Here is a 55,391-nt window from a genome sequence, read left to right on the forward strand (position 1 = left end):
GCGCCCGCCGCAGCGCCTGCGCGTCCGCGTGGCCCCGGCGGCGGCTTTCGCGGGGGGCGCGGCGGGCGCGGCGGTCCTGGCGGCATGTTCGGCGGGCCGCAGGGCGGGCGCTGGCAATTGTCGCTCTATCACACGATCAAGCTGACCGACCGTGTGCTGATACGGCCCGGCGTCCCTGAACTCGATCTGCTGAACGGATCGGCGACCGGCAATGGTGGCGGCAGCAACCGCAATCTGGTCGAACTCGACGGCGGCGTCTTTTACAAGGGCATCGGCGCACGGGTCAGCGCCAAATATGACAGCGGCAGCCGCGTCGTCGGCGGCGCCAACGGCGACCTGACCTTCCACGATCTTGCGACCTTCAACCTGCGCTTCTTCGTCGATTTCAACCAGAAGCCCGAACTGACCAAGGCGCTGCCGATCCTGAAGGGATCGCGCCTGCGCCTGTCGATCGACAATCTGTTCGATGCGCAGCGCAAGGTCACCGACGCCAGCGGCGTCGTGCCGCTCACCTATGCGCCGGGCTATATCGACCCGCTCGGCCGCTATATCGAGCTGGAGTGGCGCAAGGCCTTCTAGAGTCTGGACTCTAGACGAGGCGGGCTGAAGCCGTGGCCGGCGCCGATGCGGATTCGGCGGGTACGAAGGTCAGCGCGCGCAGAAACTGCCGCGTGCAGTTCGGCCAGCTGTAGCGTCGGCCCAAGGCCGCGGCTCGGGCCGGATCGCGTGTCAGTGCCAGCGCGATCGCATGATCGAGATCGGTATCGAGAGCGCCAGCGTCGTCGGTGACGATGTCGGCCGGGCCGGCAACGGGATAGGCCGCGACGGGCGTGCCGCACGACAGCGCTTCGATGACGACAAGGCCGAAGGTGTCGGTACGGCTGGGGAAGACGAAGACGTCGGCACCGGCGTAGGCGCTGGCAAGACGCTCGCCGCCGAGCTTGCCGAGGAAGCGGACATCCGGGAAGCGGGCGCGCAGATCATCGAGCGCCGGACCGTCCCCTACGATCACCTTCGTTCCCCGATGTCGGGTTTCGAGAAATGCCTCGATGTTTTTTTCGGCCGCGACGCGGCCGACGTAGAGCTGGATCGGGCGGGCGAGGCTGGCGAAATCGGGATGGGACGTGCGATCGGGATGAAAGAGGGCGTGATCGACGCCGCGTTCCCACATCATCGTCTGCCCAAGACCCTGCTCCGCAAGCTCGCGTTTCAGCGAGCGCGTTGCGACCATGATGTGCTGCGCGGGGCGATGGAACCAGCGGATAAAGCGCCACACGAACTGCGGCGACAACGGGATGCGCGCCGCGACATATTCGGGAAAGCGCGTGTGATAGGCGGTGGTGAAGGGAAAGCCGGTATCGATGCACCAGCGCCGCGCCGCAAGGCCAAGCGGCCCCTCGGTCGAGATATGAATCGCCTCGGGCGCGAAGGCGCGGATGTGCCGTGCGACGGCGCGCTTGCCCGCGAAGGCCAGGCGGATCTCGCCATAGGTCGGGCAGGGGATTGACCGGAACAGATCGGGCGAGATCACTCCGACGACATGCCCCTGCGCGCGCAACTCGGCGATCGTCGCCTGCAGCGTGCGCACGACACCGTTGACCTGTGGCTCCCAGGCGTCGGTGACGATCAATATCCGCATGCGGCGCTCACGCGGCCTTGGCGGCAGCGGGTAGGCCGAGCGGTGCCGGCGCTTCGCGTGCGGCAACTTCTTCGGCCCAGTGCAGGATTTCCATCCGGCCGTCATGATGTTCGACCAGCGCGGTGCAACCTTCGACCCAGTCGCCGTCGTTGTAATAATCGACGCCGTCGATCGCGCGCATTTCGGCGCTGTGGATATGGCCGCACACTACCCCGTCGACCCCGCGCGAGCGCGCCGCATGGGCGACCACCTCTTCATAGTGGCCGATGAACTGGACGGCGTTCTTGACCTTGTGCTTGGCGACCATCGACAGCGACCAATAGGGCAGGCCGAGGCGGCTGCGGACCGCGTTGACGACTACATTGCACTTCATCAGCGCGGTGTAGGCCGCGTCGCCGACAAAGGCGAGCCAGCGGTGCGCGAGCATTACCGCGTCGAACTCGTCGCCATGGACGATCAGCAGCTTGCGGCCATCGGCGGTCTCGTGAACCGCCTCGCGCCGGATTTCGACGCCGCCGAAATCGAAGCCGTCGAACGGCTTGACCATCTCGTCGTGATTGCCGGGGACATAGACGACGCGCGTGCCGCGCTTCGCGCGCTTCAGCACGCGCCAGACGACGTCATTATGCTCGGGCGGCCAGAAGTGCCGCTTCTTCAGCCGCCAGCCGTCGATGATGTCGCCGACGAGATAAAGCGTCTCGCAATCGACATGGTCGAAAAAGTCGATCAGCAGCCCGGCGTTGCAGCCGCGCGTGCCGAGGTGGATGTCGCTGACCCATACGGTGCGGTAATTGCGCCGTTCGCCGATAACCCGCTCGGGCACATGCGGTTCGGTGGTGAAGGGATCGGGAAAGCGGTTCGGGATCGGCAGGGTCGAGATCGAGGCCATGTCTCACTCCGTAGGCAGCCTTGGCTGCCCACGGCCTAGACACGAGTTTTGTTACATGCGGCGAATCAAAGCCGCGACAGTTTGAAGAATGTTTTGCGGCGGTTCGGTGACTATTGGCCGTTTCCAGGCGCAGTTTATCGAGGATCAGACGCGCCGGATCACCAGGTTGCGGATTTCGCTCATATCTTCCATCGCGAAACGGATGCCCTCGCGCCCGAGGCCCGAATCCTTGACCCCGCCATAGGGCATATTGTCGACGCGGTAGGAGGAGACGTCATTGACGACGATGCCGCCGACGTCGAGGTCGTCCCACGCTTCTAATATCTTGTGAATGTCGCGGGTGAAGATCCCGGCCTGCAAGCCGAATTTGCTGTCGTTGACCTCGGCCAGTGCGGCGTTCCAGTCGGTGAAGCGCGACAGGACGACCACCGGGCCGAAGGCTTCCTCGCGCACCACGTCGGCCCCCTCGGGTACATTTTCGAGCAGCGTCGCCTCGAGCATATTGCCCTCGCAGCCGCCACCCGCGAGCAACGTCGCCCCGGCCGCGACCGCGTCGTCGATCCAGCCCTTGAGCCGCTCTGCTTCCTTTGCCGAAATCATCGGGCCGATGAAGGTGTCGCGCTTTTTGGGATCGCCCGATTTGAGCGTCTTCACCTTGGCGGCAAGCATGCCGCGGAAACGGTCGTAGATGTCGGCGTGGATGATGGCGCGCTGCACATGGATGCAGCTTTGCCCCGACTGGTAATAGCCGCCGAAGATGATCCGCGCGAGCGCATGATCGAGGTCGGCGTCCTTGTCGACGATCACGGCGGCATTGCCGCCGAGTTCGAGCACGACCTTTTTTTTGCCGGCCTTTGCCTTGAGGTCCCAGCCGACGCCGGGCGAGCCGGTGAAGCTCAGCAATTTCAGCCGTTCGTCGGTGGTGAACAGATCGGCGCCGTCGCGGCTCGCGGGCAGGATGCTGAACGCGCCTTCGGGCAATATGTCGCACTCGGCGAGGACCTCGCCCATGATAATCGCGCCCAGCGGCGTCATCGAGGCGGGCTTCATCACGAAGGGGCAGCCCATCGCGATCGCGGGCGCGATCTTGTGCGCCGCAAGGTTGAGCGGAAAATTGAACGGCGAGATAAAGCTGCACGGGCCGATCGGCACCCGCTTCCACATCCCCATATAGCCCTTGGCGCGCGCCGATATGTCGAGCGGCTGGATCTCGCCATAGTTGCGCGTCGCCTCTTCGGCGGCGATGCGGAAGGTGTCGATCAGGCGCCCGACCTCGCCCTCGCTGTCGGCGATCGGCTTTCCCGCTTCCACGCACAGCGCATAGGCAAGCTCGTCAAAGCGTTCCTTGAAGCGCGCGACGCAATGATTGAGGACATCCTGCTTCTCGTAACTCGCGAGCCGCGCCATCGGCTCGGCGGCGCGCACCGCGCCGGCGATGGCTTCATCGATGACGTCGGGGGTCGCCAGTGCGGTACGGAAAGCGATTTCGCCGGTGAATTTGTCGATCACCTTGAGGTCGGTGTTCGGCTGCACCGCCTTGTTGTTGAGATAGAGCGGGTAGACGTCCTTGAGTTTCACAATCATTCTCCAACATGCTGGCGCGCGCTCCGCCACCCCCCATTGTCATCCCCGCGAAAGCGGGGACCCAGGGCGGCATGCTCAGCCGTTAATCCGATCATATAGGTCGAGCCATTGCGGATTGCCGCGTTCGATGAGTTCCAGTTTCCATGCCCGGCGCCATTTCTTACAGCTTTTTCGCGGGCGATCGCTGCGCTCACGTCGGCAAATGCTTCGATGTGAACCAGACGAGTAACGCCGTATTTTGTCGTAAACTTTGAACCTTCGCCGTCGCGATGCTGTTCCATCCGCTGCGCCAGATCTCCCGTCACACCGGTATAGAGCGTTCCGTTGCGCCCGCTGGCGAGGATATAAACATGATAGGTTCGGCTCATCCAACTCCTGGGTCCCCGCTTTCGCGGGGATGACAAGAAAAGCGAGTGTTCGCGACCGTCAGAGTTCCTTCGACAGCTTCTTGATGTCGATGTTCAAAATCTGGTCATTCTCCGAATAATCTACTGGGCAATCGATCAGGTGCACACCGGGAGTATCGCGCGTGTGGGCAAGAAGTTCCTTGAGGTGCGCCGCGCTTTCGACGCGGTGGCCGTGCGCGCCATAGCTTTCGGCATATTTGACGAAATCGGGGTTGCCATAGGTCAGACCCCAATCCTTGAAGCCCATGTTCGCCTGTTTCCAGCGGATCATGCCATAGCTTGAATCGTTGAGGATCAGCACGGTCAGGTTGAGCCCCAGGCGAACCGCGGTCTCCATTTCCTGACTGTTCATCATGAAGCCGCCGTCGCCGCAGATCGCCATCACCTTGCGGTCGGGGTAGACTATCGCCGACATCATAGCGCTGGGCAGGCCTGCGCCCATCGTCGCGAGCGCATTGTCGAGCAGCACGGTGTTCGGGCGGTAGGCGGTGTAGCCGCGCGCGAACCAGATCTTGTAGACGCCATTGTCGAGGCAGATGATGCCGTCGTCGGGCATCGCGTCGCGGACCTGCTGCACCAGATGCGGCGGAAAGATCGGGAAGCGCGTGTCGGCGGCGAGCGGGGCGGTATGCTCGACCTCGGCCTTGCGATAGGCGAGCATATGGTCGAACGACCAGCCGCCGTTCGGCACGATATCCTCCTTCATCTGCCAGATCGCATTGGCAATATCGCCAATGACCTCGATGCCAGGGAAATAGACCGGATCGACCTCGGCGGTCTTGGTGGACACATGGATAACGGTGGGCCCGCCGGGCTGCATGAAGAAGGGCGGCTTTTCAATCACATCGTGACCGATGTTGACAATGCAGTCCGACGCCTCGACCGCGCGGTGCACGAAATCGCCGGATGACAGTGCCGCGCACCCGAGGAATTTCGGATGCCGCTCGTCGATCACGCCCTTGCCGAGCTGGGTGGTCAGAAAGGGGATGCCGGTCTTTTCGATGAACTGCAGCAGCATCCGGCTGGTCATCGTGCGGTTCGCGCCCGCGCCGATTACCAGTACCGGTGCCTTCGCATTTTCGAGCGCCTTCACCGCCTCGCGGATCGATTTGACGTCTGCGGTCGGGCGGCGCGAATGGCTGCGCTTCAGCGGCAGGCTTTCGGTATGTTCGTCGGCGATATCCTCGGGCAGTTCGATATGCACCGCGCCGGGTTTTTCTTCCTCCGCGAGGCGGAAAGCCTCGCGCACGCGGCTCGGGATATTGTCCGACGAGGCCATCTGGTGCGTATATTTGGTGATCGGCCCCATCATCGCGACGACGTCGAGGATTTGGAAGCGCCCTTGTTTGGATTTCTTGATCGGCTTTTGCCCGGTGATCATCATCATCGGCATGCCGCCAAGCTGGGCATAGGCCGCCGCGGTGACGAAATTGGTCGCGCCGGGCCCCAGTGTCGCAAGGCACACGCCGGTCTTGCCGGTGTGGCGGCCATAGGTCGCGGCCATGAAGCCCGCCCCCTGCTCATGGCGGGTCAGGATCAGCTTGATCTTTTTCGAACGCGACAGGCTGTCGAGAAAGTCGAGATTTTCCTCGCCCGGAACCCCGAAGATATATTCGACGCCTTCTTCTTCCAGACATTCGATGAACAGGTCAGATGCTTTTTTCACGGTCACTCGCCCCCTTCAGCAGCGCACCCCAAATCGGTGCGGCCCAAGCCCGTGCCGGCGACCATCGGCCCGTCAATCGGCGTAGCGAGTCCCGTCGTGGGGCTGCGAGTCCCTGCGGCGCCGGCGGCAATGTGTAACCGGCAGCGAAGGGGTTGTCACGCCCACGAAAAACGGCCCCGCAACATATGCGGGGCCGCGATATCGGAGGGGGAGGCGGCTATTCGGCTTTCCCTGCTTCGCCTTCCGGATTTGGCAGGACCGTCGGTCCGGCATCATCGACATCGACATATTTCAGCTTGTGACTGTCCTTGTCGAATTCGTCCTGCGTCGACGGCGCGATATTGGGCCGGCCGACCATGATCCCCATTTTGATCTTGCACTTCACATAATATGTTTCGCCGGGTTCGACTTCCAGCGTCAGGAGGTCAGTGGCCTCGCTCTTGACCGTATAGCTGTGCGAGCCGGGATCGACTGGCAGGATGAAATATTTTCCTGCGCCCAATGCGCTCAACCGCACGCCATTTTCATTTACTCCGCACCCAAGCGCAAAGCCCATGCCTCCGGGCCGGAAGAAGACGATCTGTCCCTTGCCCTCGGCCGGAGCCGGGATGACTTTTTTCGCGCCCTCGTCGGCCGCGCTCTTCGCTTCCTTGGCCACCGCGGGTCCCATCGTTGCGGTGCAGGCTATTCCGGTTGCCGCAAGCAGCGCGGCTCCGATCAGCTTTTTCATTGTTTCGGTTCCCCCATTTCCCCTGTCGGGTTCGTGTCGATTGCGTCTCCGGGGGCAGCCGACACCGCCGCCGCCGGATCGACCGTCGCTTGCGCGGCGGTGGATGGTTCGCCGGGCAGGGCAGCCGCAAGCTTGGCGGTTGCATACATGCCGGCCGGAATATTGGCATTTTTGCCGTTCAAGGCGAAAACCAGCGGCATCGCCACCAGTCCGCCAGCGATTGTGGCGCCGAAGGCAAGACCTTCATTATTGCCGCCGACACCGCCCAACTTCATCCCGCGCAAGGGAATCTGCTGCCCCTGATATTCGAGGTACCGCGCGCCGAGGATCAACTCGCCAGCCTTGCCGCCCCAGCCGGACTTCGCGGCATGGACCACCTGGCCGCGCCCCGGCGTCCCCGCGGGAACGACCGTGCGGTCACCCAGCATGATCGGCTCCAGCAATGTGATTGCGTACCAGTCGCCAGTCTTGTGCGTCTTGCTGTTGACGTCCTCGTCGATGCGCAGATGAACAAGTGTCCCGGCGGGCACTTCGACCGGCGTCGCCGTCGGCGAATCCGCCACCTGGTCGGCGGCCGCGATGGCCTCGTAGGCAGGCAATGACTGCCCCACTTCCTGGGCCAGGGCAATGCCTGCGCTCAAAGCAAGCGCCATCGCCCCCGTGCTCGCCGCACGGCGCGCAAACTGCAATGTCGGCATTGATTGCGACCCTCCCCCAAGCGCGAGAGTTATCGCCGGAATTTTGCTTGGCAAGCGGGAATCTGCACCGGACCCGAGGAGAGTCGAAATCGCTCCGAAGTGCCTATTCTATGTCGAACAACCCCGCCAATTGTTCAACCATCGTGCCGCCCAATTGCTCGGCATCCATGATCGTGACCGCGCGGCTGTAATAGCGCGTTACGTCGTGGCCGATGCCGATCGCGCACAGCTCGACCGGCGATTTCTTTTCGATCCAATCGATCACCTGGCGCAGATGCTGGTCGAGATAGGCGCCATGATTGACCGACAGCGTGCTGTCGTCGACCGGCGCGCCGTCGCTGATCACCATCAGGATGCGGCGTTCCTCGGGGCGATTGACGATGCGGGTGTGCGCCCACATCAGCGCTTCGCCGTCGATATTCTCTTTCAGCAGCCCCTCGCGCATCATCAGGCCGAGCGACTTGCGCGCGCGGCGATAGGGTTCGTCGGCGGGCTTGTAGATAATGTGCCGCAGGTCGTTGAGGCGGCCGGGGTGCGGTGGGCGTCCCGCGGCGAGCCAGTCCTCGCGGCTCTGCCCGCCCTTCCACGTCCGCGTCGTGAAGCCCAGAATCTCGGTCTTCACGCCGCAGCGTTCAAGCGTGCGGGCCAGAATGTCGGCGCTGATCGCCGCAATGCTGATCGGCCGCCCGCGCATCGACCCACTATTGTCGAGGAGCAGCGTGACGACGGTATCGCGAAAATCGGTATCGCGCTCGATCTTGTAGGACAGTGAATGGCCCGGCGACACGACGACGCGGGCAAGACGCGAGGCGTCGAGCTGGCCTTCCTCCTGATCGAAATCCCAGGCGCGGTTCTGCTGTGCCATCAGGCGGCGCTGCAAACGGTTGGCGAGCTTCGTCACCGCGCCCTGCAGATGCGTCATCTGTTGGTCGAGATAGGCGCGCAGCCGCGTCAATTCCTCTTCGTCGCATAATTCGGTGGCGGCGACGATCTCGTCATGCTTCTCGGTGAAGCGGACATAGTTGAAATCGGGAACGTCGGTGGGCAGGCGGTTGGGCCGCACGGGCAACATGCCCTCGTCGCCTTCGCCGCCCATCTCCGGCTCGCCGTCGGCTTCCATCTCCTGCGCGTCGGGATCGCTTTCGCCATCGTCGGCCTGATCGCCCGACATTTCGGCGCGCGCGTCGACCTGACTCTCGCCGGTGCCGCCGTCCTCGCTTTCCTGTTCTTCCTGACTCTCTTCGGCTTCGGTCTGATCGTCCTCGCCGCCGTCCTCGGCGCCTTCCTCCAGCGGATCGTCGGCCTGCATCAGGTCGAGGTGGCGCAGCGCCAGCCGCGCGGTTTCGGCAAAGGCGGCTTGATCGTCGATCAACATCGCGAGCGCGGTGAGGTCGGCGCCGGCGTCCTGGCTGATCCACTCGCGCACCAGCGACAGCCCGGTTTCGGTGCCCTGCGGCGCCTGTTCGCCGGTCAGCGCCTCGCGCAGCATCAGTTCGAGCGCGCTCGATATCGGGACTTCGCCGCGATCCTGTGCGCGGCTGATCGGGTCGCTGCGCATCCGCATGGCCAGGCTGGCGCGCAGATTGGCGCGCATACCCGCCATGTTGCGGGCGCCCAGCGCCTCGACCCGCGCGCGTTCCATCGCATCGAAGGCGGCGGCGGCGAGCGGTTCGACCGGTCTCGCTGCGGCATGCACCGTGTCGCTGTGATGCTTCATGCGCAGCGCATAGCTGTCGGCAAAGCCGCGCGCCTCGGCCACCTGATCGGGCGGGAGGGTGCGCGACGGGGTCGGCACCTTGATCTGCTTGCCGATCTGGACCGGCGCGTCAGCGGTGAAACCCACCTCGACCTCGGCATCGCGCGTCACGGCGCGCGCTACACTCGACAGCGCGGTCTTGAAATCGTCGAGGGGAGACTGGCCGGACATCGAATCGGCTCTAACGGGCTTTCACCGACGAAGGAAGAGCATCGGCTCTAATCCTTGTCGCCATCGGGGAGACGGTTGCAAATCGTCTCGTCGAGCCGGCTCGGCATCTGCGGATCGGGGGCGAGGCGAAAGACATGGGCGAGATGCGTGGGCGTGCGTTCGGGCCGGCTGCGCTTGCCGCGGATCATGTCGACAAAATCCATGCAGGCGAGCGCGCTGCGCAGGAAATCGCTGTGCCCCGTCGATCCGCGCGAAATGTCGGTGGTGTCGACGATCGTCAGGCCCGGAATGGCGGCGGCGTAGCAGCGTTCGGGCAGGCCCTTTGCGCGCAGATCGGCAGCCTCGAACGGATCGAAGCAATAGGGAGAGCCGAGCCGCGGATAGCCGTGCAGCGCGCGCGATGCGGCCAGCGCCTTGTCGCTGCGCGATACATAGGCGGTGATGCGTCGGTCGCGCGCGACCCGCGCGGTGGCGAGCACGTCGTTCGCAATGTCGCGCTCGAACGTCTCGCGGTCGAAATCGGGCGAGGCGAGGATGATGTTGGAAATGTTGCTGCTGTCCGCGCTCGGCGCCGTCCGGTCGACATAGGCGATTGCGGGTATCACCAGCCGAGCGCCGAGCGAATGCGAAACGACGACGATTTCCTTTACCCACGGACGCTCGGCCAGCGCCTTCAGGAACAGGCGGAAATTGCGCACGTCATGATACATGTTGGTTTCGTCGACGGCATAGCTCAGCAGCTTGCCCTGCGACGGCCAGCTATATTCGACGATCGGCCCGTCGAATCCCGTCATCCGCGCGATCTGCGCCGCATCCTTCGACGTCGTTTCGAACGTCTCGCGATAACCATGGACATAAAGAAGGACGCGGCCTTGGCGGCGATCGGTTTCGGCCTGCAGACCCGCCCACCAGTCGCCCGCCTCCTGAAAGGCAAGCGGGGTCAGAAAGCGTGTCTTGCCGTCGACCTTCCTGTCGTGCGGCGCGGCGAAGCGGCCATAGCGGATGCGGTCGCCGCGATGGTTGGTCAGCCGAATGTCGGGCGTCCGGCAATCGGGAAGACGGCTCGTCACGAAGAAGAGCGGCAGCGCCGCGGTATCGACCGCCGCCCCGGCCTGCGCGGTGCAGCGTGCGTCGGCGACATAGGCCGAATGCGGAACCTTGCCATAATCGACCGCGGTCGCGCACCCTGCAAGCGGGAGGGCGAGAGCGAAAGCGAGCAAGCGCTTGGGGGGGCGGGGCATGCGCGGGAATCGCCGGATCATGGCGGCGACGCTGGCAGAGCGCGGCGGCCTTTGGAAGCGCGAAGTGCGGCTTCAAGCTGTATTGATGAATTAATACACGTTGCTATAGTGGCTCCGCTGCGCGCGGTTGGCAGTGCAGCGACAGGGAAGGAAAATCATGTTCGCACTTGCCGCGCTGATGCTCGCTGCAACCGCCGCGCCGGCGGCTCCCGCCTATGAGCCGAGCTTCGACCCGAGCCGGCTCAAGCAGACTGTCGCGGGCGAGCCGGGGCAGGCGCTCGTGCTCGGATCGCCGCACCTGTCGGGCTTTCCCAAGGATTTCGATGCCAAAGCCCTCGACCCGCTGCTGGCCAAGCTCGCCGCGTGGCAGCCGCAGATCGTCACCATCGAAGGGCTCTCGGGCCCCGACTGCGAGATGCTGCTGCGCTACAAGCCGATCTATCCCGGCGTGTATGACGATTATTGCTGGAGCCCCGAACCCGCGCGCGCGGCGACGGGGCTTGACGTTCCGGCTGCTACGGTCGAGGCGGAGCGGCTCCTCGCCGACTGGCCCGCCGAGCCCACCGCGGCGCAGCGCCGGCATCTCGCCGCGGTTTTCCTGGCCGGCGGCGAGCAGGCATCGGCGCTGGTCCAATGGCTGCGCTTGCCCGCGACCGAACGGCGCGCGGGCGACGGGCTCGATGCGGTGCTGGCCGAACGGCTGACGATGCTGACGACGCGTCGCAACGAAAATTTCCTGATCGGCGCAGCCCTCGCCGCGCGGCTGGGGCTCGAGCGTGTCTATTCGGTCGACGATCACAGCGCCGATGCGGCGACCAATCGCGTCTCGGGTGAAGCGGGTTATGGCGAAGCGATCCAGCGCGCTTGGGACAATCCGGTGACCGCGAAGCGCAGCGCTATCGACGCCGACCTCAGAAAGCGGCTCGACGGTGACGGCGTGCTCGCCCTCTATCGCGCCTATAACAGCCCGGAGGCGACGCAGATGGCGTTCGACAGCGATTTCGGTGCCGCGCTCGCCGAACCCTCGCCGCAGCATTACGGCCGCTACTACACCGGCTGGTGGGAAACGCGGAACCTGCGCATGGTCGCCAATATCCGCACCGCGATGGCGGCGCAGCCCGGTGCGCGCGCGCTCGTCATCGTCGGCGCGTCGCACAAGGGCTATTTCGAAGCCTATCTGAACATGATGCACGACATCCGGCTCGTCGATGCCGAGGCGGTGCTGCGCTGAACGGGAAGGGAAGGGCGCGGCGCGCGCTCTCGCCTTATTTGCCGACGACGCCTTCGGGCAGGTCTTCGCCGAACACGCGCTGATAATATTCGGCGACAATCATCCGTTCGGCTTCGTCGCACTTGTTGAGGAACGACAGGCGGAAGGCGAAGCCCAGGCTGTGGAAGATCGCCGCATTCTGCGCCCAGCTGATGACGGTACGCGGCGACATGACGGTCGATATATCGCCGTTGACGAAGCCCTGACGCGTCAGATCCGCAACCTTCACCATATTGGCGACGGTGGCATCGTCGGTGCCCGGCACCTTCTTCAGGATGATCTCGCTCTCGGTCGCCGCGGGCAGATAGTTCAGCGTCACGACGATGTTCCAGCGGTCCATCTGACCCTGGTTGATCTGCTGCGTGCCGTGATAGAGCCCGCTCGTGTCGCCCAGTCCGACGGTGTTCGCGGTGGCGAACAGGCGGAAGTGCGGGTTAGGGCGGATGACACGGTTCTGATCGAGCAGCGTCAGCTTGCCTTCGGCCTCCAGCACGCGCTGGATCACGAACATCACGTCGGGCCGCCCCGCGTCATATTCGTCGAAGACGAGCGCGGTCGGCGTCTGCAGCGCCCAGGGAAGCAGACCTTCGCGGAATTCGGTCACCTGCTTGCCGTCGCGCAGCACGATCGCATCGCGCCCGACAAGGTCGAGGCGGCTGATATGCGCGTCGAGGTTGATGCGGATGCACGGCCATTTCAGCCGCGCCGCCACCTGTTCGATATGCGTCGATTTGCCGGTGCCGTGATAGCCCTGCACCATGACGCGGCGGTTATATTTGAAGCCCGCGAGGATCGCGAGCGTGGTGTCGCCGTCGAAAACATAGGAGGGGTCGAGGTCGGGAACCCGCTCGTCGGATTCACTGAACGCCGGCACCTTCATGTCGATGTCGACCCCGAACAGCTCGCGCGCATCGACCTCGGTATCGGGCGCTGCCAGGAGCGTCGAACCATGATGGTCGGGAAGGCTGTTCGGAATATCGGTCATGTCGCAAGGTCCAGCAAAACGCATCGGGAGAGAGTCGCCGGACGTGCCGACGCTTCGGCTAGCGCGGTATCGCGATGGGTTGCCCCTTGCAACGCCTTATTCAGAACAGATCAAGCGCCTTCATCACCGCCGACTGGTCGTAATAGGGACGCTCGCAGACGATCCGGTCGCTGCCTGGTGCGAATTCGAAACTCGCTGCCATACGGATACGAAAGGCCTTGCCCGTCGGCTCGACGGTGCGCAGCCCCAGCTTCAGCGGGCCGAGGTGCGTGCCAGTGAGCCAGAATTCGACGAGCACGGTGTCGGTCGCCGCGTCGGCGGCGATCGCGATGATCTCGTTCGCCTGATCGGGGAAGGGTTCGCGCGACGCGGCGAAATAGGATCGCACCGCCGCCTCGCCGTCAAAGACCGTGCCGGGGCCGAGCAGTTCGTAACGTGGATGATCGAATGTCGCGATCACTCCGTCCCAGTCGTGCGTGATCTCCAGCGCCATATGGCGTTTCACCGTTTCGATCCGCGCCGCGTCGAGTTCGCTCATCCGTGCCTCTCCTATGCAAATGGCCTGGCCTTGCGCAGCAATTGATAGGCCGCGACGACTTCGCCCAGCCGCACCTCATGGCTGCGGTCGCCGCCGTTGCGGTCGGGGTGATATTTGCGCACCAGCTCGCTGTAGCGGCGGCGCAGCGCCGCGCGGTCGGCATCGGTGGCGAGCCCCATCAGCTGCAGCGCGCGATGCTCCTCGCGGGTGAAGCGCGGGTCGGCGGCTTCGCGCCGCGCCTCGTCCATGCGCTGGCGAAAGCGCGCGCCGAGCGCATCCATCGGATCCTTGAAATCGGCCCAGCGCGGCGGCAGGTCGGCGCTGCCGGCAGCGCGAAAGGTGCGGCTTTCGGTCTCCCAACCCGCGGTCGGCGACTGCGCGGCCATGATCTGGTCGGCGTTCATGCCCTCGAAATAATTATAGCCCGCGTTGAATTCGCGAACATGGTCGAGGCACAGCCAGCGATAGGGTGGCGGTCCGTCGGGCGAGCGATGCGGCGACGCGGGGGCGCGAAATTCGCCGGGCTCTTGGCAGCCGGGAACGGCGCAAGGGGCCTCACGCGGAACGCGGCCGTGGAATCGGGGGGAGCGGGGGCTTGTCATGCTGGGTATCTGCTCCCAACATGGGGGCATGACGCAAAAAGGTCCAGCCCAACGCGAAATGGAAACGCTGCTCGCCGCGGCTTTCCCCGACGCCGATTTCACCCTGAATAACGACAGCGCCCAGCATCACGGCCACGCCGGCGATGACGGCAGCGGCGAATCGCATTTCAGCCTGACGATCCGATGGGCGGGCTTCGCGGGCCAGACCCGCGTCGCGCGCCAGCGGGCAGTGAACAAGGCGCTCGGCGACATGCCGGGCAACCGCGTTCACGCGCTCGCGATCCGGGCGCTCGCGCCGGGCGAATGAGGCGCGGATGACCGAGCATCGCATCTATCGGATGAGCTTCGCGAAGGTTTACCCGCTGCTGGTCGCCAAGGCCGAACGCAAGGGGCGAACGAAGGCCGAGGTGGATCAGATTATCGGTTGGCTCACCGGCTACAGCCAGCAGGAGCTCGAGGCGTTGCTCGCCGCCGGCACCGATTACGCCAGCTTTATCGCGGGCGCGCCGGCGATGAATGCGGCTCGCACGCAGATTCGCGGCGTCATCTGCGGCGTGCGTATCGAAGAAATCGACGATCCGCTGATGCGCGAGATACGCTATCTCGACAAGCTGATCGACGAACTGGCGAAGGGCAAGGCGATGGACAAGATATTGCGGGCGCCCGTGCCATGACGATCGACAAGGTCAACCTCGCCGCAGCCTTTGCGACCTTCCACGATCACTGGAACCCGCGTGTCGCCGGCGACATCAATGATTTTCAGGTCAAGCTGGTCAAATTCGAAGGCAAGTTCGACTGGCATCACCATGAAACGGAAGATGAATTGTTTCTGGTGGTGCAGGGCCGGATGAAGATGGGCCTGCGCAGCGGCGACGTGATCGTCGGGCCGGGCGAATTCATCATCGTGCCGCACGGAACCGAACATTGTCCCGAGGCGCTGGACGGCGAGTGCCATGTGCTGCTGCTCGAACCGGGGACGACGCGCAACACCGGGACGGTCGAAACCGACAAGACGCGCCACAGGCTGGAAAGGATCGGCTGATGTTCACCGTCATTACCCCCTCGACCCATGACATCGGGGCCTTCGATGTGCGGCGCACGCTGCCGAACAAGGAGCGGACGATGGTCGGCCCCTTCATCTTCGTCGATCAGTTTGGACCGGCGCATTTCGACATCGGGCAGGGGATGGACGTGCGCCCGCATCCGCACATCAACCTCGCCACCGTCACCTATTTGTTCGAAGGCGCGATCGACCATCGCGACAGTCTTGGTACGTGGGCGACGATCCGGCCGGGCGCGTGCAACCTGATGACCGCCGGGCGCGGCATCGTCCATTCTGAGCGCACGCCCGCGGCCGAACGCGCGACCGGATCGCCGATCTCGGGCATGCAGACGTGGCTGGCGCTGCCCGACGGCAAAGAAGAGATCGACCCGGCGTTCGAACATGTCGCCAAGGAAGATCTGCCGCTGATCGAGGACGGCAAGGTGTCGGCACGCGTGATCATGGGGACGCTATGGGGCGCGACATCGCCGATCACCCAGCACGCCGCGACCATCTATGCTGACATATTGATGGCGGCGGGAGCCAGCCTGCCGATCGAGGCGGAGGCCGATGAGCGGGCGGTGCTGGTCGCGATGGGCGACGCGACCCTCGATGGCGAAGCGCTCGACCGTTACAGCCTCTATATATTGAAGCCGGGGCAGGCGATGACGCTGCGCGCCGCCACCGACGCGCGCGTGATGCTGCTCGGCGGCGAAGCCTTCCGCACCCCGCGGCACCTGTGGTGGAATTTCGTCAGCTCTTCGCGCGACCGGATCAATCAGGCGAAGCACGACTGGAAGGACGGCAATTTCCCGCTGGTCGCGGGCGACAGCGAAGAATTCATCCCGCTGCCCGACGCGCCCAAGACGCCGGGCTATCCGTGATCGATTGCGAGCTTGCAGGGCCTACCTTTCGCGGGTCGCGCCGAACGACTTTCTTCACCGTCATCCCGGACTTGATCCGGGATCCATTCACGCAGCGTCGGAACAATGGATCCCGGATCAAGTCCGGGATGACGAAAGGCGAATAGGCTCGCCTACCACATTCCGTTCACCCTTCGACAGGTTCAGGGTAAGCGGGTGGGGAAGCGGCGATGTCGGCTTTCGATCCCAAAGCCGCCGTCAGGACAGCCGTTCCGATATTCTTGCAAAAAGCCAGTCCGCGTCGCTGCCAGCGAAGCTGTGCGACGCGCTGTCGAGACGCTCGACCGGGATGTTTGCGGGCCGGCAATGCGCGATGAATGCCTGCGCGGTGCGGTCGCCGGTCGCGAGCAGGATCGTCGCGGGGCAAGCCAGCGCGGTCATCGCCGCGTCGAGGCGCGCGGCGAGGCTGTCGGGTGCGGCGGCTTGCGGCATCCGCTTCATCGCCGACAGGCCGCGGACCAGTTTGCCGATATCGATCTCGCCCTTCAGAAGGCGCAGCAGGCTTTTCGGATCCTTGATCCGCGCCAGATAGCGTGCGCGGATCGCCGAGGCTGGCGGCAGCGCCGGCTGTTCGCCTGGATCCGGTTCCGCGTCATCATAAGTCCACGGATTGGCGAGGATCAGACCGTCGAGCGGGAGCGGCTGGTGCAGCAGCAGCGCGCTCGCGGCGTCGCAATTGCCGAAGGCGACGATGCGGGTGACGTGCGGCGCCGCCGTGCGGAACGCGGCGATCGCGGCGGCGATGTCGGCGCCGCTGCGCGTATAGCCACCATTTTCGCCCTCGCTGTCACCGATCCCGCGGCGATCGAAGCGAAAGGCCGGGTGACCCGCCGCCGCGATCCGCTGTGCCAGCATCGCCATGCCGCGATGCGCGCCGCTGCGAATCTCGTTGCCGCCCGACACGATCAGCAGCCCGGTCGTTCCCGGCGCATCGTCGAGGCTTGCGGCGAGCGCCGCGCCTTCGCAGAGGAAGGTCAGCTGATGCCGCATGTCCGGCTCCATGCGGCGATGTCGGCCGCCATCACGTCAGCCATGGCGGCGTCTTCGCCCGGTTCGGCGCGCAGCCACAGCGGCGTGCCGGCAATCGCTTCGTCGCCGCTGCCCAGCGCCACCGTGCGCAGCGGCGTCACCGCCTGCGGCTCGCTTGTCGCGAGGGACGCGACCATCACTGGCGACAGGCGATTGCCGGCGAGCAGCAAGGGCTCGCTTTTCGCCTGTTCCTGAAGGCTGTCGAGCGAAGATGTCACGCCCGCCTCGCGATCGGCGCTGACGCGCGCGCGCAGCAGGGTGCGGAGCAGCGAGCCGCCGCCGACGGGCGCCAGCCGCCACCATGCGGCGGCCGCGGCCTGATGGTCGATCAGCGCGCCGCCGCGCAGCGCGGCGATAATGATCGGCCCCTCTATTTCACCGGCCGTCTCGGCAAAGGCCCTCTGCCACCGGTTCAAATCGACATCGGCGAGCGCGACGGGGCTTTCATTCTGGCCCGGCAGGTCGGGAAGCACGGCGGCGAAACCTTGCGCCGCCAGGGCGCGCATCGCGCGTACGATAGTGCGGCGGCTGCGGTTCGCTTCCTCGAACAAGGGGGCCGCGAACAGGATCGTCGCGCGGGGCGTGCCGTCGGGCGCGATGCGAAGCCTATGCTCGTCCATTCGCCCCTCGCATGCCGGTCAGCCCTGAACCTTGCGTTCGGCGAAGCGCAGCAGATTGCCATAGGTTTCGAAGATTTCGCCGTCGACGTCGTCATCGTCGATCAGGATGCCGAGACGGTCCTCCATCTCGGTCAGCACGGTTGCGACCGCCATCGAATCGAATTCGGGCAGTTCGCCGAACAGGCCGCTGTCGTCGGTCAGCGCTGCCGCGCGTTCGGCGCCAAGGCCGAGGACGTCGGCGAGCAGGGCGCGAAGGGTGGCGTCGACTTTATGGACTTCGGTCATGGGTCTTTCCTGAGCAGCGAACGGGCAAAGGCCTTCAATGCCGGTCCCCATGCCGCGATGCGCCCGCGATTGAAAGCCTCCAATCGCCACAAGGGCTCGTGCCGGTTCATCCAGTCGCGCTTGTAGGCGTCGTTGCCCGTGCCGAAATCGATACGGCGCACGCCATCGACCGCGATGACATGGCGGAACAGAGCCGCCGAAAGCAGGGTGCCGGGCGATGCCTTCAGACTGTCCTCGACATGCGCGAGCTTGTGGATGAAGGCGGTGCCGTCCTCCACCGTCCAATATTGCGCTGCCACCGCTTCGCCGTCGATCCGCGCCAGCCCCATGCGAAAGGTGCCGCGCGCGCTTTCTTCTTCGGCAAAGGCGCGGAGCAGGGCGGGGTTGCCCTCTTCGGGCTTCCAGCTCGCGGCGTAGATATGCTCATAAGCAGCCCAGGCATCGGCGTCGAATGCGGTCAGAATCTCGATCGCGACAATATTCTTTTTCGCCTTGCGCTGGACCGTGCTGCGCAGCGCGCCGGGACGGGTGGCCCACCAGCCGTCATGATCGAGCCCGGTCAGGTCGAGCCAGTGGCGATCGCCCGCGGGGACCGCGCGCACCCACCAGCCGGCGGCGCGCATCGCGGTTACGATCCTGTCCTTTTCGGCATCGGGCACGGGATAGAGCGACAGGCGTGCGGCCTCGGCGCGGGCGCGTGCGAACAGGTCGCGCAGCGCCGCCATATGGTCGCCCTGACCGGTATAAAGCGGGCGGATCGCAAAGCTGTACCAGTTGGCAAGCCCGGAAACCGCGCCCGATTTTTCACGCCGAAGCGGTAGCCACGCCGCGGCTTCGCCTGCGAAGCCCACCGCATAGATTCGGCCTTCTCCGGCGAATCCGTGCGCGGCAAGCAGGTCGAACCATTGGGGACGGTCGAACGGCGAAGCATGGCCCATGCCGCGCGCTGCGGCGGGCAGCTTGGCATCATTAGCGTGATGTTCACCGTTCCCATCCATGGTGCGGCGCTCTATCACCACTGTCCTAACAGCCGATGACCAAAGCCGAAAACCCGCCCTCATACCCCCTCGACCATCTCGCGCTGCGCGGCGCGGCCGATGCGCCTGCGCTGCTCATAGGCGACGCGCCGATGTCGTTTGCCGATCTCGATGCGGGTGTCGGCCGGCTGGCGGCATGGCTGCACGCCGCGGGCGCCCGGCCCGGCGACCGGGTGGCGAGCTGGAGCGCGAAGACGCGCGCCGCCTGCCTGATGCCGCTCGCCGCGGCGCGCGCCGGGCTGATCCATGTGCCGGTCAATCCGCTGCTGAAGGCGCCGCAAGTCGCGCATATTCTGGCTGACAGCGGCGCGGCGCTGTTGCTGACCAATCGCGCGCGGGCCGACATGCTGGGCGACGGTCTTCCCGGCGGCTGTGCGCTGCGCGATCTGACTGCGGTCGAGGCGGCGATCGACGGCCATCCGGAGCGCTTGCCCCCTTCGGCGGGCGATCCCGGCGATCTGGTCGCCATTCTCTATACCAGCGGATCGACCGGACGGCCCAAGGGCGTGATGCTCAGTCACGCCAATCTGTGGCTTGGTGCCGAGAGTGTCGCGACCTATCTGGCGCTTGGCGCCGATGATCGCGTGCTGGCGGTGCTGCCTTTCAGCTTCGATTATGGCCAGAACCAGCTTCTTTCGGCCTGGTATGCAGGTGCGGCGGCGGCGCCGCTCGATTATCTGGCGCCGCGCGATGTGGTGAAGGCGGTGGCGCGGCACGGCGCGACGACGCTTGCCGGGGTGCCGCCCTTATGGGTGCAACTGGTCGAGGTCGATTGGCCGGTGGATGTCGCCGCATCGCTGCGCCGCCTGACCAACAGCGGCGGCGCACTGACGCCGTCGCTGATCGACGCGATGCGCGCGACTTTTGTCGAGGCCGACATTTATCCGATGTACGGCCTGACCGAAGCGTTCCGGTCGACTTGGCTCGACCCGGCGCTCGTCGCCGCGCATCCGACCTCGATGGGCCGTGCGATTCCGCACGCCGAAATCCTCGTCTGCCGTCCCGATGGTAGCATCACCGCCGACGGCGAAGCGGGCGAACTCGTCCATTGCGGGCCGCTCGTCGCGCAGGGCTATTGGCGCGACGCTGAACGCACCGCCGAGCGTTTCCGCGCGGCGCCTGCCGCGTCGGCGTGGGGCGGCATCGCCGTGTGGTCGGGCGACACGGTGCGCCGCGATGGTGACGGCCTGCTCTATTTCGTCGGCCGCGACGATGCGATGATCAAGACCGCGGGCAACCGGGTCAGCCCGACCGAGATCGAGGATGCCGCCGTCGCCACCGGCATGGTCTATGAAGCCGTCGCCTTCGGCGTGCCCGACGCGCGGCTGGGCGCTGCGATCCAGTTGATCGTGCGCGGCAAGGCCGATGCGGACCGCGAGGCGTTCGCCGCCGAACTGCGCCGGACGCTGCCCAACTTCATGCAGCCCAAGGCCGTTGAGTGGTGCGAGGCGTTGCCGCGCAATCCCAATGGCAAGCTCGACCGCGTCGCGATCGCGGCCGAATGGGGTGCAGGGGTGGCGGCATGAAGCCGCACGGCCCGATCCCGCCCGGCTTTGCTGCCGACGCCGACGGCATGCTGCGCATCGGGGGCCAGCGTGCCGATGCCCTCGCCGAGGCGGCGGGCGACACGCCGCTCTTTGTCTATGACCGCGCGATGCTGACTGCGCGCGCCGCCGAATGGCGCGCCGCAATGCCCCGTGAGGTGCAGCTCCATTATGCGATGAAGGCCAATCCCTTCGCGCCGCTGCTCGCGCATATGGCGACCATCGTCGACGGGTTCGACGTGGCGTCCGGCGGGGAATTGGCGCTGGCGCTCGCGAGCGGCAAGGCGGCCGAACACATCAGCTTCGCCGGCCCCGGCAAGCGCGACCGCGAACTGGAAGCGGCGATTGTGGCGGGCGCGACGCTCAATCTTGAATCGGCGGAGGAGGGGGCACGGGCGCTGGCCATTGCCGACCGTATCGGGACGCGGCCCCGGCTCGCAGTGCGCGTCAATCCCGATTTCGACCTCAAGGGATCGGGCATGAAAATGGGCGGCGGCGCCAAGCCGTTCGGGGTCGATGCCGACGCGGTGCCGGCGCTGGTCCGCACGCTGATCGATGCCGGCGCCGATTGGCGCGGCTTTCATATTTTCGCAGGATCGCAGGCACTTGATGCCGATGCGATCGCCGATACGCAGGCCCAGACGGTCGCCCTCGCGGCGCGGCTTGCGGAGGCGGTCGGCGCCACGCCGCCGCTCGTCAACCTGGGCGGCGGCATGGGGGTTCCCTATTTCCCCGGCGACCGCGCGGTCGACGCTGCGACCGTCGGCGCGCGGCTCGCCGAAACGCTCGGCGCGCGAGGCGCCGCGCTGGCAGAGAGCGGCTTTGCGATGGAACTCGGCCGCTGGCTCGTCGCCGAGGCCGGGGTCTATCTCACGCGCGTCGTCGACCGGAAAGTCAGCCACGGCGAAACCTTCCTCGTCACCGACGGAGGACTGCATCACCAGCTCGCCGCGAGCGGCAATTTCGGGACGGTGATCCGGCGTAACTATCCGATCGCGGTTGCCGGCCGGTTCGGCCGCGAGGCCGTCGAAACCGTGTCGGTCGTCGGCTGTCTGTGCACCCCGCTCGATCGGCTGGGCGATCAGGTCGGCCTGCCGCGCGCCGATGTCGGCGATCTGATCGCGCTGTTCCAGGCGGGCGCCTATGGCGCCTCGGCGAGCCCCGCTGCATTCCTCGGACAGGGGCCGGCGCGCGAGATGCTCGTCTGAACCTTACCGAACGCGGTTAAATTTTGTGCCGAAGCGGCACAATGTGCGACAAGCGCGGACACAACTTATCCCAATACTAACGGTATGTTCACCCTTTTCCAGCATGGCTGACCCTGACGCATTGGCTGTTGCTGCGGGGATTGGCGCCGCGGCGGCACCCGTCCGCTCGAAAGGTGAATTGAACATGACGTCCTTCCCCTCGCTTCGCGCCGCCCGCGCCGCGCTGATTTCCGGCATCGCCGCGACCGCGCTGACCGGGTGCATGGGGGCCGGCACCACCGCGCCGCAGCTTCCCAGCGCCAATTTCGTCGCGAACCAGGAAGGGCCCGGCGAGGAATATATCATCGGGCCGCTCGACGAGCTGCAGATCTTCGTGTGGCGCAACCCCGAACTCGGCGGCAAGGTGCAGGTGCGTCCCGATGGCCGGATCACCACGCCGCTGATCACCGACATGCCCGCGGTCGGCAAGACGCCGACGATGCTCCAGCAGGACATCAAGCTCGCGCTCAGCCAATATATCACCGACCCCATCGTCAGCGTGATCGTCACCAGCTTCAACAGCACCTTCTCGCAGCAGGTGCGCGTCGTCGGCGCCACCGAAAAGCCGGCGTCGATTCCCTATCGCGCGAACATGACCGTGCTCGACGCGATGATCGCGGTCGGCGGTCTCGGCGACTATGCCGCTGGCAACAAGGCGCGGCTCGTCCGCTTCGACAAGGGCAGCGGCAAGCAGCATGAATATGGGCTTCGCCTCAACGACCTGATCAAGCGCGGCGACATCAAGGCGAACGTCAAGCTTCAGCCGGGCGACGTCATCATCATCCCCGAAAGCATGTTCTGACGGCGTTTGCGCGCCCCCCGACCGCCACTGCCCAGCAAGGACTGACGACAAGCGATGAACGGCCTTTACGACGAATTTCGGGTTGCAGTGCACAGCGTCTGGACGCGGCGCTGGCTCGTGCTCGCGGTCGCCTGGGGCATTTGCATCCTCGGCTGGCTGGCGATCGCGTCGATCCCGAACCGCTATGACAGCCGCGCGCGCCTGCTTGTCGATGTGAACCAGATCCTGCCGGATGATGCGCAGGGCGGATCGTTCGGCGGGCGCCAGCAGATCGACCAGATTCGCGAAACGCTGACCAGCGCGCGCAATCTGGAGAAAGTCGCGACGACCACCGGCCTGATCCCGGCGGGTGCGGGCGAGCGCGAGAAAGCGGGCGCGGTCGCGATGCTGCAAAAGAATATCAAGATCGTGCCGCAGCAGGACAATATCTTCGAGATCACGTCGAGCGTCGGCATCGGCAGCCTGTCGGACGCCGACAATGCCAAGCTGGCGAGCGGCGTGCTTGACAGCCTGATCACCGTCTTTCGCGACGATCAGCTGCGCGGGGGCCGCGTCGATGCGCGCGAGGGGCTGAAATTCCTCGATTCACAGATCGCCGACCGCGAAAAATCGCTGCGCGAGATCGAGGCGCGGCGCGCCGCGTTCGAGGCGCAGAATATCGGCCTGATTCCGGGCGGCGCCGGATCGCCCGCCCAGCGCGTCGATGCGGCGCGCGCCGAACTCAGCCAGATCGAAACACAATTGGTTGCGGCGCAGGCGGCGCTGGCGGCCGCCAACGGCCAGCTCGCCTCGACCCCCGCGACGGTGCCGGGCGCAGGCGGTGTCGGCGGCGGCGTCGCGCGGCAGCAGCTTGCGGGCGCGCAGAACGAGCTTGCATCGATGCGCGCACGCGGGCTGACCGACGCGCACCCCGATGTGATCGCGCTCAAGAGTCAGATCGCCTCGCTCAAGGCGCAGGCCGACCGCGAAGGCAATGGCGGTGGCGGCGGGATGCAGAACCCCGCCTATTCGTCGCTGGCCGCGATGCGCGCCGAGCGGCAGGCGACCGTCAGCGCGCTGTCGGCGCGCAAGGCGCAGCTTACTGGCGACATCGCGCGCATCACCTCGCAGCAGATCCAGAACCCGGGCATTGCCGCGGAATATGACCGGATCAACGGCGAATATACGGCGCAAAAGGCACAGTATGACAAGCTGCTCGCGCAGCGCGAACAGGTGCGGCTGCGCGGCGACGTGCAGACCGAAACCGACGCGATCCGGATCGAGTTGCTCGATCCGCCGTCGAAGCCGACCAGCCCTGCGGCGCCCAATCGCCCGCTGTTCCTGACGCTCGTCCTGCTCGCCGGGATTGGCGGCGGCATCGGCGCGGCTTTCGGCCTGGCGCAGGTGCGCACAAGCTATGCCACCGCCGCGAAGCTCGAGCGCGCGAGCGGACTTCCCGTCATCGGATCGATCACCGAGGTCGTGACGCCCGACCGGCACGTCGAGCGGCGCAAGCGGCTTGTCTGGCTTGCCAGCGGGGGCGCGGCGCTCGTCGGCCTCTATGCGCTGCTGCTGGTCGCCGAGTTCGTCCAGCGTGGCATGGTCGCGTGAGCGAGGAAAAGGACATGAACGACCAACGCCCCGTCAAGCGCCAGCCCTCGCTGCTCGAACGCGCGGCCGACATGTTCGGCCTCGATCCCGCGAAGCATGCCCCGACGATCGACGTGTCGCAGCTTCCGCCCGAACCCGAGCGCAAGGCGAAAAAGGCGAAGCCTGCTGCCGAAGTGCCGCAGCCCGAAATCCTGCCGCCCGATGCGCCGGCACCGGCGGTCGAAGCCGCGCCCGCGGCAAAGGCATCGCCGCGCAAGGAGGTAGCGCGCGCCGCTCCTGCCATCGCCGCCAACCGGCAGGGCAAGATCGATCGCGAGCGGCTCGCTGCGCGCGGGATGGTCGTGCCGGGCGCGCCTGTCACCGGCATTGCCGAAGAATATCGTATCGTGAAGCGCGAGATCATTCGCAACTTCGCGGGCACCGCCAACCGTCCCGTCGTGCCGCGCGGTCACCGCGTGCTGATCGCATCGGCCAATCCGGGCGAGGGCAAAACCTTTACCGCGGTCAATCTGGCGCTCAGCCTTGCGGTCGAGGCCGATCACGACGTGTTGCTGATCGATGCCGACATTGCCAAACCCAGCGTGCTCGAAACGCTGGGGCTGGCTGATGGGCCGGGCCTGATGGACGCGCTCGCCGATCCGCACTTGCCGCTCGGTGACTGCCTGATCCAGACCGATATTCCGGGACTGAAGGTCATGCCTGCGGGAACGCAGCATATGCACGACACCGAACTGCTCGCATCGGCCCGGACCGAGACGCTGCTCGCGCAGCTCGAACAGGGTGCGCCGGGGCGGATCATCATCCTCGATTCACCGCCGGTTCTCGCCGCCTCGCCGGCCGCGGTGCTCGCGGGGCATGTCGGCCAGCTCATCATCGTGGTGCGCGCCGATCAGACGCTCGAATCCTCGCTGCGCGATGCGGTCGGGCTGATGGGCGGTTGCCCGCATATCCAGCTGCTCCTCAACGGGGTGAAATTCTCGCCGGGCGGCCGCCGCTTCGGCACCTATTACGGACAGGGAGGCGCGTCATGATGCGCGACCGGACTTATTTGCGCGGTGCTGCCGCGATCGCGGCGTTGCTGCTCGCCGGCACGGCGACGGGCGCGCAGGCCCAATGGTCGCAGGACAGCGGTTCCGGCTCGGGCTCGGGCTCGGGCTCGGGCGCAAGCAATGCTGCCCCGGCTTCGGGTGCGGCGTCCGGCGAAAGCGACCGCAAGGGCGGCAAGCGCGCCGAGAAGCAGAAGAAGCGCCGCCAGGTCGACGTCAGCCCCTATCTCGAGATCGGGCAGGTACTCACTGCCGAGCTCAAGAATGGCGGCGACGTGCTCACCTACACGACCGTAGCGGCCGGCGTCGATGCGGTGATCGCGACGCGCCGCGCCGAGGCGGCAGCCACGATTCGCTACGAACATCGCTTTGGCGAATCGGGCGGCCTTGGCGATGCCGACGTACTCAGCGGTCTCGCGCGGGCGCGCCTCGAACTGATGCAGGGCTTCAATATCGAAGGCGGCGCGCTTGCGACCCGTGCGCGCGCCGACGGTCGGGGCGCCGACAGCGGCCTGTTCATCGGCGGCGCGAACAATGTCGCCAATCTCTATTCCATCTATGCCGGTCCGACGCTGACCAAGCGCATCGGCAACCTCGACTTCGGAGCCGGCTATCGTTTCGGTTATACGAAGGTCGACATCGATACGCCCGCGGTGCTCGCGCCGGGCGTTCCGGTCGGCGATGCCTATGACAGCTCGACCAACCATGTCGCTTGGGCCAGCCTTGGCCAGCGTCCGGGCGATCTGCCCTTCGGCTGGCAGGTTTCGGGCGGCTATGAGCGCGAGGACAGCAATCAGCTCGACCAGCGGTTCGAGGGCAAATATGCCCGCGCGGACGTTACCGTGCCGATCAGCCCCAGCGTCGCCTTGCTGGGCGGCGTGGGCTATGAAAAGGTCCAGATAAGCCAGCGCGATCCGCTGCTCGACACCAATGGGGTGCCGGTGCGCGATTCGAACGGCCGCTTTGTCACCGACACGTCGCAGCCCCGACAGCTCTCGTTCGACACCGACGGGCTGATCTGGGATGCAGGCGTGATGTGGCGCCCGAGCCCGCGCACCTCGCTGACCGCACGCGTCGGCCGCCGCTATGGCGACACGGTTTATACAGGCAGCTTCGCCTATCGTCCCGACGACAGGACGCTGTTCCAGCTTGGCGTTTATGACGGGCTTTCGAGCTTCGGGCGCGGGCTGACCACCGGGCTGTCGGCGCTGCCGACGCAGTTCGACCCGACGCGCAATCCGATCAGCGGTGATGTGAACGCCTGCGTCTTCGGGCAGCAGAGTGGCGGATGCCTTGCCCCGCAGCTTGCCAATACGACAACCGCGCAGTTCCGCAGCAGCGGCGTGCAGGCGATCCTGTCGTCGCGCTATGGCCGCTGGAGCTATGGCGTCGGTGCAGGATACGACCGTCGCAAGCTGCTGGTGCCGACCGGATCGGTACTCGGCGCGATCAACGGCACGGTGGACGAGGCCTATTATCTTTTCGTCTCCGCCGGGCGCCAGCTCGATTCCTCGTCGGACCTCAGCATTTCGGGCTACCTCAACTATTTCGACAATGGTTCGCCGGGTGCGTCCGACGTCCAGTCGGCCGGTATCTCCGCGGCCTATTCGCGGCGCTTCTGGCGCGGCCTGACCGGAACGGCGGCGGCGGGGCTCAACGCCTTCGACCAGGATGGCTTCAACAGCCAGCTTATCGGATCGGCGCTCGTCGGTCTGCGTTATAACTTCTGATCCAGCACAACGGGATTACTGCGATGTACGATCAATTCTACGGCTTCACCGGACGCCCGTTCCAGCTGACGCCCGATCCCGCTTTCTATTTCGAGAGCGGAACGCACCGCAAGGCGATGTCCTATCTTGGCTATGGGTTGGCGCAGGGCGAAGGCTTCATCGTCATCACCGGCGATATCGGCGCGGGCAAGACGACGCTGGTCGGCCATTTGATGAACACGATCGATCCGAACCGGCTGACCGCGGTCAAGCTGGTGTCAACACAGGTCGAGGGCGACGATCTGCTGCGCCTTGTTGCCGAACAATTCGGCATCGAATGGGAAGGGCAGAGCAAGGCGGAACTGCTGCGCGCGATGGAGCAATATCTGCGCGAACAGGCGCGCGCCGGGCGGCGCACGCTGTTGATCGTCGACGAGGGGCAGAATCTCGCGATCTCGGCGCTCGAAGAACTGCGGATGCTGTCGAACTTCCAGCTTGGCGGCCATTCGCTTTTGCAGATCTTCCTGCTCGGCCAGCCCGAGTTCCGCCAGACGCTGTTTCATTCGCCGACGCTGGAACAATTGCGCCAGCGCGTGATCGCGACGCACCATCTCGATCCGATGGAGCCCGAAGAAGTCGAACCCTATATCCTCCACCGCCTCGGCAAGGTGGGCTGGACGGGCAACCCGAGCTTCAGCCCCGACAGTTTCGAGCTGATGTATGATTATAGCGAAGGTGTGCCGCGCAAGCTCAACGTCCTCGTCAGCCGCCTGCTGCTGTTCGGCGCGGTCGAGGAACTCAACCGCATCAACGCCCAACATGTCCGCAATGTGATTGCCGAGATCGAATCGGACCGCGGCATCGACGAGGCGAGCCTTGCGCCGCTGCCGGTCGAAGAGGTGGTGGCGCAAGCCGCAACGGCGAGCGCGCCGCACGCCGCCGTGCCGCACGAATGGCCGGTGGCAAGCGCAGAGCGCGCGCCTTTCGCGGCACCCGCGACGGACGCTGCTGCGCCGGTCGTCGCGGCTCCGCAGGATACGGCGCAGTTCGATGCGCTGCGCGCGCAGATTTCGGCGCTCGAGACGCGGATTGCCGAACAGGATGAAGCGCTGCGTCGGGTTCTCGATCTGCTGATCGAATGGGTCGAGCGCGATCCCGAAAACGCCCCCAACCCCGCAAAATCGCAGGTTTGGGCGGCCTGACGGCAGCGCCGATTTCGGCTATGCGACCGGCAGAGGTGATGGACGATGCAGAACGGCCTGTCGGTCGATGTCGAGGACTGGTTCCAGGTCGGCGCCTTTGAGCGCACGATCGATCGCGCCGACTGGCCGGCGCTCGAATGCCGGGTCGAGGCGAATTGCGATGCGGTTTTGCACCTGTTCGCCGAGGCCGGGGTTCGGGGCACATTCTTCACGCTCGGCTGGGTCGCCGAACGCTATCCCGCGCTGATCCGGCGGATCGTCGATGCGGGGCACGAGCTTGCGAGCCACGGCTATGATCACAAGCGCTTGTTCCAGATGACGGCCGGCGAATTTGCCGCCGACCTTGAAAAGACACGCGCCATCCTCGAAAATCTCGGCGGCCAGCCCGTGCGCGGCTATCGCGCACCCAGCTTTTCGGTCGATGCGCGCACGCCCTGGGCGCATACCGTCCTTGCCGAACAGGGCTATGCCTATTCGAGCAGCGTCGCGCCGGTGGTGCACGATCATTATGGCTGGGCGCAAAGCCCGCGCCACGCTTGGCAGCCGCTTCCCGACAGCGCGCTGATCGAATGGCCGGTGACGACCGCGCGCGTCGCGGGCCGGACGCTTGCCGCGGGCGGGGGCGGTTTCATGCGACTGCTTCCTTATGGTTTCACGCGCTGGGCGATCGAGCGGATGAATCGCGAGGGGCATCCCGCAATCCTGTATTTCCACCCGTGGGAGATCGACCCCGGTCAGCCGCGCGTTGCCGATGCGCCGCTGCGGTCGAAGGTCCGGCATTATACCGGCCTCTCCGCGATGGCGGGCAAGCTGAAGAAGCTGCTCGACGATTTCGAATGGACGCGCGCCGATGCATTGCTCGCGGCGCAGCAGGAGCGCGCCCGGCCGTGGCGCGCCGCAGCGTGAACGCACCGGTCAAAACGATGAGCGACGCCTTTGCCGGTGCGCCACTTGCGGACGCGGCGGCGTGGGACGCCTATGTCGCCGCGCACCCCGATGCGACCCCCTTTCATACGCGCGCCTGGTGCGAAGCGATCACGAAGGCGACGGGTCACCGCTGCCATCTCGTCACGGCGCGCGATGCGCACGGCGCGCTGACGGGGCTCGTCCCGCTGCACCATGTCCGCTCGCCGCTGTTCGGGCAGGCGCTGGTCGGCAGCGGTTTCGCCGTCGACGGCGGAATGCTGGCGGACGATGCAGCGGTTGCCGACACCCTGGCCACGGGTGCCGCCGAACTGGCCCGCGCGCTCGGCGTTCCGTCGGTCGAACTGCGCGGGGGTCCGCTGCCCGAAGGCGAGGGGTGGCGCTGCGAAGACGATGTCTACGCAGGCTTCACGCGTGACCTCGCCGCCGATGACGAAGCCGAATTGCTCGCCGTCCCGCGCAAGCAGCGCGCCGAGGTGCGCAAGGCGCTGGCGGGGGATCTGTCGGTGAGCACGGGGCGCGATGCCGCCGAGCGGCGCGACCATTACCGCATCTACGCGACGAGCGTTCGCAACCTCGGCACGCCGGTCTTTCCGAAGGCGCTGTTCGATGCGGTGCTCGACGCCTTTGGTGAGAATGCCGACATATTGACCGTGCGCGCCGACGGCCGACCGGTGGCGAGCGTGCTCAGCCTCTATTGGCGCGGCACGGTGATGCCCTATTGGGGCGGCGGGACGGCAGAAGCGCGCGGGCTGCGCGCCAACGAGCTGATGTATTTCGCGCTGATGGGGCATGCCCGCGCGCGCGGCTGCACCCGTTTCGATTTCGGCCGTTCGAAGCTTGGCACCGGGCCTTTCGCCTACAAGAAGAATTGGGGGTTCGAACCCCGCCCGCTGGCCTATGCGCGCTGGCTCGCGCCGGGCCGGGCGCCGCGCGACACCAACCCGAACAGCGCCAAATACCGGTTGCAGGTCGATCTGTGGAAGAAGCTGCCGCTGTGGGTGGCCAACCGCATCGGGCCGCTGATCGCGCGCGGATTGGGTTGACCGGCGCGATGGCCGAAATCCTGTTCCTGGTTCACCGCGCGCCCTGGCCACCCGACCGCGGCGACCGGATACGCAGCTGGCACATGTTCGAGGCGCTTCGCAAGCTGGCGCCCGTCCATGTCGCGGCGCTCGCCGACGATGCGAACGATGCCGAAACGGCGCGGGCGAAAATGGCGCCGCTTTGTAAAAGCCTGTGCATCGACACGCGCCGCGCCTCGCGGCCCATCGCGCTCGCGCAGGCGGTGCTGCGCGGCGAGCCGGTGTCGAACCGGCTGTTCCGCAGCGGTGTGGTCGCCTCCTACGTCGATGCCTTGCTGGCGACCGGGCGCATTACCCATATCGTCGCCTTCTCGGGCCAGATGGCGCAATATCTTCCCGCCCGCTTCGACGGGCCGGTCATCATGGATTTCGTCGACGTCGATTCGGCCAAATTCGCGACCTATGCCGAACAGGACAGGCGCCAGCCGATGAACTGGGTTCACCGGCGCGAAGCGGCAAAGCTCGGCGCCTATGAAGCGAAAGTCGCACGTTCGGTCGATACCAGCCTGTTCGTCAGCGAGGCGGAGGCGGCGCTGTTCCGGACGCGCAGCGGCCTTGGCGGCGACATCGCCGTCGCGGTCGAAAACGGCATCGACACCGACCGTTTCGACCCGGCGCAGGATTTCGCGGCGGTGGATGAAGGCGATGGACCGCTGGCGGTGTTCACCGGACAAATGGACTATCGCCCCAATATCGACGCGGTGAGCTGGTTTGCGGCGGCCGTGCTGCCGCTGCTGCGCCAGCGCGAACCACGGGCGCGCTTTGCGATCGTCGGCCGTGCGCCGGCCGAAGAGGTGCGGATGCTCGCCCGGCTGCCCGGCGTTGCCGTCACCGGCGAAGTCCCCGACGTGCGCCCGTGGCTCGCCGCCGCCGATGTCGTCGTGGCGCCGCTGCTGCTCGCGCGGGGGGTGCAGAACAAGCTGCTCGAAGCGATGGCGATGGCGCGGCCGGTCGTCGCGAGCGCCGCCGCCGCGACCGGGATCGACGCGGTCGATGGTGATCATCTGCTCGTCGCCGACGGAGCTGTTGCGATGGCGGACGCAATCGTGCGCCTGTTCGCCGATCCGGGTTCCGCCGCGCAGATGGGCGCCCGCGCCCGCGATCGGATGATCGCGCGCTACGGGTGGGACGCGCGGCTGGAACCGCTCGGCGACTTGCTGGGGCTTCCGGAATGACCGCCCGGCCGATCGCATCGGCGCGCGGCCGGTCCCTGTGGCAGCGGCATCTGGCCGCGCTTGGCGCGCTCACGGCGGCAATTCTGCCGTTGTTCGCGCGCGATGCCGCCGACATGGCGGGCATCTGGTGGCACAGTTCGACGTTCACCCATTGCCTGTTGATGGTGCCGATGATCGGTTGGCTGGTGCAGCAGCGCTGGCCGCAACTGCGCACGCTCGCTCCGGCCTGGTGGTGGCCTGGAACGGTATGGCTGGCGGGCGGCGGTTTCGTCTGGCTGGTGGGCGAGGCGGCGGGCGTCGGCCTGTTCCGGCAGTTGGGGCTTGTCCTGATGCTGCAGGGGGCGGTCGGTGCGGTGCTCGGACAAAACCTCGTGCGCGCGCTTCTCTTCCCGCTTGGCTATGCGCTGCTGCTCGTACCCTTCGGCGAGGAACTGGTACCGCTGCTCCAGACGCTGACGGCGCGGATCAGCGTCGTCCTGCTTCATCTGTCGGGACTCGACGCGGCAATCGAGGGCGTGTTCATCACCACGCGCGCTGGCTTCTTCGAGGTGGCGGAGGCCTGTTCGGGGGTCAATTTCCTGATCGCGATGCTCGCCTATTCGGTGTTCGCCGCGAATCTCTGTTTCAAAAGCTGGACGCGTCGGATCGTCTTCGTCGCCGCGGCGCTCGCGACGACCGTCGCCGCCAATGCGCTGCGCGCCTATGGCACGATGGTCGCTGCCGAAATCTGGGGGATCGAGGCCGCGGGGGGCATCGACCATGTCTTCTATGGCTGGATATTCTTCGGGATCGTGATCCTGATCGTGATGCTGGTCGCGCGGCGCTGGTTCGACCGGCCCGCGAACGACGTGGCGGTCGACATCACCGGACTGAATGCGCCGCCGTGCTTTGTCGGTCCGGCGCCGGCGGTTCTGGCGCTCGCCTTCGCGCTGCCGCTCGCCTTTTCGGGGTGGGCCGCGCTGATTGGGGGCCGGGCAGCGCCGCTGCCCGCGACGATGGCGGTGGCGCCGCCGCCGGGCTGGCACGACGCGGCGAGCGAGGGCGCCGCGTGGCATCCGCGCTTCGACGGTGCCGACCGCCGGTTGGTGCGGCATTTCGTCGATGCCGCGGGGCGCCGTGTCACGGTCGCGATCGGAGGCTATGAACGGCAGGCCGAAGGCCGCGAGGTCGTCGGCTTCGGACAGGGCGCGATCGACCCCGACAGCAAATGGGCGTGGAGCGCGGCGCTGCCCGCGGTCGACGGCGCCAAGACCGAGAGGCTGCTTCATCCCGGCCCGGTGCTGCGCGACGCGGCAACCTGGTATGTCGTCGACGGCCGCGCGACGGGCAGCGCGCGCGCCGCGAAACTGGCCGAACTCAAGGCGCGGCTGCTCGGCGGCGATCCGCGCGCGCTGTCGCTGATTCTGACGGCGGAGGAGCGCGCGGGCGGCCGCGATGCGATCGCCGATTTCCTTTCCGCGTCGGGCGGAGCGCAGGCGATGGCTGACCGCGCGCTGAAACTGCGCTAGGGCTGCTTCCTATATGTGTGGGATCGCGGGCATTTATCATCTGGAGACGGCCAAGCCCGTCGATCCCGCGCGGCTGCGCGCGATGCTGCATCCCATGAGTCATCGCGGTCCCGACGGATCGGGCGAATGGACCGCGCCGGGTGTCGGGCTGGGGCATCTGCGGCTGTCGATCATCGATATCGAAGGCAGTCCGCAGCCGATGGCGAGCGACGACGAGGCGGTGACGATCAGCTTCAACGGCGAAATCTATAATTTCCGGCAGTTGCGCGCCGAACTCGAAGACCGTGGCCACCGCTTTCGCACCAGCGGCGATACCGAGGTGATTCTGGCGGCGTGGCGGCAGTGGGGTCCGGATTGCCTGTCGCGGCTCAACGGCATGTTCGCCTTTGCAATCCACGACCATCAGCGGGGTTGCCTGTTCCTGGCGCGCGACCGGCTGGGCGTGAAGCCGCTGCATTTCGCGCGGCTGTCGGACGGATCGATCGCCTTTGCGTCCGAACTCAAGGGCCTGCTGCGGCATCCGCTGCTGCGGCGCGAGGCCAATCTGTCGGCGGTCGAGGACTTTCTGGCGCTCGGCTATGTGCCCGACGACAATTGCATCATGGCGGGCGTCAGCAAATTGGGCGCGGGCCATTATCTGCTGCTCGAACGCGGCAAGCCGTTTCCCGCCCCGACCTGCTGGTGGTCGCCCGATTTTTCGAACCGCATCCGCGCCAGCGAAGGCGAGGCGGCCGAGCATCTCGTCCATCTGATGCGCGCCGCGGTCACCGACCGCATGGTCGCCGACGTGCCGCTCGGCGCCTTTCTGTCGGGCGGCGTCGATTCGAGCGCGGTGGTGGCTTTGATGGCCGAGGCGAGCGCGAAGGCGGTCAAGACCTGCACCATCGGTTTCGATCAGGCGGCGCTCGACGAAACGGCCTATGCGGCGACGATCGCGGACCGCTTCGCCACCGACCACCGCACTCGCACCGTCGCGGCCGCCGATTTCGCGCTGGTTGGCCGCATCGCTGACATGTTCGACGAACCCTTCGCCGACGCGAGCGCGCTGCCGACCTATCGCGTCTGCGAACTGGCGCGCGAAGAGGTGACGGTCGCGCTGTCGGGAGACGGCGCCGATGAGGCGTTTGCGGGCTATCGCCGGCTGGTCTTCCATCATCAGGAGGAACGGTTGCGGTCGCTGATCCCCGCCGTGCTGCGGCGCAATCTTCTGGGGCCGCTCGCCCGCGTCTGGCCGCAGATGGACTGGGCGCCGCGCCCGCTGCGCGCCCGTGCGACACTAGCCAGCCTGTCGAAGAGTGGCGCCGAAGGCTACGCGGAAGCGGTCGGCGTCACTGGCCCGGACCAGCGCGCAAGATTGTTCAACGATGCCGCTATCCGCGCGCTCGGCGATCATGTCGCGGAAACGCGCTATTGGCAGGCGATGGCCGAGGCGCCGGCGCGCGAACGGCTCGACCGCGCGCAATATGCCGATCTCAAGATCTGGCTGCCCGGCGATATTTTGACCAAGACCGACCGGATGAGCATGGCGGTCAGCCTCGAGGCTCGCGAGCCGCTGCTCGATTACCGGCTCGTCGAGTTCGCCGCCTCGCTCCCCGCCGCGATGCGAGTGAAGGGCGGGACGGGGAAAGCGATCCTGAAACAGGCGATGGAACGCTATCTGCCGCACGACATTTTGTACCGGCCCAAGATGGGGTTCGTGACGCCGGTGTCGCACTGGTTCCGCGGCGCGCTGACCGAACAGGCGCGCGCGCTCGCCCATTCGGGAACGCTTGCACGGACGGGATGGTTCGACATGGCGGAGATCGAACGCGTCGTCGCCGCGCACCAGTCGGGCCGCCGCGATCATGGGCGGCTGATCTGGCAATTTTTCATGCTTGAAAAGTCGCTGGCGAAGCTTTTTGGTATCTAGTTTCTCGGCCGGCGCGCGTGGTGCGAAGCCGCTGAATCGCCACCGCTTCTTAAGAACTCGCTGCTAGGTTGGCCGCCGATGACGGTGCATCCCGCCTTTCCGACCCATGCCGCCGAAGCCGCGCCGCTGACCGTTCGCGTCGTCGATCCGCTCGCGCTGTCGGACGATCTTGCCGCGGCTTGGGACGGCCTGGCCGCGGCGGCGAGCGAGCCCAATCCCTTCGTCGAACGCTGGTGCCTGCAATCGGCGCTGCACCTGCTCGATCCCGAGCGGCAGGCGCGGCTGGTGATGGTGATGACGGGCAGCGACGGGCCGCTGATCGGGGTGATGCCGCTGGCGCCCGCCGCACGCTACGGCCCGTTGCCGCTCCGCCATGTTGTCGGCTGGGCGCATCCCAATCATTTTCACGGCGCCCCGCTGGTGCGCGCGGGCTGCGAGACGCTTTTCTGGTCGATCCTGCTTGGCTGGTGCGATGCTGCGCCCTGGGCGCAAACGCTGGTTCAGGTGCCGCGATTGACCGAAGACGGCCCGCTGCATCGCGCGCTGGCCGAAGTCGTGCGCGGTCGCGGCGACAAGGCCGAAGCCGTCCACCGCGAGGAGCGCGCGCTGCTCGAAAGCGACCTGTCGCCGGCCGCCTATTGGGAAGCCGCCATGCGCGGCAAGAAGCGCAAGGAATTGCGGCGCCAGGCCAATCGCCTCGCCGAACTGGGGCCGCTGACATTTCGCCAGTGGCGCAGCGGCGACGCGATCGAAGGCTGGATCGATGCTTTCCTCGACCTCGAAGCGCGCGGCTGGAAGGGGCGCGCGGGGTCGGCGCTCGCGAGCCAGAGCGAAACCGAGGCCTGGTTCCGCGCGATCCTTGCCGCAGCGGCCGAGGCGGGCCGGCTCGACATGCGTGCGCTCGATCTTGGCGAGCGGCCGATCGCGCTGCTGATCAATTTCGTGACGCCACCGGGCGCCTTTTCCTTCAAGACCGCCTTCGACGAGGAATATGCCCGCTTTTCGCCCGGCGTGCTGCTTCAGCAGGCGAATCTCGATATCCTCGCCGACGCGCGCGTCGCATGGGTCGACAGCTGCGCGGCGCCCGATCATCCGATGATCGACAGCGTCTGGCGCGAACGGCGCCGGCTGGTGTGGATCAACGCGCCCCTGTCGGGCGCGTCGGACCGCTGGCGCTTTCGCGCGCTGGCGCGTGCCGAGAAAATCTGGCGCCGCCTGAAGCGCGCCGCCCCCAAACCGCCGATCGAACAGGATCCGTCATGACCGCGCAATCCGCCGAACAAGTTCGTGTCTTTCCGCCCGAAACGCTGGAGCGCATGGCCGCGCTCTATCCGGCGCAGGCGGGGCTGCTGCACCACTGCCTGCCCGACCATCCCTTGCTCTCGCTCGATGCGCTGGCGGCGCTCGCCGACACTTTGCCGGGGTCGCAGGTCGAATATAATCCGGGCGATCTGCCTGTCGGTATCCGGCCCGAGGATGTGCCATCGAACGGGCTGTCGATCGCCGAAACGATCCGCACCATCGACAGCAATCGCAGCTGGGCGGTGCTCAAGAATATCGAAACGGTCGATGCCTATCGCGCGCTGTTGATGGACCTGCTCGGCGAGCTGGAACCCGTTGTTTCGCCGCGCACCGGCGCGATGCTGACACCGCAGGGGTTCGTCTTCGTCTCGTCGCCGGGATCGATCACGCCCTATCACTTCGATCCCGAGCACAACATCCTGCTCCAGCTTCGCGGCAGCAAGGTGATGCACGTCTGGCCTGCGGGCGACGAACGCTTTGCCCACCGGATCGAGCACGAACGCTACCACACCGGCGGTCACCGCAACCTGCCGTGGGATGATGGCTTTGAAGGCGCCGAACAGGCGGTCCCGCTCGCGCCGGGCGATGCGGTGCTGATGCCGGTGATGGCGCCGCATTATGTCCGCAACGGCGACGCGCCCTCGATCTCGCTCTCGATCACCTGGCGCAGCGAATGGAGCTACCGCGAATCCGAAGCCCATGCCGCCAACGCCGCGCTGCGCCGGATGGGATTGAACCCCGCAATGCCGCCACGCTGGCCGAGCTATGCCCGGGCAAAGACCGTCGGCTGGCGCGTCGCGCGCAAACTGAAACTCGTGTCCTGACGCCGCCGCGACAGATGGCTTTCAATTGCGCGCATTTGGAGCTATGGGCGCGCATCCTTAAATTTCGAGCCCATAGAGGATAGATGGCGAAAGAAGAACTTCTCGAAATGCGCGGCCAGGTGGTCGAACTTCTGCCCAACGCGATGTTCCGCGTCCGGCTGGAAAACGACCATGAAATTCTGGGCCATACGGCCGGCAAGATGCGCAAGAACCGCATCCGCGTTCTGGTGGGCGACGAAGTGCTCGTCGAACTCACCCCCTATGACCTGACCAAGGGTCGGATCACCTATCGCTTCAAGTGAGCGGGGCGGCGATCTTGCCCGCACCGTCGCTCGTGCTCGCATCGACGTCGCCGCGTCGGCGCGAACTGCTGGCGCGCATCGGTCTCGAGCCGGCGCGCATTGCGGCTCCCGACATCGATGAAACCCCGCTGAAGGGCGAACTGCCGCGCGCCTATGTCGCGCGCCTCGCCGAGAGCAAGGCCCGCGCCGTCGACCGCGCGGCGGACGAGGTGGTGCTGGCGGGTGACACGACCGTCGCGGTCGGGCGCCGCATCCTCGAAAAGCCAGCCGACGAGGCCGATCTGCGCCGGATGCTCGGCCTGTTGTCGGGACGGCGTCACCACGTCTATTCGGGGGTTTGTGTTGTCGGGGCGGATGACCGCCCGCGCGTTCGCGTCGCCGATACCGTCGTCGCCTTCAAACGGCTGACGCCCGCCGAGATCGACTGGTATGTCGCGAGCGGCGAGGGGATGGGCAAGGCCGGCGGCTATGCCATCCAGGGCAAGGCCGAGATATTCGTGCGCTTCCTTTCGGGCAGCCATTCCAACGTCGTCGGCCTGCCGATCTTCGAGACGCGCGCGCTGCTGACGAGTGCCGGAGTGCCACTTGGCTGAGTGGCTATACGAAGCCGGCATCGGCGAGGCGCGGGCCGCGCTGATCGAAGACGGTCATATTATCGAAGCGCGGATCGAACGCGAGGGCGAGCGGCCGCGCGTCGGTGCTATTATCGCCGGGCGGTTGATCGAACCGGGGGTGGTGCGGCTCGACCTGCCGGGCGACCCCGTCGCGACCGTGGCGGCAAGGGGCGTTCCGCTCGGCACGCGGCTGGCGGTCGAGATCACGCGCATGGCGCTGCGCGAGCGCGGCCGCGACAAGCCCGCGCGCGGCCGGCTTAGCGACGCCGAGCCGGATGACGGTCCCGACCTGCGCGCGCGCATCGCCGCGAGCGGCCTGCCGGTGACCGACCTGGCGCCGACCGGTCCCGACCGGCTTGAGGAAGCGGGCTGGTCCGATCTGATCGATCATGTTCGCACCGGCCATTGGCCTTTCGCCGGCGGCGCGCTGTGGGTCGATGCCACGCCGGCGATGCTGCTCATCGACATCGACGGCGACGGCGATCCGCTGGCGCTGGCGCAGGCCGGCGCGGCAGCTGCGGCGCATGTCGTACGCTGCTGCGATGTCGGCGGTTCGATCGGCATCGATTTTCCCTCGCTGCCGGGCCGGGCCGAGCGGCAGGCGGTCGATGGCTGGGTCGATGCCCATTTCCCGCAGCCGTTCGAGCGCACCGGAACCAACGGGTTCGGCTTTCTGCAGATCATCCGGCGCCGCGAGCGCCCGTCGCTGATTGAACAGGTCCGCTTCGATCCCGTGGCGACCGACGCCGCGCTGCTGTTGCGCCAGGCCGAGCGCGCGGTTGGTGCCGGACCGCTGCAACTCACGGCGCGACCGGCCCTTGCCCAATGGATCGGCGCGCACCCGCACTGGATCGCGATGCTCGAACGGCGTACCGGGCGCGCGGTTGCGATTGCCGCCGATGCGCAAGTGAAAGGAGCGGGCCATGCCCAGTAATGCTGCCGCCAGATCGCGCCGCTGCCCCTTGTGCGGCAAGCCGCGCGACGAGGCTTACAAGCCCTTTTGCAGCCGCGGCTGCCGCGACCGCGACCTCAATCGCTGGTTCGACGAAGGCTATCGCGTACCGGTCGATCAGGCGCCCGACGGGGGCCTCGACGGCGATCGTTTCGAGGATGAATGACAGGAAGAAATTTGCGCAACAAAGGCTCTGGACAGGATCGAAACCCCTGCCTATAGCCGCCGCTCCCGAACAGGCCGCACGGCCTTGTGGAGCCCGTGCCCGGGTAGCTCAGTTGGTAGAGCATGCGACTGAAAATCGCAGTGTCGGTGGTTCGATCCCGCCCCCGGGCACCACGGTCCCTTGGCGACCGTTCCGGAACATCTTGAAACCGATATGACATTCCTGCGATGGCTCGCGTGGCTCGTCGGCGCGGCGTGGCGCGCCATGCCGCTCGGTTCCGATCCGAAAATTCCCGGCCAGCTTTCTGTGGGCGCGTGCATGGCGCGATATCCCGGGTCGGGGCGGGGGTGCCATGCGGCAATCGCTTGCCAAGGCTCTGGCGCGCGGCTAAAGGCCGCCCATTCGGACAGATGCGCCGTTTTCCTTCCGCCTTTCGCCGACATGCTCGGGGAGGGTGGGCGGACTATTGCCTGAAGCCGTGCTTGACGCGGCGGGGGCGGCAACCCATCTGGCCGTGAACTGAGACGCATGAAGGACGGGACGATCGATATGGCGAGGCCCAAAATTGGCGAATTCGTCAACCAGGTAAAGGCGGAAGCCGGCAAGATCGTGTGGCCGACGGGCCGCGAGACGATGCAGACGACGATCATGGTTCTGATCATGACGATCCTGCTGTCGCTGTTCTTCTTCGGCGTCGACACCGTATTCAAGCTGATCGTCGGCTGGCTGACGTCGCTCGCGGGCTGATCCGCGCTTCACACCCAATTTCAGGACAGGACACGCACAGATGGCGCGCTGGTACATCATTCACGCCTATTCGGGCTTCGAGAACAAGGTTCGCGATTCGGTCGTCACCGAAGCCGAGCGCCTTGGCCTCAGCGATTTCGTCGAGGCGGTCGAAGTGCCCGTCGAAACGGTGACCGAGGTCAAGCGCGGCAAGAAGGTTCAGTCCGAACGCAAATTCTTCCCCGGCTATGTGCTCGCCAAGCTGACGATGACCGACGATGTCTATCACCTCGTCAAGAATACGCCGAAGGTAACGGGCTTCCTGGGGTCGTCGGGCAAGCCCCAGCCGATCAGCGAAGCCGAAGCCGCGCGTATCCTGAACAGCAAGGAAGAAGCCGCCGCGCGCCCGAAGACCGAGATTCGCGTCGATTACGAAATCGGCGATCAGGTCAAGGTACTCGAAGGCCCGTTCGCGAGCTTCAACGGCGTGGTCGAAGAACTCGATTTCGACAAGGCGCGCGTCAAGGTCAGCGTATCGATCTTCGGCCGTGCGACGCCGGTCGAGCTCGATTTCGAGCAGGTCGAACGGATGAAGTGATGGCCGTCGGCCGTCGCTCTTCGCAGCATGGGATAATCGCATGAGTCTGAGTCAGGACGAGATTCAGGCTCGCATTGCGCGCGCCCGCGAAATCAACGCGGGTGTTTCGGCCGAGAAGGTCGTCGCGGCGGTCGCGCGGCTGTTCGATCTCGACCCCGTGCCCGGCGTCGAGGATGAATTTACCTATCCCGCCCTAGCGACCACCGCGCGCGACCGGATTTTCGGCGGGCAGGTCATCGCGCAGGCGATGTTCGCGGCTTCGCGCACGGTCGAGACCGGAAAGCAGGTGCATTCGCTCCACGCCTATTTCCTGCGCGGCGGCGACGAAACCAAACCGCTGCATTTCCGCATCCACCGCGATTTCGACGGGCGCAGCTTTTCGAACCGCCGTGTCGTCGTGCGCCAGGACGGCAAGGTGATCTTCAACCTGACCGCATCGTTCCAGATTCCGGCGATAGGGCTGTCGCATCAGGTGCCGATGCCCGACCTGCTGCCGCCCGAGCAGTGCTGGGACTTCACCGATTTCATCGCTGCCGATCCCAATATTTCGGACCGTCATCTTGCCCATATGGCGCGGCGGCGGCCGTTCGAGGTGCGCAGCTATCGCCCGCCGGCTTCGGCCAAGGCGACGCAGCATTACCAGTGGTTCCGCGTCGCCGCGCCGATCGGCGACGATCCGCTGCTTCATCGCGGTTTCCTCGCTTTCGCATCCGACATGGGACTTTTGTCCTCGGCGATGCTGCCGCACGGCGTTAACTTCTGGACGCCGGGCATGGTGTCGACCAGCCTCGATCATGCGATGTGGTTTCACGACGATATTCGCGTCGACGACTGGTTCGTGTTCGTGATGGACAGCCCGTGGACGGGCGGCGATCGCGGGCTGTGCCGCGGGTCGATCTATCGTCAGGACGGCACGCTGATCGCAACCGTGGTGCAGGAAGGCCTGGTACGCTATCGCCCGGATGCCGCGCGATAGCGATTGCGCGGACCGCAGAGGGGGGCTGCTTTTCGGATGGGAACAGACGGCACGGCCATCGGACGATTGAAGCAGCTTGACGGTGTGCGCGGGCTCGCCGCCTGCGCCGTCGCCTTCGGATATCATTCCAAGATATTGTTCGAACGCGCTGTTTTCGAAGACGGCTGGGGCGGTCCGGTAGCAGCGTGGCTGCGTGACAATGGCTGGACCGCAGTCGACCTGTTCTTCCTGCTATCGGGTTTCGTCTTCGCGCATGTGTATCGTTTCGGCGAATCGCTGCAGTCGACGCGCGCACTTGCCGATTTCACCGTGGCGCGTATCGCGCGCCTCTACCCGCTTCACCTGTTCATGCTCGTCTGCTGCGCTGCAACCTTCTGGTGGATGCCGTATAACAACGTCGGTACCTTCATTGCGCATCTGTTCATGCTGCAGGTGTTTACGGAGCCGGTCGCGCGCACCTTCGATGGTCCATCCTGGTCGATCTCGGTCGAGGTTTTTTGCTATATTCTTTTCGCGGCGGCGGCTTTCGCGGGGCGACGGGCGGTCCTTACGGTCGCCTGCACCGCGATTCTGGCGAGCGGTATAGTGCTTCTTTTCGACGGGCACGCGGGCCAGCCGCTCACCTCCGCCAACAGCATCGCGCGTGGCGGCTTCGGCTTTTTCATCGGTGTGCTGCTGTGGCGCTACCGCGGCCGGTTTGCGCGCGTTCCGGCGCTGGTGCTCGTGGCGATCGCCGTGGCGGGACTCCTGATCCCGACCGGGACAGCCAATCCGGTGCTGCCGCTCACCGCGCTGACCTGGCCGGCGGCGCTAATCCTGGCGCTGCGGACGCGCTTCATGGGAACAGCGCCGCTCGTGTGGCTCGGCGACCGCAGCTATTCGATCTATCTCGTCAATATTCCTGTCGCGGACGTGCTGTTGCGCGTCGCTGGCAAGTTCCGTGATTGGGACTACGGCCTGCTTTCGGCGCATATCCTCTTCGTCGCGATCGTCATGCTGCTGTCCGAATTCACCTATCGCTACATCGAACGTCCTGGCCAGCGGATGATCCGCGATCGCTGGAAGAGCCGGCGCGGCCAGCAGGCGGCGGCCGCCGTCTGATCGCGCCGCGCGGCGCGTCTTTCCTTGCATTTCGGGCGAAAGCCCGCTAACGGCCGCGCTTCGCGATCGCCCTCCTTTGGAACGGCGGCGTGATTCCGCGCGGGAGGAGGGCTGATAACCCTCTGCTTGACCGCTTATTTTGAGCCCCGGATCTGTCCGGGGCGACAGAAAGAAAGGAGGCCATCATGGCCAAGAAGATCAGCGGCTATATCAAGCTGCAGGTGCCCGCCGGCACTGCCAATCCCTCGCCGCCGCTCGGGCCGGCGCTGGGTCAGCGCGGCGTCAACATCATGGAATTCTGCAAGGCGTTCAACGCCGCGACCGACGGCATGGACAAGGGCACCCCGACCCCGACCATCATCACCGTCTTTGCGGACAAGAGCTTCTCGTTCGTCACCAAGACGCCCCCGGCGACCTACCTCATCAAGAAGGCCGCGAACCTGAAGTCGGGTTCGAAGGAGCCCGGCAAGATCAGCGGCGGCAAGATCGCGCGCTCGAAGCTCGCCGAGATCGCCGAGATCAAGATGAAGGATCTGAACGCCAACGACATCGAACAGGCGACCAAGATCATCGAAGGCAGCGCCCGCTCGATGGGCCTCGAAGTGACGGAGGGCTGAACCGATGGCAAAGCTGACCAAGAAGCAGAAGGCCCTCGAGGGCAAGGTCGACGCGACGAAGCTGCACAGCATCGAAGACGCGCTGAAGACCGTCCGTGAACTCGCTTCGGCGAAGTTCGACGAAACGCTCGAAATCGCGATGAACCTGGGCGTCGATCCGCGTCACGCCGACCAGATGGTCCGCGGCGTCGTCACGCTGCCCGCCGGTACCGGCAAGGACGTCAAGGTCGCGGTCTTCGCGCGCGGCGATAATGCCGAAAAGGCGCTCGCCGCCGGTGCCGACAAGGTCGGTGCCGAAGACCTGATGGAAGACATGCTCGCGGGTAACCTCGACTATGGCCGCGTCATCGCGACGCCGGACATGATGGGCATCGTCGGCCGCCTCGGCAAGACGCTGGGTCCGAAGGGCCTGATGCCGAACCCGAAGCTGGGCACCGTCACCCCGAACGTCGCCGAAGCGGTCAAGGCAGCCAAGGGCGGCCAGATCGAATTCCGCGTCGAAAAGGCCGGGATCATCCACGCCGGCCTCGGCAAGCTGTCGTTCGGCGAGGAAAAGCTCCGCCAGAATTTCGACGCGTTCGTCGACGCGATCGTCAAGGCCAAGCCGGCCGGTGCGAAGGGCAAATATGTCCGCAAGATCGCGCTGTCGTCGTCGATGGGCCCGGGCGTCAAGATCGACACCGCGGACGTCGCCGGCGCCTGATTTTCAGGTAAAGCCATTCAAGGAAAGGGCCGGGGGAAACTCCGGCCCTTTTCTTTTGGGCGGTGGGAAGCAGACGTTGCCGTTAACCGCTTGATGTTTCCCCCGCGAAGGCCGGGGTCCAAGGCTTTACAGCACCAACATCAGCGTTCGACACTCCGGACCCCGGCCTTCGCCAGGGAACGCAATATCGACGCTGGATTACTATCTGTTCAGATGCGCCCTTCCGCTCGAACCCCGCTATTCCCGCAAGCCTCGCAATGCCGCCCCCGCCGCGAAGGGGCCGATCACCGTCAGCAGCAGACTGGCAGCGGCGAGTAGTTTCGTCGCGCCGCGCCCCGACGGATCGAGCATTCCGGCGCCGAAGATCAGCAGCGGCACCGCGAGCGGCAGGACGAGCAGGCCGCCGATCGCATTGCCGCCCTTGAGGTTCGCCGTGAGCGCGGCGCTGAGTACCGCGAGCGAGGCGAGGGCGGGGATGGCGATGGCGAGGCCGGTGGCGATCGTCGCGACGCGCGCCGCGTCCTGCGCGAGCAGCGCCGCGGCGGGTAACAGTGCAATCAGCAACGGCAATCCGAAGCCGATCGCATGCGCGGCGATCTTGACCGCCGCGACCACCTCGTCGGCGATGCCGCGCACCGCAAGCTGATCAAGCACGCCCGCATCCTTGTCGGGGCGGATCAGCCGGTCGATCGGCAGTAGCGCCGCGAGCAGCGCCGCGACCCACAGCATACCGCCCCCCGTGCGCGCGAGCAGCGGCGCGTCGGGGCCCACCGCGAAGGGAAAGGCGGTCGCGACGAGCAGGAAGAAAACGACGGGCAGCCAAAGCGCGCCGCTGCCCCAGGCGCGGCGCAGGTCGCGCCAGAAGAGCGCGAGCAATGCGGTCATGCGCGCGCCCCCATGTCCAGCTCGGCAAGATCCGGGATGTCGAGCGCGAAGTGCGAGGCGAGCAATACCGCGCCGCCGTTCGCGCGATGCGCCGTGATCGCTGCGACGAGCCGCGTCCGGGCGGCGTCGTCCATGCCATTGGCGGGTTCGTCGAGCATCCAGATCGGCGCCGCGCTGCCGATGACGCGTGCCATCGCGGCGCGCTTGCGCTGGCCCGTCGACAGCATCGAAACCGGTACTTCGGCAAGGGCGCCCAGCGCCATCGCCTCCATCGCGCGCTGCGTCATCGGACCGTCGATGCCGTCGATGCGCGCCCAGACGTCGAGCGCGCGGCGCAGCGGCAGTTCGGCATCGAGCGCCGCGGCTTCGTCGATCAGCGCGCAGCGTTCGTGCCGCGTCACCGTGCCCGCGGCGGCGCGGAGCAGGCCCGCGGCAACGCGGATCAGGCTCGATTTGCCGGCACCGTTGGGACCACGCAGCCACAGCGCCTCGCCGCGCGCAAGCGCCAGCGACAGGCCTTCGAAGAGCAGCCGGTCGCCGCGGATGCAGGCAATGCGGTCGAGCTGAAGCAACAGCGTCACGCCATGTCTTCCAGCGCGTGCATATCGTCGTCCGAAAAGCCGAAATGATGTCCGATTTCGTGGATCAGGACGTGGCGCACCAGCCAGTCGAGCCGTTCGCCGCCTTCGATCCATTCGACCAGGATCGGGATGCGATAGAGCGTCACCCGGTCGGGCATGCCGCCGCTCATGTCGATGCTGCGCTCGGTCAGCGGCCGGCCTTCGTAGAGGCCGGTCAGATCATAGGGATGTTCGATACCGAGCGACGCGAGCGTTTCGTCGTCGGCAAATTCCTCGATCGCGACGACCACGCCGCGGATGTGCGGCTTGAAAATATCGGGCAGCGCGGCCAGCGCCGCGTCGGCCATTGCGTGAAAGGCATCGGCATCGGGGGCGCCGCCGGTCCAGCCGTCGGGCAATCGGGAAAGGGCGGCCTTGTCGCTCATCGCGCCCTTCCTTATGGCGGGGACACGGTCTTTACCAGCGGGAGAAAGCGGATGGTCCAGAAACTCGACGATGCGGCGCGTGCGGCGCTGCTCGCGCGCTTTCCCGAATGGGCGCACGAGCCGCAGCGCGACGCGATTACGCGCCGGTTCCGGTTCGACGATTTCGCGCAAGCCTTCGGCTTCATGGCGAGCGTCGCGATCATCGCCGAAAAGATGGATCACCATCCCGAATGGTCGAACGTCTATAATCGCGTCGATATCCTGTTGACCACGCACGACGCCGACGGGCTGTCCGAGCGCGACGCGCGCCTGGCGGAAGCGATCGAAGCCTTGCTCTGATCCGCCGATGATCCGTTTCGATCAGGCTTATCGCACGCTCGCCGTCGGGATCGCGATTCTGGCGGGCTTCGTCGATGCGATCGGCTTCGTCGAATCGGCGGGCTTTTTCGTGTCGTTCATGACGGGCAATTCGACCCGCCTCGCGGTCGGGGTGGCGGAGGGCCATCGCGCCGCCCTGCTTGCGGGCAGCATCATCGCGATTTTCGTCACCGGCGTCGTCGCCGGATCGTTGATCGGCGGGCGCGCAGGGCGGCGGCGCACGCCGGCGGTGCTGATGTGCGTGACGCTGCTGTTGGTCCTCGCGGCGCTGCTGCGCGTGGCCGATGCTGGCTGGGTCGCCATTCTCGGCCTCGCTTTTGCGATGGGCGTGGTCAATGCGGCGATCGAGGGCAGCGACGGCACTGTGGTCGGCGTCACCTATATGACGGGCACGCTCGTCCAGATGGGGCAGAAGATCGCCAACGCGCTTCGCGGCGAGGGCGACCGGCGGTGGCGTCATCATCTGGGGCTGTGGGCCGGGCTGGCGAGCGGTGCCGTCCTGGGTGCCCGCACCGTTCTGTGGTCGGCACCGCTTGCTTACGGGCTGGCGATCGCGCTTGCCGCGGGGCTGGGGGCGCGCGCGATGTGGATGGCGCGCCAGGCGCCCTAAGGCGGCGCTTGCCTTCCCCGGTCGACCGTTCCAAAAGTCGGCAATAAAGTAACACGCCAAATCGTGATACAGGGGAGTGTGCCACATGTCCGACAGCCTATTTCGCCGCAAGGCGATCGTTCCCGACGCGCATGAGCACAAGCTCGCGCGCACGCTCGGCTGGCCGCATCTCGTCGCGCTCGGCGTCGGCGCGATCGTCGGCACGGGTATCTTGACGCTGATCGGCGTCGGTGCCGACAAGGCTGGGCCCGCGGTTATCCTTTCGTTCGTCATCGCCGGACTGATTTGCGCCTGCGCGGCGCTCGCCTATGCCGAAATGGCGACGATGATCCCCGCGTCGGGCAGCGCCTATACCTACAGCTATGTGGTGATCGGCGAACTGATCGCGTGGATCGTCGGGTGGAGCCTGATCCTCGAATATTCGCTGGTCGTCAGCGCGGTCGCGGTCGGCTGGTCGGGCTATGCCGCGCCGCTGCTCCACGAATGGGCGCGGGTGCCGCAGGAATTGATGCAGGGCCCCGAACTCGGCGGGATCGTCAACCTGCCGGCGATCGCGATCATCGCGGTGGTCGCGGGCATGCTGCTCTATGGAACGCGCGAGAGTGCGACCGTCAACGCTATCCTCGTGCTCGTGAAGATCGTCGCCCTCGCGGTGTTCGTGGCGGTTGCGCTGCCCGCCTTCGACGCCGCCAATCTCGAACCGTTCAGCCCGTTCGGCTTTGCCAAGCATATGGGTCCCGATGGCGTCGAGCGTGGCGTAATGGCGGCGGCGGCGATCATCTTCTTTGCCTTCTATGGCTTCGACGCGATCGCGACGGCCGCCGAAGAGGCGAAGAATCCCGACCGCGACCTCAAGATCGGGATCGTCGGATCGATGATTGCCTGCGTCCTGATCTACATCGCCGTCGCGGTCGCTGCGGTCGGCGCAATTTCGTACAGCCGGTTCGCGAACAGCCCCGAGCCGCTGGCGCTGATCCTGCGTGAACTCGGGCAGCCGCTTGCTGCCCATTATCTGGCGATTTCCGCAGTCATCGCGTTGCCGACCGTGATCCTGGCCTTCTTCTACGGTCAAAGCCGCATCTTCTTCACCATGGCGCGCGACGGCCTGTTGCCCGCCAGCCTGGCGAAGCTGTCGGCGCGGGGGACGCCGGTGCGGATCACGATCTTCACCGCCGCGGTCGTCGCGGTGCTGGCGGGCTTCATCCCGCTCGGCGAGCTGGCGGCGCTGGCCAATGCGGGAACGCTGGCGGCTTTTACCGCGGTGTCGGTGTGCATGCTCATCATGCGCCGCCGCGCGCCCGACGCACCGCGGACCTTCCGCGCGCCGATGCCGTGGGTGGTCGGCAGCGTTGCGGTGCTGGGGTGCATCTATCTTTTCTTCAGCCTGCCGGCAAAGACGCAGCTGTGGTTCCTCGTCTGGAATATCGGCGGTCTGGCCGTCTATTTCCTTTATGCGCGGAGCCGCGCCGTCGCCGGCTGACCAATAGATCCATGCTGGCATGGAATGGCGGTTGCATCGCGCCGTCAGCCCATGCAGGCTGGAATTTGTTTTGGGGCATTTGATTAGGGGAAAAGGCCGATGGCCGGATGGGGACGTGTTGCTGGTGTAGTTTTACTGATTGGTCCGGTCGGGTCGGCGTTGGCGGGCGAGCAACCGCTCTATCAGCCTGCCCCCGACTGGGCGCAGGCCACGACCTTGCCCGACGCTGCACCGGGCGGCGGGTTGCAGGTGCTGGATATCGAACAGCGTGTCGATGGCGCGACGGTCTGGAACTACACCGACACCGTCATCAAGCTCAACACACCCGAAGAACTGGCGCAGAACAGCAATGTGACGGTCGGCTGGGCGCCGGACAAGGGCGATCTGATCGTCCACGAACTGTCGATCATCCGCGACGGGCAGGTGATCGACGCGCTGGCGGGCGGCCAGAAGTTTACCGTATTGCGCCGCGAAGAAGCGCTCGAACAGCGCGAACTGACCGGCATCCTGTCGGCCAATCTGCCCGTCGAGGGACTGCGCGTGGGCGACATGTTGCGGCTGCGCATGTCGATCACCAACAAGGATGACGCGCTGGGCGGCCGCGCTCAGCTGGCGGTGCCGCTGATCGCCGAACCCGCGCGCATCGGATCGGGCAGCTACCGCCTGTCCTGGCGCGCCGACGACAAGCTGCAATGGAAATCCTTCGCCAGTGGCGTCACGCTGAAGCCGGTGCGCAAGGGCGCCTATTACGAGCTGCCCGTCACCCTGCCGATCGTGAAACAGGCGGAAATGCCGTCGGACGCGCCAATGCGCTTTCGCAGCCCGCCGCTGATCGAGGCATCGACCTTTTCGGGCTGGTCCGACGTGTCGAAGGTGATGGCGCCGCTATACGCGACGGCCGGCACCATCGCGGACGACAGCCCGCTCGCCGCCGAAGTGGCGGCGATCAAGGCCGCGACGACCGACCCGCTCGAACGCGCCGCCAAAGCCTTGCAACTCGTGCAGGACAAGGTCCGCTATCTGGCGGTGGGCATGGACGGCGGCAATTATGTGCCGCAGACGCCCGCGAAGACATGGGACGTCCGCTATGGCGACTGCAAGGCGAAGACGCTGCTGCTGCTCGCGATGCTGCACGCGATGGACATTGATGCCGAACCGGTGCTTGCGCACGCCCAGCTTGGCGATGCGGTGGCAAGCCGCCTGCCCACGGCGCTGGCTTTCAATCATGTCATCGTCAAGGCGACCATGGGCGGCGAGCCGCTGTGGCTCGACGGAACGGGCCTCGGCACGCGGCTCGCCGATATTCGCGATACGCCGGCCTTTGGCTATGTCCTGCCGGTGCGTGCCGAGGGAGCGGAGCTCGAGAAGATCGCGCTGCGCCGTCCGGCGCGTCCGACGATCGACCTCGCGCTCGATGCCGACGAAAGCACCAGCATCGACCTGCCGTCGGTCATCAAGGTCGATATGGTCGTGCGCGGCCAGCTCGCGAGCCTGCTTACCCTGTCGACCGCGCAGCTCGGTCCCAAGGAGCAGGAGGATATGCTGAACAGCCTGCTGCAGAATTTCGTCGGGCAGGCGCAGTTCGACAAGCTGGAAGCCAAACCCGACGCCGCCGACGGCAGCGTGACGATCACGGCACGCGGCGTGTTCGGATCGGGGTGGGAGCGCGAGGATAATCGCAGCGAACGCTGGCTGTCGCGCGTAGGCAATCTGATCGAATTTTCGCCCGACCGCGCGCGCGCGTCCTGGGCGAATATCCCCGTGGCGACGGGGGCGCCCGATTATGCGCATTATCGGTTGCGCGTCCGGCTGCCCGACGGCGGTCGCGACTACAAGATCGAGGGCGAGGGCGCGCTCGATGCGCGGCTCGCCGGCGTCGATGTCAAACGCAGCGTGACGATGGCCGACGGCTATGTCGTCGTTGACGAGGTGCTGGCGAGCAGCGGTGCGGAAATCGCGCCCGCGGATGTCGCGGCCGAGCGCGACCGCGTTGCCACCGTCATCAGCCAGACCCCGCGGCTTGTCGCGCCAGAGGATGCGCGGCGGCGCTGGAACCTGAAGGGAGCACCCTCGACGTCGCAGCTCGACGCAGTGCGGTCGATTTATGCGGTCAACGCCGCCAAGGCCGATGAGGAAAATGTGTCGGCGCTGATCAGCGAAGCGTCGTTCCAGCGCGGCATCGGCGATTACAAGGGGGCGGAGCAGACGCTGACCCGCCAGATCGCGCTGCAGCCGTCGGAGGACGCCTATCTGTCCCGGTCGGGAGTGCGCAAGGAGTTGGGGAATATTGCGGGCGCGCTCGCCGATGCCGAAGAGGCGCGCAAACTCGACCCCTCGTCGCTCGGCGCGATCGGTGCCGTCGCGATGCTGACCGCGGAAAAGGGCGACGTCGCCGCGGCGACACGGATGTTCGACGATCGCATCGCGCTCGGCGGCAAATCGAAAAGCGACCTCCGGCTCGCCAAGGCGGCGATGGTCGGCGAATTCGGCGATCCCAAGGCCGCGATCGACGAACTCGATGCACTCGTTGCGACAAAGCCCGGATCGCCCGACCTGCTCAACGCGCGTTGCTGGGTGAAGGCGTCGCGCGAAGTCGCGGTCGACAGCGCGCTCAAGGACTGCACCTCGGCGATGGAGCTGGCGGACAGCACGGCGCATATTCTGGACAGCCGCGCGCTGGTGTGGCTGCGTCTCGGCCGCAACGACGATGCGCTGCGCGATCTCGACGCGGCGCTGCTGCAGGTGCCGTCGCTCGCATCGAGCCGCTTCCTGCGTGCGATCGTCTATCAGCGGCTGGGTCGCGCCACCGACGCCGCGGCCGATCTCGCGATTGCGCGCCAGCTGTCGCCGTCGACCGAGCGCGATTATGCGCGCTTCGGGCTGAAGCCGTAACGACAGCGAGATCGATTCGGAAAATGCATCCGGGGGGCGGGGCCTGAAGGCCGCTCCGCCCCCCGTCTGCGTCGGGGGCAAGTGGGGATGTCCCGGTGGGGGCAGGGGGCATCAGGGACCAGACCGATGCCCCCCACCGCTCCATTGAGCGGAACACTCGGGAACACTTATTACCATACAAGTGCCGTGCCATTTTCGGGCCGGCGCGCAAATCGGCGGGTTGCGCTGGTTAGCGATTTCTTACCGCGCCGCAGACTTGTCAAAAATCCCGACACCGGCCGGGAAAATCCCGTTCATCGACTGTTCAGTCAATTGACTACATTTGTAGTCATATAGATTGTCGCAGCCGAAGGGAGGGGTTCACCGTGGCGGAACGACCAAGCGAATCCGAAATGCAGGTGCTGGCCGCACTGTGGGACGATGCCCCGCAGACCGCGGCCGATCTGACCGCGCGCGTCGGCCGGGCGAATGGCTGGACGCAGGCAACGGTCAAGACGCTGCTCGCGCGGCTCGTACAGAAGGGCGCCGTTGCGGCGGAAGCCGACGGCCGGCGTTATCTCTATCGTCCGGCGGTCGATCGCGACGCGGCGGTGGGCGAGGAGTCGCAGCGTTTCGTCGACCGCCTCTTCGGCGGCCGCGTCAGCCCGCTCATCGCGCATCTCGCCGACCGCGAAGCCTTGACCGACACCGACATCGCCGAGATCGAGGCGCTGCTCCGGAAGCTCAAATCATGAGCGGCGCGACCATCCTCCAGATATGGGGCGACACGCTCGTCACCACCGCTCTGCTCGTCTTCACGGTGCTGCTTGTGCGCAAGCCCTTCGCGCGCCAGTTCGGTCCGCGCCTGACCTATGCGCTCTGGCTCGTGCCGGCGCTGCGGCTGGTGCTGCCGCCATTGCCCTTGGCCGATCCGGTGGCAGCGCCGGCCGCGGCCAGCGTCCCGGCCGATGTGATGCTGATCGAGGCGGCCGACGCGGCGCGGACGATCGGGACGCCGGCGGCGATGCCGCAACCGAGTTGGGGGCTGGCCGACGCGGTGCCGCTGCTGTTCACCCTGTGGATGGCGGGGGCGCTGTTGCTGATTGCGACGGCAATCGTGCGCCATATGCGTTTCCGGCGGCTGGTGCTGGAGCAGGCGGTCGCGCTCGAACCGATCGGATCGATCCGTCTCGTCATGAGCGGCGCCGTCGATGGTCCCGTCGCCTTTGGCCTTTTCAGCCGATATGTGGCGGTACCTCACGACTTTTTCGCCCGCTACGCTGCCGAAGAGCGCGCGCTGGCGATCGATCATGAACTTGCGCACCATCGCCACGGCGATCTGTGGGCCAACAGCGCCGCGCTGCTGCTGCTCGCCTCGCAATGGTTCAACCCGCTCGCGTGGCGCGCGATCCGCGCGTTTCGTTTCGACCAGGAGGCGGCGTGCGACGCGCGCGTGCTGACGATGGCCGATACCGCCGAACGCCGCGTGCGCACCGCCCATTATGCCGCCGCGATCGCCAAGGCAGCGGTCGGTGCGCGCCTGTCACTTGCCGCCCCGATGGCGGTTCACGATAATCTGCAGGAGAGGCTGACCATGTTGACGCAGCAGGATATTTCGAAAAAGCGACGCCTTGCCGGAAAGCTTCTCGTCGGCAGCGCGACGCTGGCCGTGCTCGGCGCGACCGCGACGCTCGTCCCAGCTGGAACCGCCACCGCGCATGTTCAGGACGCCGGCCTGATCGCGCCGCCGGCTCCGCCCGCCGCGCCCGAAGCGCCTCCGGCCCCTCCCGCACCTCTTGAGCCGGTTGCGGACGGTCCGCACCATATCATGATCGTCACCACCAAGGACGATGGCGAGAGCGGAACCGTGCCGACCTCGGCCGACGGCACGCGGCGCGAAGTGAACCGCGTGGTCGTGCGCCAGATCGCGGATGGCGACGGCAAGGCGGCGCGTGTCGCGCTGGCGCCCGGTACCGGAGAGGGACGGCGGTTCGAGCTTCACTTGCCGGGGAATCTGTCGCGCGAGGACATTCTGGCGACGCTGAAAGAACAGGGCATCAGCGGCGCGCGCGCCGAGGCCATTGCGGACAAGCTGGAAGCCAAGCGCACCGAGCGCTTCCGCACCGCGCTGGCACCGATGCCGCCGATGCCGCCACTCCCGCCGATGCCTCCGATGGGCGAAGGCGCCTGGCGTTCGAAGGATGGCAAGGCGATGGCGACGGCCACCTGCAAGGACGGGCCGAAATCGGTTCGGCTGTTTTCCAGCGATGAACAGGAACAGGGCGGCCGCAACCGCATGGTGATGATGGTGTGCGGTGATGCCGGGGCGAGCAAGGCCGATCGGGTCGCGGCGCTCAAAAAGGCGCGCGACCGGTTGGCCGCTGACAGCCGTAGCGCCATGTCCGGCGAAATGCGCGCCAAGGTGATCGCCGACATGGATCGCGCCATAGCCGAGGCCGAAAAGGGCCAATAACCGGATCAGCTTTGACGCCGGTCTTTGCTCCCCGGTTGGGATCGGCGGCAGGGGCGGGGAAAGGGAGCGCGGTTCTTCCCCGCTTCCTTTCTCCGTCCCCCCTTTTGCCCTTCTTTCGGCGGGCGCGGGCTTTTCCTTTCGCCCGCGCGATGCCACATGGGAGGGGTGAGCGAAGAAAAACCCTGGCCCGACACGATCCGCGCCGGCGACTGCGAACAGCATGAGCCGCTGGTGCGCCGCGTGCTCGCGCCCAATCCGTCCCCCTATACCTTCACCGGCACCCAGACATGGATCGTCGGTGCCGGGCGCGATGTTGCGATCATCGACCCCGGCCCGACGGGATCGGGGATGAGCATCGGCGATCCGCCCGACGCGAATGGCGCGGGCCATGTCGATGCGATTTTGCGCGCCGTCGAAGGACAGCGTGTGGCGGCGATCCTCTGCACCCACACCCACCGCGACCACAGCCCCGCGGCAACGCCGCTGAAAGAGGCGACGGGCGCGCCGATCATCGGCTGCGCACCCCTCGCGCTTTCGGACGATGGCCCGCGCGCCGATTCGGCCTTCGATCCCGACTATGCGCCCGACCGGGTGCTGACCGACGGCGAGCGGATAGCGGGTGATGGCTGGACGATCGAGGCGGTGGCGACACCGGGCCATACGTCGAACCATTTATGCTATGCGCTTGTCGAAAGCGGCGCGCTGTTCACCGGCGACCATGTCATGGCCTGGTCGACGAGCGTCGTCAGCCCGCCCGACGGCGACATGGCCGCCTATATGGCGAGCCTTGCCAAGCTCTATGACCGCGACGACCGCGTCTATTATCCGGCGCACGGCCCCGCGGTCGCAAAGCCCAAACAGCTCGTCCGGGGCATGCTGGGGCATCGCAGGCAGCGCGAGCGCCAGATATTGCGGGAACTTGAAAAGGGGCCGCGCGTCGTCCCTGATATGGTGAAGCATATGTACAAGGGGCTCGACCCCCGCCTGACCGGCGCCGCGGGCCGATCGGTGCTCGCCCATCTTCTCGACCTTGAAAGCCGCGGCCGGGTGGCGCGCGACGCGGACTGCTGGCGTCTGGTGGCATGACTAGGGGATCGTTCCGCGTCCTGATCGTCGCGCTGCTGGCGCTCGCCATCTTTCTGGGATGGCGCGCGTGGGACGGGTGGCAGAAGAGCTATGATCCGCAAACCGTGGTCGCGGCGAGCCTGCAGGGGCTTCAGGAGCAAAATGTCCTCGTGCCCTTCACCGCCCGCTATGTCGCGGTCGTGACCTCGACGCAGAACCGGCTGGGGCTGGAGGCCAAGAAGACGCTGATCATGCCGGGGACGGTGCGGTACGAGGTCGATCTTGCCAAGCTGAAGCCCGCCGATCTCGACTGGGATGCGGCGACCAACGCGCTGACCGTGACCTTGCCGCCACTACGGCTCGCAGGCCCGGAGATCGACATCGATGCGATCAGCGAATATCGCGACGGGCTGATCCTTCTGACGCTGACCGATGCCGAACGGGCGCTCGATGCCGCGAATCGCAAGGCGGGGCAGGCCGAATTGATCAGGCAGGCGCGCGGCGACACGCCGATGCGGCTCGCCGAAAATGCTGCCCGGACGGCGATCGAACAAAGCTTTGCGATGCCGCTCAAAGCCGCAGGGATCGACGCAAAGGTCACGGCGCGCTTCGGGCGCTGAGCCTCACCGAAATTTCGGCTTTCGTCCGCGCGGGCTTCACGCTAGCTTCCGCCGCCTGTCCGGCCTGAGGGGGGGTATGGCATGGCAACGACCGCAAATCGCGCGCTCGCCGGCGAGCGTTTCTGGCAGCGTATGGCAATCGGCCTCGCGCTTTTCATCTTCGTCGCATTCGCCCAGTTCGCATTTCGCGGGCTGGCCGATCCGGTAGCCGCACCGATTTGGGTGCATCTGCACGCGCTGGCGATGTTCGGCTGGCTCGGGCTTCTCGT

At 66.2% G+C, this 55,391-nt stretch carries 56 protein-coding genes, 1 tRNA gene and 2 pseudogenes (1 of these 59 running past the window's edge); 40 read left to right on the plus strand and 19 right to left on the minus strand.

What is annotated here, in order from left to right; all coding sequences use genetic code 11:
- Nucleotides 1-579: pseudogene (locus P1IM2_RS17725) on the plus strand (ABC transporter ATP-binding protein); the annotation flags it as partial.
- A gap of 10 nt (nucleotides 580-589) precedes the next feature.
- Here the strand turns inward: P1IM2_RS17725 and P1IM2_RS17730 are convergent.
- From P1IM2_RS17730 to P1IM2_RS17770, 9 genes and pseudogenes are all read right to left on the minus strand, one after another.
- The gene (locus P1IM2_RS17730; protein WP_186403329.1) at nucleotides 590-1,639 is read right to left on the minus strand and encodes a glycosyltransferase family 4 protein; all 1,050 of its coding nucleotides are present in this window, start codon (nucleotides 1,637-1,639) and stop codon (nucleotides 590-592) included.
- Between the two features lie 7 nt (nucleotides 1,640-1,646).
- Nucleotides 1,647-2,528, minus strand: coding sequence for a UDP-2,3-diacylglucosamine diphosphatase (locus P1IM2_RS17735; protein WP_186403330.1), 882 nt, complete (start codon nucleotides 2,526-2,528; stop codon nucleotides 1,647-1,649).
- A gap of 144 nt (nucleotides 2,529-2,672) precedes the next feature.
- Nucleotides 2,673-4,112, minus strand: a complete 1,440-nt coding sequence (locus P1IM2_RS17740; protein ID WP_186403331.1) for an aldehyde dehydrogenase family protein — start codon at nucleotides 4,110-4,112, stop codon at nucleotides 2,673-2,675.
- A 75-nt stretch (nucleotides 4,113-4,187) separates the two neighbouring features.
- A pseudogene (locus P1IM2_RS17745) lies at nucleotides 4,188-4,480 on the minus strand (GIY-YIG nuclease family protein).
- Nucleotides 4,481-4,538: 58 nt separating this feature from the next.
- Nucleotides 4,539-6,185 carry an acetolactate synthase large subunit gene (locus P1IM2_RS17750; protein WP_186403332.1) on the minus strand — a complete coding sequence of 549 codons (1,647 nt, stop codon included), beginning with the start codon at nucleotides 6,183-6,185 and terminating at the stop codon, nucleotides 4,539-4,541.
- 217 nt (nucleotides 6,186-6,402) lie between these two features.
- Nucleotides 6,403-6,915, minus strand: a complete 513-nt coding sequence (locus P1IM2_RS17755) for a DUF2846 domain-containing protein (RefSeq protein ID WP_186403333.1) — start codon at nucleotides 6,913-6,915, stop codon at nucleotides 6,403-6,405.
- Complete coding sequence (locus P1IM2_RS17760) at nucleotides 6,912-7,568, minus strand: hypothetical protein (protein ID WP_186403334.1); 657 nt, start codon at nucleotides 7,566-7,568, stop codon at nucleotides 6,912-6,914. The genes P1IM2_RS17755 and P1IM2_RS17760 overlap by 4 nt, the downstream gene beginning before the upstream one ends.
- A gap of 148 nt (nucleotides 7,569-7,716) precedes the next feature.
- Entirely contained in the window at nucleotides 7,717-9,540 is a 1,824-nt protein-coding gene (cobT, locus tag P1IM2_RS17765) for a cobaltochelatase subunit CobT (RefSeq protein ID WP_186403335.1), read from the minus strand.
- A 47-nt stretch (nucleotides 9,541-9,587) separates the two neighbouring features.
- Nucleotides 9,588-10,781, minus strand: coding sequence for an alpha/beta hydrolase (locus tag P1IM2_RS17770; RefSeq protein WP_186403336.1), 1,194 nt, complete (start codon nucleotides 10,779-10,781; stop codon nucleotides 9,588-9,590).
- A 154-nt stretch (nucleotides 10,782-10,935) separates the two neighbouring features.
- On the opposite strand from P1IM2_RS17770, the gene P1IM2_RS17775 reads away from it, so the two are divergent.
- On the plus strand, nucleotides 10,936-12,012 hold the full coding sequence (locus P1IM2_RS17775; protein WP_186403416.1) for a DUF5694 domain-containing protein: 1,077 nt from the start codon (nucleotides 10,936-10,938) through the stop codon (nucleotides 12,010-12,012).
- Between the two features lie 34 nt (nucleotides 12,013-12,046).
- Here P1IM2_RS17775 and cobS read toward each other — a convergent pair whose 3' ends face one another.
- The 3 genes from cobS to P1IM2_RS17790 form a co-directional block, all read right to left on the minus strand.
- Nucleotides 12,047-13,036: a cobaltochelatase subunit CobS gene (gene cobS / locus P1IM2_RS17780; protein ID WP_003049013.1), complete on the minus strand. Its 990-nt coding sequence runs from the start codon at nucleotides 13,034-13,036 to the stop codon at nucleotides 12,047-12,049.
- Between the two features lie 100 nt (nucleotides 13,037-13,136).
- The gene (locus P1IM2_RS17785) at nucleotides 13,137-13,574 is read right to left on the minus strand and encodes a nuclear transport factor 2 family protein (RefSeq protein WP_003049016.1); all 438 of its coding nucleotides are present in this window, start codon (nucleotides 13,572-13,574) and stop codon (nucleotides 13,137-13,139) included.
- Between the two features lie 11 nt (nucleotides 13,575-13,585).
- A complete protein-coding gene (locus P1IM2_RS17790; RefSeq protein ID WP_003049017.1) occupies nucleotides 13,586-14,176 on the minus strand; it encodes a DnaJ domain-containing protein in 591 nt (196 codons plus the stop codon).
- A 58-nt stretch (nucleotides 14,177-14,234) separates the two neighbouring features.
- Between P1IM2_RS17790 and P1IM2_RS17795 the strand changes: the two genes are divergently transcribed.
- From P1IM2_RS17795 to P1IM2_RS17810, 4 genes are read left to right on the plus strand one after another with little or no spacing between them, the layout of a single operon-like run.
- On the plus strand, nucleotides 14,235-14,483 hold the full coding sequence (locus tag P1IM2_RS17795; protein WP_058812835.1) for a BolA family protein: 249 nt from the start codon (nucleotides 14,235-14,237) through the stop codon (nucleotides 14,481-14,483).
- A 7-nt stretch (nucleotides 14,484-14,490) separates the two neighbouring features.
- Complete coding sequence (locus tag P1IM2_RS17800; protein WP_186403337.1) at nucleotides 14,491-14,850, plus strand: DUF2200 domain-containing protein; 360 nt, start codon at nucleotides 14,491-14,493, stop codon at nucleotides 14,848-14,850.
- A complete protein-coding gene (locus P1IM2_RS17805; protein ID WP_217373270.1) occupies nucleotides 14,847-15,218 on the plus strand; it encodes a cupin domain-containing protein in 372 nt (123 codons plus the stop codon). Before P1IM2_RS17800 ends, P1IM2_RS17805 begins: the two co-directional genes overlap by 4 nt.
- On the plus strand, nucleotides 15,218-16,102 hold the full coding sequence (locus P1IM2_RS17810; RefSeq protein WP_058812839.1) for a pirin family protein: 885 nt from the start codon (nucleotides 15,218-15,220) through the stop codon (nucleotides 16,100-16,102). Before P1IM2_RS17805 ends, P1IM2_RS17810 begins: the two co-directional genes overlap by 1 nt.
- A gap of 237 nt (nucleotides 16,103-16,339) precedes the next feature.
- Here the strand turns inward: P1IM2_RS17810 and P1IM2_RS17815 are convergent, their stop codons facing one another.
- Genes P1IM2_RS17815 through P1IM2_RS17830 form a run of 4 tightly spaced genes read right to left on the minus strand, consistent with a single transcriptional unit; the run spans nucleotide 16,340 to nucleotide 19,073 of the window.
- Nucleotides 16,340-17,131, minus strand: a complete 792-nt coding sequence (locus tag P1IM2_RS17815) for a hydrolase 1, exosortase A system-associated (RefSeq protein WP_186403338.1) — start codon at nucleotides 17,129-17,131, stop codon at nucleotides 16,340-16,342.
- On the minus strand, nucleotides 17,116-17,790 hold the full coding sequence (locus tag P1IM2_RS17820; RefSeq protein WP_186403339.1) for a hypothetical protein: 675 nt from the start codon (nucleotides 17,788-17,790) through the stop codon (nucleotides 17,116-17,118). Before P1IM2_RS17820 ends, P1IM2_RS17815 begins: the two co-directional genes overlap by 16 nt.
- An 18-nt stretch (nucleotides 17,791-17,808) precedes the next feature.
- Nucleotides 17,809-18,075 (minus strand): acyl carrier protein, encoded by a 267-nt coding sequence (locus tag P1IM2_RS17825; protein ID WP_186403340.1) that lies wholly within the window; start codon nucleotides 18,073-18,075, stop codon nucleotides 17,809-17,811.
- Nucleotides 18,072-19,073 (minus strand): GNAT family N-acetyltransferase, encoded by a 1,002-nt coding sequence (locus tag P1IM2_RS17830; protein WP_186403341.1) that lies wholly within the window; start codon nucleotides 19,071-19,073, stop codon nucleotides 18,072-18,074. Before P1IM2_RS17830 ends, P1IM2_RS17825 begins: the two co-directional genes overlap by 4 nt.
- A 35-nt stretch (nucleotides 19,074-19,108) precedes the next feature.
- On the opposite strand from P1IM2_RS17830, the gene P1IM2_RS17835 reads away from it, so the two are divergent.
- The 25 genes from P1IM2_RS17835 to rplA all read left to right on the plus strand — a co-directional run bounded on the left by P1IM2_RS17835 (nucleotide 19,109) and on the right by rplA (nucleotide 43,734).
- Entirely contained in the window at nucleotides 19,109-20,638 is a 1,530-nt protein-coding gene (locus tag P1IM2_RS17835; protein WP_186403342.1) for an acyl-CoA ligase (AMP-forming), exosortase A system-associated, read from the plus strand.
- Nucleotides 20,635-21,864, plus strand: a complete 1,230-nt coding sequence (locus P1IM2_RS17840; protein ID WP_186403343.1) for a pyridoxal-dependent decarboxylase, exosortase A system-associated — start codon at nucleotides 20,635-20,637, stop codon at nucleotides 21,862-21,864. The genes P1IM2_RS17835 and P1IM2_RS17840 overlap by 4 nt, the downstream gene beginning before the upstream one ends.
- Nucleotides 21,865-22,048: 184 nt before the next feature.
- Nucleotides 22,049-22,705 carry an XrtA/PEP-CTERM system exopolysaccharide export protein gene (locus P1IM2_RS17845; protein WP_058812850.1) on the plus strand — a complete coding sequence of 219 codons (657 nt, stop codon included), beginning with the start codon at nucleotides 22,049-22,051 and terminating at the stop codon, nucleotides 22,703-22,705.
- A 54-nt stretch (nucleotides 22,706-22,759) separates the two neighbouring features.
- Nucleotides 22,760-24,295, plus strand: coding sequence for an XrtA system polysaccharide chain length determinant (locus tag P1IM2_RS17850; protein WP_186403344.1), 1,536 nt, complete (start codon nucleotides 22,760-22,762; stop codon nucleotides 24,293-24,295).
- A gap of 14 nt (nucleotides 24,296-24,309) precedes the next feature.
- Nucleotides 24,310-25,326 (plus strand): AAA family ATPase, encoded by a 1,017-nt coding sequence (locus tag P1IM2_RS17855; RefSeq protein ID WP_186403345.1) that lies wholly within the window; start codon nucleotides 24,310-24,312, stop codon nucleotides 25,324-25,326.
- A complete protein-coding gene (locus P1IM2_RS17860; RefSeq protein WP_186403346.1) occupies nucleotides 25,323-27,071 on the plus strand; it encodes a hypothetical protein in 1,749 nt (582 codons plus the stop codon). Before P1IM2_RS17855 ends, P1IM2_RS17860 begins: the two co-directional genes overlap by 4 nt.
- Before the next feature lie 23 nt (nucleotides 27,072-27,094).
- Nucleotides 27,095-28,252 (plus strand): XrtA/PEP-CTERM system-associated ATPase, encoded by a 1,158-nt coding sequence (locus P1IM2_RS17865; RefSeq protein WP_186403347.1) that lies wholly within the window; start codon nucleotides 27,095-27,097, stop codon nucleotides 28,250-28,252.
- Between the two features lie 45 nt (nucleotides 28,253-28,297).
- On the plus strand, nucleotides 28,298-29,158 hold the full coding sequence (locus P1IM2_RS17870) for an XrtA system polysaccharide deacetylase (protein WP_186403348.1): 861 nt from the start codon (nucleotides 28,298-28,300) through the stop codon (nucleotides 29,156-29,158).
- A 17-nt stretch (nucleotides 29,159-29,175) separates the two neighbouring features.
- Entirely contained in the window at nucleotides 29,176-30,222 is a 1,047-nt protein-coding gene (locus P1IM2_RS17875) for a FemAB family XrtA/PEP-CTERM system-associated protein (protein ID WP_186403418.1), read from the plus strand.
- Between the two features lie 8 nt (nucleotides 30,223-30,230).
- Nucleotides 30,231-31,436: a TIGR03087 family PEP-CTERM/XrtA system glycosyltransferase gene (locus tag P1IM2_RS17880; protein ID WP_186403349.1), complete on the plus strand. Its 1,206-nt coding sequence runs from the start codon at nucleotides 30,231-30,233 to the stop codon at nucleotides 31,434-31,436.
- The gene (xrtA, locus tag P1IM2_RS17885; protein WP_186403350.1) at nucleotides 31,433-32,944 is read left to right on the plus strand and encodes an exosortase A; all 1,512 of its coding nucleotides are present in this window, start codon (nucleotides 31,433-31,435) and stop codon (nucleotides 32,942-32,944) included. The genes P1IM2_RS17880 and xrtA overlap by 4 nt, the downstream gene beginning before the upstream one ends.
- Nucleotides 32,945-32,957: 13 nt before the next feature.
- Nucleotides 32,958-34,853, plus strand: a complete 1,896-nt coding sequence (locus P1IM2_RS17890) for an XrtA/PEP-CTERM system amidotransferase (protein ID WP_186403351.1) — start codon at nucleotides 32,958-32,960, stop codon at nucleotides 34,851-34,853.
- 78 nt (nucleotides 34,854-34,931) lie between these two features.
- A complete protein-coding gene (locus tag P1IM2_RS17895) occupies nucleotides 34,932-36,116 on the plus strand; it encodes a GNAT family N-acetyltransferase (protein ID WP_186403352.1) in 1,185 nt (394 codons plus the stop codon).
- On the plus strand, nucleotides 36,113-36,979 hold the full coding sequence (locus P1IM2_RS17900; RefSeq protein WP_186403353.1) for a cupin-like domain-containing protein: 867 nt from the start codon (nucleotides 36,113-36,115) through the stop codon (nucleotides 36,977-36,979). The genes P1IM2_RS17895 and P1IM2_RS17900 overlap by 4 nt, the downstream gene beginning before the upstream one ends.
- A gap of 83 nt (nucleotides 36,980-37,062) precedes the next feature.
- Nucleotides 37,063-37,281: a translation initiation factor IF-1 gene (gene infA / locus P1IM2_RS17905; RefSeq protein ID WP_003049127.1), complete on the plus strand. Its 219-nt coding sequence runs from the start codon at nucleotides 37,063-37,065 to the stop codon at nucleotides 37,279-37,281.
- On the plus strand, nucleotides 37,278-37,874 hold the full coding sequence (locus tag P1IM2_RS17910) for a nucleoside triphosphate pyrophosphatase (RefSeq protein WP_186403354.1): 597 nt from the start codon (nucleotides 37,278-37,280) through the stop codon (nucleotides 37,872-37,874). Before infA ends, P1IM2_RS17910 begins: the two co-directional genes overlap by 4 nt.
- Nucleotides 37,867-38,829 carry a ribonuclease gene (locus tag P1IM2_RS17915; RefSeq protein WP_186403355.1) on the plus strand — a complete coding sequence of 321 codons (963 nt, stop codon included), beginning with the start codon at nucleotides 37,867-37,869 and terminating at the stop codon, nucleotides 38,827-38,829. The genes P1IM2_RS17910 and P1IM2_RS17915 overlap by 8 nt, the downstream gene beginning before the upstream one ends.
- Entirely contained in the window at nucleotides 38,819-39,013 is a 195-nt protein-coding gene (locus P1IM2_RS17920) for a DNA gyrase inhibitor YacG (RefSeq protein ID WP_062901987.1), read from the plus strand. The genes P1IM2_RS17915 and P1IM2_RS17920 overlap by 11 nt, the downstream gene beginning before the upstream one ends.
- 97 nt (nucleotides 39,014-39,110) lie before the next feature.
- Nucleotides 39,111-39,186: transfer RNA gene (locus tag P1IM2_RS17925), tRNA-Phe, on the plus strand.
- Between the two features lie 376 nt (nucleotides 39,187-39,562).
- On the plus strand, nucleotides 39,563-39,760 hold the full coding sequence (secE, locus tag P1IM2_RS17930) for a preprotein translocase subunit SecE (protein ID WP_040590458.1): 198 nt from the start codon (nucleotides 39,563-39,565) through the stop codon (nucleotides 39,758-39,760).
- A 40-nt stretch (nucleotides 39,761-39,800) separates the two neighbouring features.
- Nucleotides 39,801-40,337 (plus strand): transcription termination/antitermination protein NusG, encoded by a 537-nt coding sequence (nusG, locus tag P1IM2_RS17935; RefSeq protein ID WP_003049140.1) that lies wholly within the window; start codon nucleotides 39,801-39,803, stop codon nucleotides 40,335-40,337.
- 40 nt (nucleotides 40,338-40,377) lie between these two features.
- The gene (locus P1IM2_RS17940; RefSeq protein WP_186403356.1) at nucleotides 40,378-41,313 is read left to right on the plus strand and encodes an acyl-CoA thioesterase II; all 936 of its coding nucleotides are present in this window, start codon (nucleotides 40,378-40,380) and stop codon (nucleotides 41,311-41,313) included.
- A gap of 66 nt (nucleotides 41,314-41,379) precedes the next feature.
- Nucleotides 41,380-42,414 carry an acyltransferase gene (locus P1IM2_RS17945; protein ID WP_260834195.1) on the plus strand — a complete coding sequence of 345 codons (1,035 nt, stop codon included), beginning with the start codon at nucleotides 41,380-41,382 and terminating at the stop codon, nucleotides 42,412-42,414.
- A gap of 185 nt (nucleotides 42,415-42,599) precedes the next feature.
- Entirely contained in the window at nucleotides 42,600-43,031 is a 432-nt protein-coding gene (gene rplK / locus P1IM2_RS17950; RefSeq protein WP_003049146.1) for a 50S ribosomal protein L11, read from the plus strand.
- A 4-nt stretch (nucleotides 43,032-43,035) separates the two neighbouring features.
- A complete protein-coding gene (gene rplA, locus P1IM2_RS17955; protein ID WP_003049148.1) occupies nucleotides 43,036-43,734 on the plus strand; it encodes a 50S ribosomal protein L1 in 699 nt (232 codons plus the stop codon).
- 237 nt (nucleotides 43,735-43,971) lie between these two features.
- On the opposite strand, the gene P1IM2_RS17960 is transcribed toward rplA, so the two are convergent.
- From P1IM2_RS17960 to P1IM2_RS17970, 3 genes are read right to left on the minus strand one after another with little or no spacing between them, the layout of a single operon-like run.
- Entirely contained in the window at nucleotides 43,972-44,619 is a 648-nt protein-coding gene (locus tag P1IM2_RS17960) for a heme exporter protein CcmB (RefSeq protein WP_186403358.1), read from the minus strand.
- The gene (gene ccmA / locus P1IM2_RS17965) at nucleotides 44,616-45,200 is read right to left on the minus strand and encodes a heme ABC exporter ATP-binding protein CcmA (protein ID WP_186403359.1); all 585 of its coding nucleotides are present in this window, start codon (nucleotides 45,198-45,200) and stop codon (nucleotides 44,616-44,618) included. Before ccmA ends, P1IM2_RS17960 begins: the two co-directional genes overlap by 4 nt.
- Complete coding sequence (locus P1IM2_RS17970) at nucleotides 45,197-45,625, minus strand: metallopeptidase family protein (protein WP_058812887.1); 429 nt, start codon at nucleotides 45,623-45,625, stop codon at nucleotides 45,197-45,199. Before P1IM2_RS17970 ends, ccmA begins: the two co-directional genes overlap by 4 nt.
- 51 nt (nucleotides 45,626-45,676) lie before the next feature.
- Here P1IM2_RS17970 and P1IM2_RS17975 point away from each other — a divergent pair, with 51 nt between their 5' ends.
- From P1IM2_RS17975 to P1IM2_RS18015, 9 genes are all read left to right on the plus strand, one after another.
- Nucleotides 45,677-45,964: a 4a-hydroxytetrahydrobiopterin dehydratase gene (locus P1IM2_RS17975; RefSeq protein ID WP_186403360.1), complete on the plus strand. Its 288-nt coding sequence runs from the start codon at nucleotides 45,677-45,679 to the stop codon at nucleotides 45,962-45,964.
- A gap of 7 nt (nucleotides 45,965-45,971) precedes the next feature.
- Nucleotides 45,972-46,613, plus strand: a complete 642-nt coding sequence (locus P1IM2_RS17980; protein WP_186403361.1) for a YoaK family protein — start codon at nucleotides 45,972-45,974, stop codon at nucleotides 46,611-46,613.
- An 85-nt stretch (nucleotides 46,614-46,698) separates the two neighbouring features.
- A complete protein-coding gene (locus P1IM2_RS17985) occupies nucleotides 46,699-48,093 on the plus strand; it encodes an amino acid permease (RefSeq protein ID WP_186403362.1) in 1,395 nt (464 codons plus the stop codon).
- Between the two features lie 99 nt (nucleotides 48,094-48,192).
- The gene (locus P1IM2_RS17990; protein WP_186403363.1) at nucleotides 48,193-50,985 is read left to right on the plus strand and encodes a DUF3857 domain-containing protein; all 2,793 of its coding nucleotides are present in this window, start codon (nucleotides 48,193-48,195) and stop codon (nucleotides 50,983-50,985) included.
- Nucleotides 50,986-51,350: 365 nt separating this feature from the next.
- Nucleotides 51,351-51,719 carry a BlaI/MecI/CopY family transcriptional regulator gene (locus P1IM2_RS17995; protein ID WP_254535842.1) on the plus strand — a complete coding sequence of 123 codons (369 nt, stop codon included), beginning with the start codon at nucleotides 51,351-51,353 and terminating at the stop codon, nucleotides 51,717-51,719.
- A complete protein-coding gene (locus P1IM2_RS18000) occupies nucleotides 51,716-53,437 on the plus strand; it encodes a M56 family metallopeptidase (RefSeq protein WP_186403364.1) in 1,722 nt (573 codons plus the stop codon). The genes P1IM2_RS17995 and P1IM2_RS18000 overlap by 4 nt, the downstream gene beginning before the upstream one ends.
- A gap of 156 nt (nucleotides 53,438-53,593) precedes the next feature.
- The gene (locus tag P1IM2_RS18005; protein WP_254535844.1) at nucleotides 53,594-54,523 is read left to right on the plus strand and encodes an MBL fold metallo-hydrolase; all 930 of its coding nucleotides are present in this window, start codon (nucleotides 53,594-53,596) and stop codon (nucleotides 54,521-54,523) included.
- Nucleotides 54,520-55,122: a DUF4230 domain-containing protein gene (locus tag P1IM2_RS18010; RefSeq protein WP_186403366.1), complete on the plus strand. Its 603-nt coding sequence runs from the start codon at nucleotides 54,520-54,522 to the stop codon at nucleotides 55,120-55,122. The genes P1IM2_RS18005 and P1IM2_RS18010 overlap by 4 nt, the downstream gene beginning before the upstream one ends.
- Nucleotides 55,123-55,203: 81 nt before the next feature.
- Nucleotides 55,204-55,391: the beginning of an adenylate cyclase gene (locus tag P1IM2_RS18015; protein WP_186403367.1), read on the plus strand. Its footprint extends 526 nt past the window's final position; 188 of the gene's 714 nt are visible here — the first part of the coding sequence; its start codon is at nucleotides 55,204-55,206; the stop codon falls past the right edge of the window.

The organism is Sphingopyxis sp. P1IMeth2, assembly GCF_900185685.1.
Lineage (GTDB): Bacteria > Pseudomonadota > Alphaproteobacteria > Sphingomonadales > Sphingomonadaceae > Sphingopyxis > Sphingopyxis terrae_A.

Coding starts and splice junctions, on each gene's coding strand:
- P1IM2_RS17730 (WP_186403329.1), bottom strand. CDS start 1,639: ATGCGGATATTGATCGTCACCGACGCCTGGGAGCCACAGGTCAACGGT.
- P1IM2_RS17735 (WP_186403330.1), bottom strand. CDS start 2,528: ATGGCCTCGATCTCGACCCTGCCGATCCCGAACCGCTTTCCCGATCCC.
- P1IM2_RS17740 (WP_186403331.1), bottom strand. CDS start 4,112: ATGATTGTGAAACTCAAGGACGTCTACCCGCTCTATCTCAACAACAAG.
- P1IM2_RS17755 (WP_186403333.1), bottom strand. CDS start 6,915: ATGAAAAAGCTGATCGGAGCCGCGCTGCTTGCGGCAACCGGAATAGCC.
- P1IM2_RS17760 (WP_186403334.1), bottom strand. CDS start 7,568: ATGGCGCTTGCTTTGAGCGCAGGCATTGCCCTGGCCCAGGAAGTGGGG.
- cobT (WP_186403335.1), bottom strand. CDS start 9,540: ATGTCCGGCCAGTCTCCCCTCGACGATTTCAAGACCGCGCTGTCGAGT.
- P1IM2_RS17770 (WP_186403336.1), bottom strand. CDS start 10,781: ATGCCCCGCCCCCCCAAGCGCTTGCTCGCTTTCGCTCTCGCCCTCCCG.
- cobS (WP_003049013.1), bottom strand. CDS start 13,036: ATGACCGATATTCCGAACAGCCTTCCCGACCATCATGGTTCGACGCTC.
- P1IM2_RS17785 (WP_003049016.1), bottom strand. CDS start 13,574: ATGAGCGAACTCGACGCGGCGCGGATCGAAACGGTGAAACGCCATATG.
- P1IM2_RS17790 (WP_003049017.1), bottom strand. CDS start 14,176: ATGACAAGCCCCCGCTCCCCCCGATTCCACGGCCGCGTTCCGCGTGAG.
- P1IM2_RS17795 (WP_058812835.1), top strand. CDS start 14,235: ATGGAAACGCTGCTCGCCGCGGCTTTCCCCGACGCCGATTTCACCCTG.
- P1IM2_RS17800 (WP_186403337.1), top strand. CDS start 14,491: ATGACCGAGCATCGCATCTATCGGATGAGCTTCGCGAAGGTTTACCCG.
- P1IM2_RS17805 (WP_217373270.1), top strand. CDS start 14,847: ATGACGATCGACAAGGTCAACCTCGCCGCAGCCTTTGCGACCTTCCAC.
- P1IM2_RS17810 (WP_058812839.1), top strand. CDS start 15,218: ATGTTCACCGTCATTACCCCCTCGACCCATGACATCGGGGCCTTCGAT.
- P1IM2_RS17815 (WP_186403338.1), bottom strand. CDS start 17,131: ATGCGGCATCAGCTGACCTTCCTCTGCGAAGGCGCGGCGCTCGCCGCA.
- P1IM2_RS17820 (WP_186403339.1), bottom strand. CDS start 17,790: ATGGACGAGCATAGGCTTCGCATCGCGCCCGACGGCACGCCCCGCGCG.
- P1IM2_RS17825 (WP_186403340.1), bottom strand. CDS start 18,075: ATGACCGAAGTCCATAAAGTCGACGCCACCCTTCGCGCCCTGCTCGCC.
- P1IM2_RS17830 (WP_186403341.1), bottom strand. CDS start 19,073: ATGGATGGGAACGGTGAACATCACGCTAATGATGCCAAGCTGCCCGCC.
- P1IM2_RS17835 (WP_186403342.1), top strand. CDS start 19,109: ATGACCAAAGCCGAAAACCCGCCCTCATACCCCCTCGACCATCTCGCG.
- P1IM2_RS17840 (WP_186403343.1), top strand. CDS start 20,635: ATGAAGCCGCACGGCCCGATCCCGCCCGGCTTTGCTGCCGACGCCGAC.
- P1IM2_RS17845 (WP_058812850.1), top strand. CDS start 22,049: ATGACGTCCTTCCCCTCGCTTCGCGCCGCCCGCGCCGCGCTGATTTCC.
- P1IM2_RS17850 (WP_186403344.1), top strand. CDS start 22,760: ATGAACGGCCTTTACGACGAATTTCGGGTTGCAGTGCACAGCGTCTGG.
- P1IM2_RS17855 (WP_186403345.1), top strand. CDS start 24,310: ATGAACGACCAACGCCCCGTCAAGCGCCAGCCCTCGCTGCTCGAACGC.
- P1IM2_RS17860 (WP_186403346.1), top strand. CDS start 25,323: ATGATGCGCGACCGGACTTATTTGCGCGGTGCTGCCGCGATCGCGGCG.
- P1IM2_RS17865 (WP_186403347.1), top strand. CDS start 27,095: ATGTACGATCAATTCTACGGCTTCACCGGACGCCCGTTCCAGCTGACG.
- P1IM2_RS17870 (WP_186403348.1), top strand. CDS start 28,298: ATGCAGAACGGCCTGTCGGTCGATGTCGAGGACTGGTTCCAGGTCGGC.
- P1IM2_RS17875 (WP_186403418.1), top strand. CDS start 29,176: ATGAGCGACGCCTTTGCCGGTGCGCCACTTGCGGACGCGGCGGCGTGG.
- P1IM2_RS17880 (WP_186403349.1), top strand. CDS start 30,231: ATGGCCGAAATCCTGTTCCTGGTTCACCGCGCGCCCTGGCCACCCGAC.
- xrtA (WP_186403350.1), top strand. CDS start 31,433: ATGACCGCCCGGCCGATCGCATCGGCGCGCGGCCGGTCCCTGTGGCAG.
- P1IM2_RS17890 (WP_186403351.1), top strand. CDS start 32,958: ATGTGTGGGATCGCGGGCATTTATCATCTGGAGACGGCCAAGCCCGTC.
- P1IM2_RS17895 (WP_186403352.1), top strand. CDS start 34,932: ATGACGGTGCATCCCGCCTTTCCGACCCATGCCGCCGAAGCCGCGCCG.
- P1IM2_RS17900 (WP_186403353.1), top strand. CDS start 36,113: ATGACCGCGCAATCCGCCGAACAAGTTCGTGTCTTTCCGCCCGAAACG.
- infA (WP_003049127.1), top strand. CDS start 37,063: ATGGCGAAAGAAGAACTTCTCGAAATGCGCGGCCAGGTGGTCGAACTT.
- P1IM2_RS17920 (WP_062901987.1), top strand. CDS start 38,819: ATGCCCAGTAATGCTGCCGCCAGATCGCGCCGCTGCCCCTTGTGCGGC.
- secE (WP_040590458.1), top strand. CDS start 39,563: ATGGCGAGGCCCAAAATTGGCGAATTCGTCAACCAGGTAAAGGCGGAA.
- nusG (WP_003049140.1), top strand. CDS start 39,801: ATGGCGCGCTGGTACATCATTCACGCCTATTCGGGCTTCGAGAACAAG.
- P1IM2_RS17940 (WP_186403356.1), top strand. CDS start 40,378: ATGAGTCTGAGTCAGGACGAGATTCAGGCTCGCATTGCGCGCGCCCGC.
- rplK (WP_003049146.1), top strand. CDS start 42,600: ATGGCCAAGAAGATCAGCGGCTATATCAAGCTGCAGGTGCCCGCCGGC.
- rplA (WP_003049148.1), top strand. CDS start 43,036: ATGGCAAAGCTGACCAAGAAGCAGAAGGCCCTCGAGGGCAAGGTCGAC.
- P1IM2_RS17960 (WP_186403358.1), bottom strand. CDS start 44,619: ATGACCGCATTGCTCGCGCTCTTCTGGCGCGACCTGCGCCGCGCCTGG.
- P1IM2_RS17970 (WP_058812887.1), bottom strand. CDS start 45,625: ATGAGCGACAAGGCCGCCCTTTCCCGATTGCCCGACGGCTGGACCGGC.
- P1IM2_RS17975 (WP_186403360.1), top strand. CDS start 45,677: ATGGTCCAGAAACTCGACGATGCGGCGCGTGCGGCGCTGCTCGCGCGC.
- P1IM2_RS17980 (WP_186403361.1), top strand. CDS start 45,972: ATGATCCGTTTCGATCAGGCTTATCGCACGCTCGCCGTCGGGATCGCG.
- P1IM2_RS17985 (WP_186403362.1), top strand. CDS start 46,699: ATGTCCGACAGCCTATTTCGCCGCAAGGCGATCGTTCCCGACGCGCAT.
- P1IM2_RS17990 (WP_186403363.1), top strand. CDS start 48,193: ATGGCCGGATGGGGACGTGTTGCTGGTGTAGTTTTACTGATTGGTCCG.
- P1IM2_RS18000 (WP_186403364.1), top strand. CDS start 51,716: ATGAGCGGCGCGACCATCCTCCAGATATGGGGCGACACGCTCGTCACC.
- P1IM2_RS18005 (WP_254535844.1), top strand. CDS start 53,594: ATGGGAGGGGTGAGCGAAGAAAAACCCTGGCCCGACACGATCCGCGCC.
- P1IM2_RS18010 (WP_186403366.1), top strand. CDS start 54,520: ATGACTAGGGGATCGTTCCGCGTCCTGATCGTCGCGCTGCTGGCGCTC.